The organism is Thalassobaculum sp. OXR-137 (genome assembly GCF_034377285.1).
In the GTDB taxonomy this organism is placed as follows: Bacteria; Pseudomonadota; Alphaproteobacteria; order Thalassobaculales; family Thalassobaculaceae; genus Thalassobaculum.
The window spans coordinates 3,578,883-3,634,571 of the sequence record NZ_CP139715.1 but is presented as its reverse complement, the minus strand read 5'-3'; the positions used below and the strand labels follow the sequence as shown (position 1 = coordinate 3,634,571).

55 protein-coding genes (1 of these 55 cut by a window edge) are annotated in these 55,689 nt (G+C 68.2%); 22 read left to right on the top strand and 33 right to left on the bottom strand.

The window, feature by feature from the left end; all coding sequences use genetic code 11:
* A protein-coding gene (locus tag T8K17_RS16820; protein ID WP_322330892.1) for an aspartate dehydrogenase crosses the window boundary here: on the top strand, positions 1–713 show its 3' portion. It extends 100 nt beyond the left edge of the window; 713 of the gene's 813 nt are visible here — the last part of the coding sequence; its start codon lies beyond the left edge, outside the window; the stop codon is at positions 711–713.
* Positions 714–841: 128 nt separating this feature from the next.
* Here T8K17_RS16820 and T8K17_RS16815 read toward each other — a convergent pair whose 3' ends face one another.
* From T8K17_RS16815 to T8K17_RS16795, 5 genes are all read right to left on the bottom strand, one after another.
* A complete protein-coding gene (locus T8K17_RS16815; protein WP_322330891.1) occupies positions 842–2,146 on the bottom strand; it encodes an amidase in 1,305 nt (434 codons plus the stop codon).
* 71 nt (positions 2,147–2,217) lie between these two features.
* Positions 2,218–3,606, bottom strand: a complete 1,389-nt coding sequence (locus T8K17_RS16810; protein WP_322330890.1) for an MmgE/PrpD family protein — start codon at positions 3,604–3,606, stop codon at positions 2,218–2,220.
* 86 nt (positions 3,607–3,692) lie between these two features.
* Complete coding sequence (locus T8K17_RS16805; RefSeq protein WP_322330889.1) at positions 3,693–4,088, bottom strand: hypothetical protein; 396 nt, start codon at positions 4,086–4,088, stop codon at positions 3,693–3,695.
* 179 nt (positions 4,089–4,267) lie between these two features.
* Entirely contained in the window at positions 4,268–4,972 is a 705-nt protein-coding gene (locus T8K17_RS16800) for a cation transporter (RefSeq protein ID WP_322330888.1), read from the bottom strand.
* A 117-nt stretch (positions 4,973–5,089) separates the two neighbouring features.
* Positions 5,090–5,512: a Tat pathway signal protein gene (locus T8K17_RS16795; RefSeq protein ID WP_322330887.1), complete on the bottom strand. Its 423-nt coding sequence runs from the start codon at positions 5,510–5,512 to the stop codon at positions 5,090–5,092.
* 224 nt (positions 5,513–5,736) lie between these two features.
* On the opposite strand from T8K17_RS16795, the gene T8K17_RS16790 reads away from it, so the two are divergent.
* Together T8K17_RS16790 and T8K17_RS16785 are read left to right on the top strand one after the other, a co-directional pair.
* Positions 5,737–6,834 carry a calcium-binding protein gene (locus T8K17_RS16790; RefSeq protein ID WP_322330886.1) on the top strand — a complete coding sequence of 366 codons (1,098 nt, stop codon included), beginning with the start codon at positions 5,737–5,739 and terminating at the stop codon, positions 6,832–6,834.
* Positions 6,835–6,964: 130 nt separating this feature from the next.
* Positions 6,965–7,663 carry a hypothetical protein gene (locus tag T8K17_RS16785; RefSeq protein ID WP_322330885.1) on the top strand — a complete coding sequence of 233 codons (699 nt, stop codon included), beginning with the start codon at positions 6,965–6,967 and terminating at the stop codon, positions 7,661–7,663.
* Between the two features lie 21 nt (positions 7,664–7,684).
* Here the strand turns inward: T8K17_RS16785 and T8K17_RS16780 are convergent, their stop codons facing one another.
* The 4 genes from T8K17_RS16780 to T8K17_RS16765 all read right to left on the bottom strand — a co-directional run bounded on the left by T8K17_RS16780 (position 7,685) and on the right by T8K17_RS16765 (position 12,341).
* Positions 7,685–8,842, bottom strand: a complete 1,158-nt coding sequence (locus tag T8K17_RS16780; RefSeq protein ID WP_322334975.1) for an acyl-CoA dehydrogenase family protein — start codon at positions 8,840–8,842, stop codon at positions 7,685–7,687.
* A gap of 5 nt (positions 8,843–8,847) precedes the next feature.
* Positions 8,848–10,275, bottom strand: coding sequence for an amidase (locus tag T8K17_RS16775; RefSeq protein ID WP_322330884.1), 1,428 nt, complete (start codon positions 10,273–10,275; stop codon positions 8,848–8,850).
* 3 nt (positions 10,276–10,278) lie between these two features.
* Positions 10,279–11,706 carry an amidase gene (locus T8K17_RS16770; protein WP_322330883.1) on the bottom strand — a complete coding sequence of 476 codons (1,428 nt, stop codon included), beginning with the start codon at positions 11,704–11,706 and terminating at the stop codon, positions 10,279–10,281.
* Between the two features lie 119 nt (positions 11,707–11,825).
* Positions 11,826–12,341 (bottom strand): peroxiredoxin-like family protein, encoded by a 516-nt coding sequence (locus T8K17_RS16765; RefSeq protein WP_322330882.1) that lies wholly within the window; start codon positions 12,339–12,341, stop codon positions 11,826–11,828.
* Positions 12,342–12,585: 244 nt separating this feature from the next.
* Between T8K17_RS16765 and T8K17_RS16760 the strand changes: the two genes are divergently transcribed.
* Positions 12,586–13,767, top strand: coding sequence for a polyhydroxyalkanoate depolymerase (locus tag T8K17_RS16760; protein WP_322330881.1), 1,182 nt, complete (start codon positions 12,586–12,588; stop codon positions 13,765–13,767).
* Positions 13,713–14,255, top strand: coding sequence for a hypothetical protein (locus T8K17_RS16755; RefSeq protein ID WP_322330880.1), 543 nt, complete (start codon positions 13,713–13,715; stop codon positions 14,253–14,255). Before T8K17_RS16760 ends, T8K17_RS16755 begins: the two co-directional genes overlap by 55 nt.
* 56 nt (positions 14,256–14,311) lie before the next feature.
* On the opposite strand, the gene T8K17_RS16750 is transcribed toward T8K17_RS16755, so the two are convergent.
* Positions 14,312–14,668 carry a RidA family protein gene (locus T8K17_RS16750; RefSeq protein WP_322330879.1) on the bottom strand — a complete coding sequence of 119 codons (357 nt, stop codon included), beginning with the start codon at positions 14,666–14,668 and terminating at the stop codon, positions 14,312–14,314.
* Between the two features lie 161 nt (positions 14,669–14,829).
* On the opposite strand from T8K17_RS16750, the gene T8K17_RS16745 reads away from it, so the two are divergent.
* Positions 14,830–15,870: a phosphotransferase family protein gene (locus T8K17_RS16745; RefSeq protein ID WP_322330878.1), complete on the top strand. Its 1,041-nt coding sequence runs from the start codon at positions 14,830–14,832 to the stop codon at positions 15,868–15,870.
* Positions 15,867–16,280, top strand: coding sequence for a DUF6285 domain-containing protein (locus T8K17_RS16740; RefSeq protein ID WP_322330877.1), 414 nt, complete (start codon positions 15,867–15,869; stop codon positions 16,278–16,280). The genes T8K17_RS16745 and T8K17_RS16740 overlap by 4 nt, the downstream gene beginning before the upstream one ends.
* A gap of 69 nt (positions 16,281–16,349) precedes the next feature.
* On the opposite strand, the gene T8K17_RS16735 is transcribed toward T8K17_RS16740, so the two are convergent.
* Together T8K17_RS16735 and T8K17_RS16730 are read right to left on the bottom strand one after the other, a co-directional pair.
* Entirely contained in the window at positions 16,350–16,820 is a 471-nt protein-coding gene (locus T8K17_RS16735; RefSeq protein WP_322330876.1) for a polymer-forming cytoskeletal protein, read from the bottom strand.
* Positions 16,789–18,264 carry a peptidoglycan DD-metalloendopeptidase family protein gene (locus tag T8K17_RS16730; protein ID WP_322330875.1) on the bottom strand — a complete coding sequence of 492 codons (1,476 nt, stop codon included), beginning with the start codon at positions 18,262–18,264 and terminating at the stop codon, positions 16,789–16,791. Before T8K17_RS16730 ends, T8K17_RS16735 begins: the two co-directional genes overlap by 32 nt.
* Before the next feature lie 187 nt (positions 18,265–18,451).
* On the opposite strand from T8K17_RS16730, the gene T8K17_RS16725 reads away from it, so the two are divergent.
* Together T8K17_RS16725 and T8K17_RS16720 are read left to right on the top strand one after the other, a co-directional pair.
* Positions 18,452–19,081, top strand: a complete 630-nt coding sequence (locus T8K17_RS16725) for a hypothetical protein (protein WP_322330874.1) — start codon at positions 18,452–18,454, stop codon at positions 19,079–19,081.
* Positions 19,082–19,300: 219 nt separating this feature from the next.
* Complete coding sequence (locus T8K17_RS16720; RefSeq protein ID WP_028794614.1) at positions 19,301–19,483, top strand: helix-turn-helix domain-containing protein; 183 nt, start codon at positions 19,301–19,303, stop codon at positions 19,481–19,483.
* Between the two features lie 9 nt (positions 19,484–19,492).
* Here the strand turns inward: T8K17_RS16720 and ggt are convergent, their stop codons facing one another.
* Positions 19,493–21,238, bottom strand: a complete 1,746-nt coding sequence (gene ggt / locus T8K17_RS16715; protein ID WP_322330873.1) for a gamma-glutamyltransferase — start codon at positions 21,236–21,238, stop codon at positions 19,493–19,495.
* 170 nt (positions 21,239–21,408) lie between these two features.
* On the opposite strand from ggt, the gene T8K17_RS16710 reads away from it, so the two are divergent.
* The 5 genes from T8K17_RS16710 (at position 21,409) to hemA (ending at position 27,081) form a co-directional block, all read left to right on the top strand.
* The gene (locus T8K17_RS16710) at positions 21,409–22,269 is read left to right on the top strand and encodes a CmcJ/NvfI family oxidoreductase (protein ID WP_322330872.1); all 861 of its coding nucleotides are present in this window, start codon (positions 21,409–21,411) and stop codon (positions 22,267–22,269) included.
* Between the two features lie 266 nt (positions 22,270–22,535).
* Positions 22,536–23,330: a sulfate adenylyltransferase subunit CysD gene (gene cysD / locus T8K17_RS16705; RefSeq protein ID WP_322330871.1), complete on the top strand. Its 795-nt coding sequence runs from the start codon at positions 22,536–22,538 to the stop codon at positions 23,328–23,330.
* Between the two features lie 14 nt (positions 23,331–23,344).
* A complete protein-coding gene (cysC, locus tag T8K17_RS16700) occupies positions 23,345–25,240 on the top strand; it encodes an adenylyl-sulfate kinase (RefSeq protein ID WP_322330870.1) in 1,896 nt (631 codons plus the stop codon).
* 6 nt (positions 25,241–25,246) lie between these two features.
* Positions 25,247–25,672 (top strand): GNAT family N-acetyltransferase, encoded by a 426-nt coding sequence (locus tag T8K17_RS16695; protein WP_322330869.1) that lies wholly within the window; start codon positions 25,247–25,249, stop codon positions 25,670–25,672.
* Positions 25,673–25,869: 197 nt separating this feature from the next.
* A complete protein-coding gene (hemA, locus tag T8K17_RS16690; protein ID WP_322330868.1) occupies positions 25,870–27,081 on the top strand; it encodes a 5-aminolevulinate synthase in 1,212 nt (403 codons plus the stop codon).
* Between the two features lie 141 nt (positions 27,082–27,222).
* Here the strand turns inward: hemA and T8K17_RS16685 are convergent, their stop codons facing one another.
* From T8K17_RS16685 to T8K17_RS16655, 7 genes are all read right to left on the bottom strand, one after another.
* On the bottom strand, positions 27,223–27,969 hold the full coding sequence (locus tag T8K17_RS16685; RefSeq protein ID WP_322330867.1) for a CoA-transferase: 747 nt from the start codon (positions 27,967–27,969) through the stop codon (positions 27,223–27,225).
* Complete coding sequence (locus T8K17_RS16680) at positions 27,966–28,790, bottom strand: CoA transferase subunit A (RefSeq protein WP_322330866.1); 825 nt, start codon at positions 28,788–28,790, stop codon at positions 27,966–27,968. The genes T8K17_RS16685 and T8K17_RS16680 overlap by 4 nt, the downstream gene beginning before the upstream one ends.
* An 87-nt stretch (positions 28,791–28,877) precedes the next feature.
* Positions 28,878–29,666, bottom strand: coding sequence for an SDR family oxidoreductase (locus T8K17_RS16675; RefSeq protein ID WP_322330865.1), 789 nt, complete (start codon positions 29,664–29,666; stop codon positions 28,878–28,880).
* Between the two features lie 262 nt (positions 29,667–29,928).
* Entirely contained in the window at positions 29,929–30,639 is a 711-nt protein-coding gene (locus tag T8K17_RS16670; RefSeq protein WP_322330864.1) for a nitroreductase, read from the bottom strand.
* Positions 30,636–31,391, bottom strand: coding sequence for a sulfite exporter TauE/SafE family protein (locus T8K17_RS16665; RefSeq protein WP_322330863.1), 756 nt, complete (start codon positions 31,389–31,391; stop codon positions 30,636–30,638). The genes T8K17_RS16670 and T8K17_RS16665 overlap by 4 nt, the downstream gene beginning before the upstream one ends.
* A gap of 33 nt (positions 31,392–31,424) precedes the next feature.
* On the bottom strand, positions 31,425–31,907 hold the full coding sequence (locus T8K17_RS16660) for a GNAT family N-acetyltransferase (protein WP_322330862.1): 483 nt from the start codon (positions 31,905–31,907) through the stop codon (positions 31,425–31,427).
* Positions 31,904–33,070 (bottom strand): divergent polysaccharide deacetylase family protein, encoded by a 1,167-nt coding sequence (locus T8K17_RS16655; RefSeq protein WP_322330861.1) that lies wholly within the window; start codon positions 33,068–33,070, stop codon positions 31,904–31,906. The genes T8K17_RS16660 and T8K17_RS16655 overlap by 4 nt, the downstream gene beginning before the upstream one ends.
* Positions 33,071–33,159: 89 nt before the next feature.
* Between T8K17_RS16655 and T8K17_RS16650 the strand changes: the two genes are divergently transcribed.
* The 6 genes from T8K17_RS16650 (at position 33,160) to lexA (ending at position 38,236) form a co-directional block, all read left to right on the top strand.
* Positions 33,160–33,792: an aminodeoxychorismate/anthranilate synthase component II gene (locus T8K17_RS16650; protein ID WP_322330860.1), complete on the top strand. Its 633-nt coding sequence runs from the start codon at positions 33,160–33,162 to the stop codon at positions 33,790–33,792.
* Positions 33,789–34,820, top strand: a complete 1,032-nt coding sequence (trpD, locus tag T8K17_RS16645) for an anthranilate phosphoribosyltransferase (protein ID WP_322330859.1) — start codon at positions 33,789–33,791, stop codon at positions 34,818–34,820. Before T8K17_RS16650 ends, trpD begins: the two co-directional genes overlap by 4 nt.
* Complete coding sequence (gene trpC, locus T8K17_RS16640; RefSeq protein WP_322330858.1) at positions 34,820–35,626, top strand: indole-3-glycerol phosphate synthase TrpC; 807 nt, start codon at positions 34,820–34,822, stop codon at positions 35,624–35,626. Before trpD ends, trpC begins: the two co-directional genes overlap by 1 nt.
* 18 nt (positions 35,627–35,644) lie before the next feature.
* A complete protein-coding gene (gene moaC, locus T8K17_RS16635; RefSeq protein WP_322330857.1) occupies positions 35,645–36,121 on the top strand; it encodes a cyclic pyranopterin monophosphate synthase MoaC in 477 nt (158 codons plus the stop codon).
* Positions 36,114–37,367: a gephyrin-like molybdotransferase Glp gene (gene glp / locus T8K17_RS16630; RefSeq protein ID WP_322330856.1), complete on the top strand. Its 1,254-nt coding sequence runs from the start codon at positions 36,114–36,116 to the stop codon at positions 37,365–37,367. Before moaC ends, glp begins: the two co-directional genes overlap by 8 nt.
* A gap of 152 nt (positions 37,368–37,519) precedes the next feature.
* Complete coding sequence (gene lexA, locus T8K17_RS16625) at positions 37,520–38,236, top strand: transcriptional repressor LexA (RefSeq protein WP_322330855.1); 717 nt, start codon at positions 37,520–37,522, stop codon at positions 38,234–38,236.
* Positions 38,237–38,317: 81 nt separating this feature from the next.
* Here the strand turns inward: lexA and T8K17_RS16620 are convergent, their stop codons facing one another.
* Together T8K17_RS16620 and T8K17_RS16615 are read right to left on the bottom strand one after the other, a co-directional pair.
* Positions 38,318–38,614, bottom strand: a complete 297-nt coding sequence (locus tag T8K17_RS16620; protein WP_322330854.1) for a hypothetical protein — start codon at positions 38,612–38,614, stop codon at positions 38,318–38,320.
* A gap of 220 nt (positions 38,615–38,834) precedes the next feature.
* On the bottom strand, positions 38,835–41,042 hold the full coding sequence (locus T8K17_RS16615) for a ComEC/Rec2 family competence protein (protein ID WP_322330853.1): 2,208 nt from the start codon (positions 41,040–41,042) through the stop codon (positions 38,835–38,837).
* Positions 41,043–41,113: 71 nt separating this feature from the next.
* Here T8K17_RS16615 and gltX point away from each other — a divergent pair, with 71 nt between their 5' ends.
* Positions 41,114–42,526 (top strand): glutamate--tRNA ligase, encoded by a 1,413-nt coding sequence (gene gltX, locus T8K17_RS16610; protein ID WP_322330852.1) that lies wholly within the window; start codon positions 41,114–41,116, stop codon positions 42,524–42,526.
* A 75-nt stretch (positions 42,527–42,601) separates the two neighbouring features.
* Positions 42,602–43,906: a citrate synthase gene (locus T8K17_RS16605; protein ID WP_322330851.1), complete on the top strand. Its 1,305-nt coding sequence runs from the start codon at positions 42,602–42,604 to the stop codon at positions 43,904–43,906.
* 274 nt (positions 43,907–44,180) lie between these two features.
* Here the strand turns inward: T8K17_RS16605 and lpxB are convergent, their stop codons facing one another.
* The 11 genes from lpxB to T8K17_RS16550 form a co-directional block, all read right to left on the bottom strand.
* Positions 44,181–45,392 carry a lipid-A-disaccharide synthase gene (lpxB, locus tag T8K17_RS16600; protein WP_322330850.1) on the bottom strand — a complete coding sequence of 404 codons (1,212 nt, stop codon included), beginning with the start codon at positions 45,390–45,392 and terminating at the stop codon, positions 44,181–44,183.
* Complete coding sequence (locus T8K17_RS16595; RefSeq protein ID WP_322330849.1) at positions 45,389–46,231, bottom strand: LpxI family protein; 843 nt, start codon at positions 46,229–46,231, stop codon at positions 45,389–45,391. Before T8K17_RS16595 ends, lpxB begins: the two co-directional genes overlap by 4 nt.
* Before the next feature lie 7 nt (positions 46,232–46,238).
* The gene (gene lpxA, locus T8K17_RS16590) at positions 46,239–47,042 is read right to left on the bottom strand and encodes an acyl-ACP--UDP-N-acetylglucosamine O-acyltransferase (protein WP_322330848.1); all 804 of its coding nucleotides are present in this window, start codon (positions 47,040–47,042) and stop codon (positions 46,239–46,241) included.
* Positions 47,043–47,052: 10 nt separating this feature from the next.
* Positions 47,053–47,526, bottom strand: coding sequence for a 3-hydroxyacyl-ACP dehydratase FabZ (gene fabZ / locus T8K17_RS16585; RefSeq protein ID WP_322330847.1), 474 nt, complete (start codon positions 47,524–47,526; stop codon positions 47,053–47,055).
* Positions 47,523–48,581: a UDP-3-O-(3-hydroxymyristoyl)glucosamine N-acyltransferase gene (gene lpxD / locus T8K17_RS16580; RefSeq protein WP_322330846.1), complete on the bottom strand. Its 1,059-nt coding sequence runs from the start codon at positions 48,579–48,581 to the stop codon at positions 47,523–47,525. The genes fabZ and lpxD overlap by 4 nt, the downstream gene beginning before the upstream one ends.
* Before the next feature lie 23 nt (positions 48,582–48,604).
* Entirely contained in the window at positions 48,605–49,171 is a 567-nt protein-coding gene (locus T8K17_RS16575) for an OmpH family outer membrane protein (protein ID WP_322330845.1), read from the bottom strand.
* Between the two features lie 76 nt (positions 49,172–49,247).
* Positions 49,248–51,539, bottom strand: a complete 2,292-nt coding sequence (bamA, locus tag T8K17_RS16570) for an outer membrane protein assembly factor BamA (RefSeq protein WP_322330844.1) — start codon at positions 51,537–51,539, stop codon at positions 49,248–49,250.
* A gap of 130 nt (positions 51,540–51,669) precedes the next feature.
* Positions 51,670–52,797, bottom strand: a complete 1,128-nt coding sequence (rseP, locus tag T8K17_RS16565; protein WP_322330843.1) for an RIP metalloprotease RseP — start codon at positions 52,795–52,797, stop codon at positions 51,670–51,672.
* Between the two features lie 60 nt (positions 52,798–52,857).
* A complete protein-coding gene (locus T8K17_RS16560; RefSeq protein ID WP_322330842.1) occupies positions 52,858–54,084 on the bottom strand; it encodes a 1-deoxy-D-xylulose-5-phosphate reductoisomerase in 1,227 nt (408 codons plus the stop codon).
* Positions 54,078–54,935 (bottom strand): phosphatidate cytidylyltransferase, encoded by an 858-nt coding sequence (locus tag T8K17_RS16555; protein ID WP_322330841.1) that lies wholly within the window; start codon positions 54,933–54,935, stop codon positions 54,078–54,080. The genes T8K17_RS16560 and T8K17_RS16555 overlap by 7 nt, the downstream gene beginning before the upstream one ends.
* Positions 54,936–54,947: 12 nt before the next feature.
* Positions 54,948–55,688: an isoprenyl transferase gene (locus T8K17_RS16550; RefSeq protein WP_322330840.1), complete on the bottom strand. Its 741-nt coding sequence runs from the start codon at positions 55,686–55,688 to the stop codon at positions 54,948–54,950.
* Position 55,689: the final 1 nt, after the last annotated feature.

Genomic DNA, 55,689 nt, shown 5'->3' with positions numbered 1-55,689 from the left:
CGATCCCAGCCGTCCTCATCCGCACGCCCCGGCCGAGCGCGGCGAACGGGCCGGACTACCTGACCGACCCCAGAGAATTCCATGCCGGTGAGTATGACGTGGTGCTGGAGGGTGCGGGCCATCAGGCGGTGCGCGATCACGTCATCCCGCTGCTCAAGCGCGGGGTCCGGGTGATCGTCACCTCCATCGGCGCCTTCACCGACGACGACCTGTACGCCCGCTGCCGCGCGGCGGCCGAAGAAGGCGGCACGTCGCTCACCCTCGCCTCGGCTGGCATCGGCGCCCTGGACATCCTCTCCGGTGCGGCTGTCGGGGGGCTGGATGCGGTGGAGATGACCGTGCGCAAGGATCCGAGCGCCTGGTACGGCACGGCGGCGCAGGACCTGTTCGATCTGGAGTCCATGACGGCGCCGACGGTGATTTTCGAAGGTTCCGCCCGCGAGGGTGCGGCGACCTATCCGCAGAACGTCAACATCTCGGCGGCGGTCGCCCTGGCCGGGATCGGGCTCGACCGCACGAAGCTGACGATCGTCGCCGACCCCACCATCGAGACCCACATCATCACCGTCACCGCCCGCGGGGCCTTCGGCTCGTTCTCCTTCACCGAGGACGTCGCCGTGGCCGAAGAGAACCGCAAGACCGGAAAGATCGTCGCCATGGCGGTGACCAAGACGGTCAAGCAGCTCGCCAGCGCGGTGCGGATCGGCGGGTGACGGTGCGGGCCGGCAAGCCCACACTTTTCCTTTCGTCATCCCGAACTCGTTTCGGGACCTCATGTGGGGTCGGCTAAGCGAGGTCCCGAAACGAGTTCGGGATGACGAAGGGGATTGGGAACAGCCCCCTACCGCCGCAGCAGATCCTCCACCGCCAGGGCGGTGCCGATCAGCCTGGCGTCCTCGTAGAACCCGCCGACGAGCTGCAGCCCCACCGGCGCGCCGGTGCCGACCGGAACCGGCAGGCTGACCGCCGGCGCCCCGGCGTAATTGGCGAGCGAGGTCAGGTCCGCCTGGTTGAGCGGCACCTGGGCATCGGCGGCGAAGGCGGTCTGCGGCACCGTCGGCAGGATCAGCGCGTCGACCTGGTCGAAGGCCGCATTGATCAGCTCGCCCGCTTCCTCGATCCGGCGGTAGGCCTTCACGTATTTCGACGCCGGCGCATCGCGGCCGTAGCTCAGCATGGCGGTCAGCGTGTCCGACAGCGCCTCCGGGTGATCGCGCCAGACATCCTCCAGCGCCACCGCGCCTTCCGCCTCGATCACCAGCAGCGCGGCGCGGCGCAGCAGCGCCAGATCGCCGAGGCCGAGCTTGATCTGCCGGATGGTCACCCCGCCGGCGCGCAGCCGGTCCATCGCCGCGTCGATCACGCCCTGCACCGCCGGCTCGATCTCGCAGGCATCCACCTCGGCCGGCCAGCCGAGCACCAGGCCCTTCAGGTCCACCGGCTCGGCCTCCACATTGGCCAGCACCGGGAGCGACAGCGCCAGGTCGAAGACCGAGCGGGCGAGCGGCCCCACATGGTCCAGCGTCCAGCACAGCGGCGTCACCCCGGCGGTCGGCAGCAGATCGAAACTCGGCTTGAAGCCGGCCACACCGCAATAGGCCGCCGGAATTCGCACGGAGCCAAGCGTATCGGTGCCCACAGCCAGCGGCACCAGTCCGGCCGCCACCGCCGCCGCCGATCCGCCGGACGACCCGCCCGGCGTGTGGCCGGGGACGGCGGGATTGTCGACCCGGCCGCGATGCGGGTTGTCGCTGGTCGCCCCCAGGGCGGCCTCGTGCATGGCGAGCTTGGCGATCGGGATCGCTCCGGCCTCGCGTAGCCGGGCGGTCACAGCCGAATCCTCGCTCGGCACCCAGGACGTGCCGAGGCCGTTGCTCGTCGGCCGTCCCGCGACGTCGATATTGTCCTTCAGGCCGACCGGAATGCCGTCGAGTTCGGACAGGGTCGCCCCCTCCCCACGCCGGGCATCGCTTTCCAGCGCGGCCGCGAGGACGCTCTCCGCATCCACGTCCCACACCGCGTTCAGGGTGGGGTTCGCGGCCTCGATCGCCTTCAGGTGGGCCGTCACCAAGTCCACGGAGGAAATCGCGCCATCGTCCAGCCCGCCCACCATTTCGGCGAGCGAGAGATCAACCAGTCCCGTCATCGGATATCGGCCATGTTCAGGTGTCCGTTCGTGTCCCCGTCCTGCCCCGCTCTCCCCCCGGGGTCAAGACCTCAGGCGGACACCAGCAGGTCGATCAGGCCGCGTGTGTCGGCCACGGTCTCCAGATCGTCCACCAGGGCGATCAGCCGCTCCGCGTTCTGCGCCGGCAGGCCGCCGCGGCCGTGGGCGATGTTCGCGCGGAACTTCGCCAGATGGGCCTCCCGGCTCATCGGCTTGGCCGGGCTGCCGTAGACCACGTCCACCGCCCGCTCCAGCCGGCGCCCGTCCTTCAGCACGATCGTCACGGTAACCGGTGAGAAGGCGTTGGGGTCCGGGTTGCCGTCGGCCTGCACCGACACCCGCGCGCCGAGATCCAGGGTGGCCGGATCGGCCAGGGCCTCGTCGGTGAAATCGGTGAGGTCCAGCGTGCCTGTCAGCAGCATCCGCGCCGCCGTGTAGGGACCGGAGAGCCGGGCATAGTTGGCCTGCATCCCCTCCTTCACCGGCCGGCCGATCAGCCGGTGGGTCAGCGGCGGCACCGAGGCTTCGACCCGCTCGACCGCGTCGACGGAAAAGCTGTGCTCGGCCAGCAGGGACGAGAGCCCGTCGAGCAGCCCATGGGTCGCCCGGCCGCTGGGGAACGGCTTATGGGCGACCTCGGTGATCCGCCAAACCGTGCCCAGCCCGCCGAGCAGCGCCTCGCGGTCGTAGGCGTCCTCCATGAGCCGCAGATAGCCGTAGGGTCCCTCCAGCGTGCCCCGGGTGCCGGGAATGCCCTGTTCGGCCATGCGCACGGCGACCACGGCGTTGCGGGCACAGAACCCGGCCTGCATGGCGAGCAGCGCCAGTCCCTCGGTATGGGCCTGCATGGTGCCGCCCGCCTGCGCGTAGTACAGGCCGAACGCGTCGAGCAGGCTCTCCCGGTCGAGCCCGGCGATGGCGCCGATGGCGGCCGTCGCCCCGAACCCGCCGGCGGTGGCCGGGCGGAAGAACTTCAGGCCCGTGGTCACCGCGTTGCCGATGGAGGTGGAGACGTCGACGCCGAGCACGATGGCTCGCAGCAGCGCCTTGCCGTCGGTCGCATGGCCCGCCACGCCCCGCGCCTCGACCTCCGCCATCAGGGCGGAGAGCAGGGTCGCCATCGGGTGCAGCACGGCGCCCTCGTGGACGCAGTCGTATTCTGAATTGTGGATCAGAAAGCCGTTCACCGCCGCGGCGGCCGGGGTCGGCAGCGTGCCGCCGAGCCCCCAGATCCGGCCGCCGGCACCGGGCACCGCGCCCTGGTAGCCGTCGATCCAGGCGTCCACGTAGGACGCGCGCGTTCCGGCCACGCCGACGCCGAGACTGTCGAGCAGATAGGTCTTTGCGGCAGTGATGGCGGCGGCCGGTATCGCCTCGAACGGCGTCGAGATCACATGATCCGCAAACCGCTCGATGGCATCCCTGACGTCTTCCGGCATCGCCGCCTCCCGCTCGATAATCGAGCAAGCAGATTATCGGGGAATGATCGCCGCGTCCCGCCGGGATCGCATCGGGCGGAGGGGGGTCAGCAACACGCCGAGTGGGACATAATCGCCTGTGACCCATCGTTACTGAAGCAATAGGTCTTCCCATCGTGAACCAAGGCGTTCCCAAAGTTCTGCACCACCTCCTCGTTCGCCCCGCCATAAACGCCCGACGCCAGGCCGTTCGAGTCCTGGCCGATTCGCACGTACGTAACCCTCACATGACAGCTATCGGTCGCGCAGGTCAGGCTTCGGGCCTCGCGGTACCGCACGTTTCTGGCAAGGGAGCTTTCAAAGGCACGGAGAAAGTCGCCGGCATTGAACAAGCGCACATCGATCTTGGAGTCGGGGTGACAGTTCTTCACCGTAACCGTGGCGCCCAAGGCGCCGCCCATCGGCAGGACAAGGGAAACAAATAGAATCCAGAATAAACGCATTATCATTGATCTCCAGTGAGGCACACATGAGGGTGCCAACAGCCACACCCTTGTGCATTGGACCGCACTTGACCAGCCAATTCGGCAATTCTGGATTGTGTTCGGCTATACCCCGCCTCCCTCTGCGGCTGTGGACGTGACCCGGCCTTCACCGGGTCACGCCAGACGTCAGGGACCGGTCACTCGCCCGCCTCGGGGTTCGGCGTAGGGATGTGGCCGTGCCCGTGACTGTGCCCAGGCGCGTGCTCGTGCTCCGGCCGGTTCTCCTTGGCCTGCTTCAGCTCGGCGACCGACTGGGTCAGGATCTGATAGGCCGAGCGCAGGAACAGGCCGGACATAAACAGGGCGACGATCACGTCGGGCCAGCCGGTACCGCTCCACCAGACCAGGCCGGCGGCAACCACGACGGCCGCGTTGCCAATGGCGTCGTTGCGCGAGCACAGCCAGACGGAGCGCACATTGGCGTCGCCGTCGCGCCAGTTGAACAGGATCGCCACGCTGGCGAGATTGGCCACCATAGCGAGAATGCCGATGCCGCTCATCACGGCGGCGTCGGGAACGCCCAGCACGAAGACCTGATAGACCGTGGTCGCGAACACGCCCACCCCCATCACCGCCAGGGACAGGCCCTTGCCGAAAGCCGCCCAGGCGCGCCAGGAGGCGGCCTTGCCGATCACCCACAGGCTCACCGCATAGGTCAGGCTGTCGGCCAGGAAGTCGAGACTGTCCGCGGTCAGGGCCATCGAGCCGGCGAACGCACCGCCGCCCAGTTCGACCACGAACATCGCCGCGTTGATCAGCACCACCGCGATCAGGGCGCGCTTGTAGGCGGCCGACATGCCGTCGAAAGCGACACCGTGGTCATGTCCACAGCATCCGGACATCAATCACCTCCAGGTTGCCCCGACGGTGACCCTCCCTGCCCGGCCTCGCAACCGTGCGCGTTAGGATATAACGGTGCGCGCGACGCCCCGGGACGCGCGCTTGCGGAACGGATGGGATTACTTGAACAGTCGGGCCGCGGTCTTCGACGAAAGGTCGACCCGGGCCAGGCAGTCGCCCAGGCGCTCCTCGCCGCGCTCGCAGTCGAGAAAGCTGTTGACCAGAACCTCGCCGATCTTATCGCATTGGATCCCGGCAAGATTGACGATCAGGACGCTCGTCTTGTTCGGACGGATCGGTGCCAGATCCATGGCGATGCGGTTCTGAATCACCCCGTCGGTGTCGAAAACCAGAACCTCCATGTTGAAGGCCGTGAAGGTCTGCTCCGCCGGGTTACGGACGACGATATAGGACCGACAGGCGTTCTCAGCCGGTTCGAGTTTGTTGAGTTCGATTCCGATTCGCGCCTCGTCGGCGCTCGCCGGCGCGGCCGCGGCGAGGCCGATCAGCACGGCGGCGGCGGAGAAAATGCGAGCGGTCATCCCCATGGCGTCCTCCATTCAAGGTGGGCAAGCGATAGCCGGAAATCGTGTCATTCTCAAGGCGTTCCGGACTCCGAAGACGGCTAGGCCGGGTCGCGATTCGCGAGTAAAAACAGATGCTACCGACCTTTTCCGCAAATGTAGGATAAATTTAATTCTTGCGCGGTTCGCCACCTGATTGAGACTCTCAGGGTAGTACTCCAGTCACTCATTGGTGCGCCCCCATGGCTCTGATCAACGGTACCGACGCCTCCGAAACCATCATCGGCACGATCGACAGCGACAGTATCCTGGGCAACGCAGGCAATGATTTCATCCAGGGCCTGAACGCCAACGACCTGCTGTATGGCAACGGCGACAGCGACACGATCCAGGGCAATGCCGGAGACGACACGCTGTTCGGCGGCCAGGACAACGACGCGCTGTCGGGCAGCCAGGGCCAGGACCTTGTCTACGGCAATGCGGGCGACGACACGGTCTTCGGTGGCGACGCGATCGACTCGCTGTATGGCGGCCAGGGCAACGACGTTCTGAGCGGCGGCGTCGGCAACGATATTATCCAGGGCAATGCCGGCAACGACACCCTCTCCGGGAACGGCAACGACGACCTCATGTACGGCGGCGCCGGTATCGACCGGATGAGCGGAGGGACGGGCAACGATACGATGTCCGGCGGCGACGACGGCGACTACATGTCCGGCGACGACGGCGACGACCTGATCTACGGAAACAAAGGGTCCGACGTGATCTTCGGCGGCGCCGGGGTCGACAGCCTGTATGGCGGGCAGGACAACGACGAGGTCTATGCCGACGCGTCCTCCAGCACCAGCACCGATGCCGATGTCCTCTACGGCAATTTCGGCAACGATACGCTGGTCGGTTCCTACGGCGACAACACGCTTTTTGGCGGGCAGGACAACGACGTGATTTCGGGATCGCGCGGCAACGACGTGCTGTACGGCAACAAGGGCGACGATGTTCTGAACGGCACCGTCTCCGGCTCCGACACGCTCGTGGCCGATGCCGACACGCTTTACGGCGGCAGCGGGCTGGACACCTTCGTCGTCGACGGCGACCAGCAGAACTATGCCGAGATCGACGTCATCGCCGATTTCGTGGTCGGCGAGTTCATCGACGTCTCCGGAGCCTTCGCCTCCGGCGTGTCCGGGTCGACCCTGTACATGCAGCTCATCGACGACGGAAACGACATGCTGCTGAAGATCGATCCCGATACAGCCGGCTCGACCTACGACTACAGCGATGCCGTGCGCCTCGTGGGTGTTCAGGATATCGGCCTGACCGATATCAATTTCATCTTTTGACGCCTGGAATGATCCCAAACTCCAGCAAGTACCGCGCATAATCGATTGAATTTAACCTTCTTACTCTCCTAAAATTACTGTGTGGGGATGAAGGGGCTTCTTTCCGAAGCCTTGAGTCGGTGGGACGACAATGTCCGATGAAGAACGGCTGAGCGATCTCGATCGCCGCAGCCTCAGAATACTTGCGCGATCCAGCAGGTCGGCCGCGTCGGCGACGCGACTCAGCGAACGCTTGGAGCGTGCGGCGGAGTCCGGTCTGCGCCACGACTACGAGAAGGCGGGGCAGACCTTCGACAGCCTTCCGGCCGAAGACCGAATGCTGATCAGCGCTAAAGCCCAGAAACAGGCCACGACAGAGCGGGAGGTCCTGCATCGGCGCAAACGCGTCTCGCGGGCGACCGAGACCGCTGCGGCCGGCGCCGACCCGCTGCCCGTCGATGCGGATGCGCCGCTTCAATGGCAACCCATTTTTGAGCCCGCCGCCGTCGCGATCGACACACCCCCGCCGCCACGCCGGCGACGCAGGCCGGCGGCACAGCCTCCCGCAGACGCGGCCCAGGACGACGGGGCCGGCACGACCTGGAAGCTGGGGGCGATCCCCGGCAACCCGAAGCTGCCGAAGGCCGGCAAGGCGCCCAAGCCCTCCGTTGTGAAGGCAGCCCCCCAGCCGGCCGACGACTGGGAGGACGAGCAGAAGGACTGGGACTGGCGCAAACTCCCGGACGATCCGGTGCTCAACGGCGGCCGCAAGAAAGCGGCGGCCGTGGATCCGGTGGAGGTGCTGCGCCGGGAGATGCTCGGCCTGGATGCCAAATACGGCAAGCGCTGACCCGTCTCGGCCCCGTCCCGCTCAATAGCTGCGCGGCAGACCCAGCACCCGCTCGGCGATGAAGCACTTGATCAGCTCCGGCGAGACCGGGGCGATCCGGGTGATCAGCACCTCCCGGAAATACCGCTCCACGTCGTATTCCGCCGCATAGCCCATCCCGCCGAGGGTCATCACCGCCCGCTCGCAGGCCCGGAACGCCGCCTCGCCGGCCAGATACTTCGCGGAATTGGCCTCGGCGCCGCAGGGCGCGCCGGAATCGTAGAGGGCCGCCGCCTTCAGCACCATCAGCCAGGCCGCTTCCAGCGCCATCCAGCACTCGGCCAGCGGATGCTGGATCGCCTGGTTCTGGCCGATCTTCCGGCCGAAGACCTCGCGTTCCTTGGCATAGGCAGTGGCGGCCTCCAGGGCCTGCCGTCCGACGCCGATGGCCTCGGCGGCGATCAGGATGCGTTCGGGGTTCAGGCCGTGCAGCAGGCAGCGGAATCCCTGCCCCTCCTCGCCGATCCGGTCCTCCGCGGGGACTTCCAGCCCGTCGATGAACAGCATGTTGGAGTCGACCGCGTGGCGACCCATCTTGTCGATCGCCCGGACTTCCACCTTGCTGCGGTCGAGCGGCGCGTAGAACAGGGTCAGCCCGTCGGTCGGCTTCGCTCCCTCCTCCATCGGGCTGGTGCGGGCGATGATCAGCACCCGGTCCGCCTCCTGGGCGGTAGAGGTCCAGATCTTGCGGCCGGTGATCCGGTAGACGTCGCCGTCTCGCTCGGCCCGGGTCTTCAGCCGGCCCGTGTCCAGGCCCGAGTCCGGCTCCGTCACGCCGAAGCAGCCCCGCTCCTCCCCCGCGATCAGCGGCGGCAAGAAACGCTGGCGCTGCTCGGGCGTGCCGAAGACGACCACCGGGTGCAGACCGAAGATGTTGATATGGATCGACGACGCAGCCGCCATCGCACCGGGCGAATGCGCCACCCGTTCCATCATCAGCGCCGCCTCGGTCACGCCCAGACCGGCGCCGCCGACCTCCTCGGGCATGGCGATGCCGAGCCAGCCGCCCTCCGCCATCGCGCCGGCGAACTCGTGCGGGAAGACGGCCGTCGCATCCTTGTCGCGCCAATAGGCGGCATCGAACCGGTCGACCACCCGGCCCACGGCGGCGACCAGCTCCTCCTGATCCGGGGTCAGCATGAAACTCACAGCGTCGGCCTCCGGTGGAACCACGGGCGGGCCTCTTCCAGCTGAGCGGCCAGGCGGAACAGCAGGTCCTCGCGGCCGAACCCGGCGCCGACATGAATGCCGATGGGCAGGCCATGGGGCGACCAGCAGAGCGGCACCGACATGGCGGGGCAGCCGGTCATGTTGAAAAACTGGGTCACGGGCATCCTCTGCCAGACATCCTCAAGAAAGCCGTCCGCCGTGCCGCAATCGGTGCGGATCTCGCCGATCTCGGCCGGCGGCTGGGCCAGGGTGGTGGAGATCAGCACGTCGTAGCCCTCGAAGAAAGCAGCGAACCGGCGGCCGAGCTGGTGAAAGGTCTGGATCGCCCCGGCATAGTCGGCGGCCGTCAGCTCGCCCGCCCGCTCGGCGAAGGCCCGGGTGATGGGCTCGACATCGTCGTCCTGCGGTGCGCGCCCGAGCTGGGCGTAGCGGGCGTCCAGGGCGAGCTTCTGGTTCGGCGCAATCGCCGCGATCATCGCCGGACCGAGGATCTCGAGTTCGACCTCCGGATGCGCCTCCTCCACCGCGTGCCCGAGCCCCTGCAGCAGGTCGACGGCGTCGAGGACGGCGGCCTTGTTCACCGGGTCGAGGGGCTGACCGCCGAGGCCGGTCACATGATAGGCGACCCGCAGGCGGCCCGGATCGGCGCCTACTTCCTGCAGATATGGCCGTTTCGGCGGCGGGCAGGCATAGGGATCGCCCGGCTCCGCCCCCTGGGTGGCGTCCAGCATGGCGGCACTGTCGCGCACGCTGCGGGAGATCACATGCTGGGAGGCGAGCCCGGCCCAGCCCTCGCCGACGAACGGTCCGAACGGATTGCGCCCCCGGGTCGGCTTCAAGCCGAACAGCCCGCAATTGGCCGCCGGAATCCGGATCGATCCGCCGCCGTCGCTGCCATGGCCCATGGGCACGATGCCGGCCGCCACCGCCGCGGCCGTCCCGCCGGAGGATCCGCCGGCCGAGCGCTTCAGGTTCCAGGGATTGCGGGTCGGCCCGAAGGCCTGGGTCTCGGTGGAGATGCTGATGCCGAATTCCGACGTGGTGGTCCGCGCGATCGGGATCGCGCCGGTCTCTTTCACCCGCGTCGTGTGGGTGAAGTCGGTCGGTGCGATGAAGCCCTTATAGAGATTCGAGCCCGCTTCCGCCGGCCAGCCCTCCTGCCAGCATCCCAGGTCCTTGAAGACGAAGGGCACGCCGGCGAAGGGCCCCTTGCCCTGGGGGCCGGCCGCCTGGGCGCGCGCCACGTCGTCGCGTCGGGCGACGATGGCGTTGATTTTCGGCTCCACCGCATCGACACGGGCCAGCGCGGCCTCGACGACCTCGGCGGCGGAGACCTTGCCGTCGCGGATCAGCGTCGCCAGGCCGAGCGCGTCCCGGTCGACATACTCCTCGAAGGACAGCATGGATCAGATCTCCGGCCGCTTGTCGGCCCAGGGTTCCGCCTGTTCCACCTGGGCGGCGAGCCGCAGCAGCAGGTCCTCCCGCCCGAACGCGGCACCCATATGGATGCCGATGGGCAGCCCGTCCGTGCTCCAGGCCAGCGGCAGGGACATGGCCGGGGTCCCGGTCATGTTGGCCAGCGGGGTGACCGGCATGTCGTCGACGAGTGCCGAGATGAAATCGTCCAGCTCGCGCTCGTCCTGGCGCAGGAAGCCCAGCGGCCGCGGCGGGTTGCGCAGCACGGTCGACAGCATGACGTCGTAACTCTCGTAGAAGGCGGCGAGCTGGCGGCCGGCCTTGTGGATCGCGGCAACGGCGGCGGCATAGTCGGCGGCCATCCGCTCGCGCCCATGCTTCGCCCAGGCCCAGGTCACCTTCTCCAGCCCCTCCCCGTCCGGGTCCCTGTCGAGCTGCCTGTAGCGTGCCGAGATGCCGACCCAAAGATTGCCGGCGATGATCACCGTCAGCGCATCCCGCAGGGCGTCGGTATCGACCTGCGGCATCGCCTCCTCCACCTCGTGGCCGAGATCGGCGAACAGCTTGGCCGCGGCCTCGGCGGCGGCCTTGTTCTCCGGGTGCAGCGGCGTGCCGTCCAGGCCGGTCAGGTGCAGGGCGACCCGCAGCTTGCCCGGGTCGCGACCGACCTCCGCCAGATACGGACCTTCGGGAGCTGGAGCGGCATAGGGATCGCCCGGCGCCGGCCCCTGGGTGGCGTCGAGCAGGGCGGCGCTGTCGCGCACGCTGCGGCTGACCACATGACCGGTCGCCAAACCTGACCAGCCCTCGCCCACCACCGGACCGGCCGGGTTGCGCGCCCGGGTCGGCTTCAGGCCGAACAGACCGCAGTTGGCCGCCGGAATGCGGATCGAACCGCCGCCGTCGGTCGCATGGGCCACGGGCACGATGCCCGCCGCCACCGCCGCCGCGGCCCCGCCGGAGGACCCGCCGGCGGAATGGTCGAGGTTCCAGGGATTGCGGGTTGGACCGTTCGCCACCGGCTCGGTGGTCCAGGAGATGCCGAGCTCCGGCGTGTTGGTGCGCCCGAAAATGACGAGCCCGGCTTCCTCCACCCGTTCGGTATAGGTGAAGTCGATCGGCCCGACGAAGTCCTTCCACAGTCGCGAGCCGTTGCCCATGCTCACCCCGGCCTGCATCGCGCCGAGATCCTTGAGCAGGAACGGCACCCCGGCCAGGGGACCCTCGGGCAGGCCGGCGGCGACCCGGCCGCGGGCGGCGCCGTCGTTGCGGGACACGATGGCGTTGATCGTCGGGTTGACCGCGTCCGCCCGCTCCAGCGCCGAGTCCAGCACGTCGCTGGCGCTGACCTCGCCCTCGCGGATCAGTTCCGCCAGGCCGAGGGCATCATGGGTCATGTACTCGGCGAATGCGGCCATGGGGATCTCCGGAAGGTGGGCGGCAAAAAGGAATGGGCGGGACTCTCGCCCCGCCCATGTTCGCCTCAGTCCCGCCGGACTTCAACCGCGTGCGGTCCCAGCGCGCCGGGGATCGGGCGTCACTCCATGGTGCCGCGGATCGGATAGCCGTCCTTGCCGAGCTTCAGGCCGCGCACCACCCAGTCGAGTTCAGGCCGCACGAAGGGGGCGTTGGCGATCTCAACGATCTGCAGCTTGCCCTCCGGCGTGGTGACGAACAGGGCCGGCTCCGGAAACGGCCGATCAGTCTCCGCATCGCTGCGCGGGGAGGAGATATAGAGGCCGAGTTCGCGCATCTGCGCCACGCTGAGGTCGTAGCCGACCGGCATGGTCAGCCCGACCTCCTTGGCGAAGGCCTCGGCCTTCTCCTTCGGGTCGCCGGAGACCGCCACCACCTCGGCGCCGAGCTCGGCGAACTCCGCCAGTTTGGCCTCGACCTTGCCGAGATAGGCCTTGCAGATCGGACAATGCAGGCCGCGATAGACAAAGATCGCCTGCCAGCCCTCGCGTTTGCCGCCCAGGACCGTCTCGCCGCCGCCGACGGCCGGCAGCCGCACCTCAGGCAGATCGCTGCCGGCCGGAAGTTTCTCGCTCATTCCATGACCCTCTCTGGATTGGGGAATCGTGCATCGATCCCTCCCTAATGCAGTGGACGGGTTCGAGGATACGCCGGCAATAAACGCTTTCGTTAAGAGACCATAAGGGATTTCGCTATATTAGGGGTTGCGCTGGGGGCCGTTTGGTAGTGAGCTTCCGGCCCTTTCGCACTTGCGAAATAACCGACACCATAGTCGAGGGATCAACTTGCTCTACTCGATGTACGAAGCGCAGCGCGCATTCATGGCGCCCATGCGTTTTCTGACCCAGGCCTCCAAGGCCATGAACGGTCACCCCCTTGCGCCTTTCTCCTACATGGCCTTTGGCAGGGCGCTCGAAGCCGGCATGGAAGTGCTGGACGGCGTCATCAAGGACCGGGGCAAGCCGGACTGGGAAATCGACTTCGCCGAGACCCCGGACGGCGACGTTCCGGTCAGCTTCGACCCGGTGATCGAGACCCCGTTCTGCAACCTGGTCCACGTGTTCCGCGACACCGAGCGCAAGGATCCCAAGGTCCTGCTCGTGGCGCCGGTCTCCGGCCACTACGCCACCCTGCTCCGCGGGACGGTGCGGGGGCTGATCAAGGAACACGACGTTTATGTCACCGACTGGAAGGACGCCCGCTCGATTCCGTTGAGCGACGGCTCGTTCCATCTGGACGACTATATCGCGCTCCTGATGGAGTTCATCCGCCACCTCGGCCCGGATGTGCACATCGTCGCCGTTTGCCAGCCGGCCCCGATCGTACTCGCGACCGTCTCGCTAATGGCGCAGATGGACGATCCGGCCCAGCCGATCTCGATGACCCTGATGGGCGGCCCGATCGACCCGCATGCGGCACCGACCATCGTCACCCAACTGGCCGATGCCCGGCCGATGAGCTGGTTCGAGACCCGCTGCATCACCCGGGTGCCGGTGTTCTATCCGGGCGCCTTCCGGCGGGTCTATCCGGGCTTCATGCAGGTCGGCGCCTTCATCGCCATGAACCCCGACCGTCACGTCTCCGCCCATATGGCCATGTTCCGCCATCTGATCGAAGGCGACGACGACTCGGCGGAATCCAAGCAGCGGTTCTATGACGAGTACCTGTCGGTGATGGACGTCCCGGCGGAATACTATCTCGAGACTGTGGAGCGGGTGTTCAAGGAGCGCCAGCTTCCGCGCGGCATCATGAAATGGCGCGGCCAGCTCGTTGAGCCGGCGGCGATCAAGAAGACCGCGATGCTGACGGTCGAGGGCGAGAAGGACGACATCTCCGCCCCCGGCCAGACCCTCGCCGCCCACGATCTGACCACCGGCATCCCGAAGAACCGGCGCCGCAATCACATCGAGAAGGCGGTCGGCCATTACGGCATCTTCAACGGCCGCAAATGGCGCACCAACATCCTGCCGGAAATCACCAAGTTCATCCGCGAGGTCTCCTGACCTACGCGCTTGCCGAGATCGCAGGCGGTCCGTGGCCGGGCCGCCTGGCGATCGCTCCCCTGCCCCGCGCGGCGGAGGAGTTCGAGGCGATCAAGGACTGGGGTACCGGACTGGTGCTGTCGCTCGTCGAGGACGAAGAGGCGGAACGCGCCGGCGCGCCGGACCTGCCCGACCGGTTCGACCGCGAGGGCATCGCGTGCCTGCGCGCGCCCATCGTGGATTACGGCAGCCCCGACGAAGCCTTCGAGACAAGCTGGGTCGACCACCGCGAGAGCGCGCTGGCCCTGCTTGAGACGGGCGGGAAGGTGCTTGTCCATTGCCGGGGCGGCCAGGGCCGCAGCGGCACCATCGCCGCCGCGCTGCTGATCGCCGGCGGCATGGTTCCGGCCGATGCCATCGCCGAAGTCAGGCGCAGCCGGCCGGCGGCCATCGAGACTGCGGGACAGGAAATCTGGCTCAACACCCGGGCGGCCATCCGTCGGGCCTGAGGGCAGAAAGGCCGTCGGAGCGCAGGCAGATCCCGCGCTCCGACGCAGTCGTCAGATCAATCGACGGCGGCGATCACGCCGATCTCGACGGTGAACACCGGGCGGGCCAGACGCGGAGATTCCACGCAGGCGCGGGCCGGCGCGCAGCCTTCCGGCACCCAGGCGTCCCACTCGGCGTTCATGGCGTCGAAATCGTCCATGGTGTTCAGCCAGATGGTGGCCGAGAGCAGCTTGCTCTTGTCGGTGCCGGCCTCGGCCAGCAGCGCGTCGATCCGGTCGAGGATGTTCTTGGTCTGCTCGCCCGCGCTGGCGCCCTGCTTGTCCTGGGCGACCTGGCCGGCCAGATAGGCGGTGCCGTTATGCACCACGACCTGGCTCATGCGCTTGGCGGTCTGAAAGCGCTGAATGCTCATCGCATCGTTCCTTCTTATCATGATCTTGGGTGACCTAGCCGCTTGCGCGCGAGGCCGTTATGGTTGGCGCGCCATCCTACCCAGGACCCATCTGTTGAGCGAGCCCCGATGGACGCCTCCGCACGTTTCCTTCCCATCCCGGCGGCCGGGAGCACCGGCCGGTGACGCCCGAGCAGATCGCCGCCCTGTCCGCGTGGATGTCCGATCGCCTGGATGCCGCGCGTGTCGAGCTGTCGGCGCCCTCGAAGATGTCCGGCGGAGCGATTCAGGAGAACTGGAAGCTCGATGCCGAGGTGACCGGCGGCGCCCATGACGGGCGCCTCGCCCTCGTGCTGCGCACGGACGCGCCGTCCGGCGTTTCGGTCAGCCATCCCCGCGCCCATGAGTTCGCCCTGCTCCAGGCCGCCTTCGCCGCCGGCGCCACCGTGCCGGAGCCCCTGGCCCTGGACGAGACCGGTACGGTGCTGGGCAAGCCGTTCTACCTGATGCGCCGGGCTGCCGGCACCGCCAACCCACGCGCCCTGTCCCGCGACACGGCACTGGACCCGCACCGCCCGGACCTGACCGCGGCGATCGGCCGGGAGCTGGCGCGGATCCACTCGATCACCCCGCCCCGACCGGACCTGGCGTTCCTGCCGCAGGACCCGCGGCCGCCGGTCGCCCGGCGCCTGGACGAGTTCCGCAGCCAGTTGGACGCCCTGCCCGAGGCTTACCCGGCGCTGGAATGGGCGATCCGCTGGCTCGAGATGAACGCGCCCGCCAGCGCGGCCACCGTGCTCGGCCATGGCGATTTCCGCTGCGGCAACATCATGGCCGACGGGGCAACGGTGACGGCGGTGCTCGACTGGGAGTTCGCCGGCTGGTCCGATCCCATGGAAGACGTGGGCTGGATTTGCGCCCGCTGCTGGCGCTTCGGCGTCGACGACCGGATCGTGGGGGGCATCGGCGACCTGGTCGATTTCCGCCGGGGTTACGAGGCCGAGGCCGGCCATTCCCTGGAGTGGGACCAGGTCGCGTTCTGGGAGGTGCTGGCGACCGTGCGCTGGGCGATCATCGCCCTGCACCAGGGCGAGCGGCACCTGTCCGGCGAGGAGATGTCGATGGAGCTGGCGCTGACCGGGCGCAAGGCGGTGGAAATGGAATTCGACGTCCTGACCCAGATCCGGGCCATCGAGACCGGCGCACTGGAGCGGCTATCATGAGCGACCGACCGAACAGGGGCGAATTGCTGGCCGCGGCGGAAGAGACCCTGCGCGACGATGTTCTGCCGTCGCTGGAGGGATCCGCGAAATACGCCGCCCTGATGGTCGCGGCGGCGATCGCCACGGTACGCCGGGAGATCGAGACCGGCGAAGCCGCGTCCCGGCGGACCCTCGACGCCTATGCGGAACTCTATGGCCAGGACAACGTCTACCGCAGCGGCGGCTACGCAGACGGACGGATCGCCGCCCTGTCGCGCGATCTGGCGCGGGAAATCCGCAGCGGCACCTATGACGGGGATATGCTGGGGCCGGTCTTCGCCGTGCTGGAAACCCAGGTGGTCGAGCGGTTGGGTCTGTCCAACCCGCGCTTCCTCACCTCGAGCGGCTACAGCCAGCCGGGTGCGGAATAGCGGCACCGCGCCGTCGCGCCCGCTCGGAAAGCAAAAGGCCCCGGTTCGCAGGGCCTTTCTCGTTCCGGGTCAGGGTGTCGCTTCGACCGGGATGGCGGCACCGTTGCCCTGCTTGGCGACGGCCGGCTTGACCGGTTCGAGTTTCGGCAGCGACTTCTTGTCGGACTCGGTCGGGAAGTGGCGGCAGTTGCCCTCGAAGAACGCGCCAGGCTCGATCGACAGACGTTCCTGTATGACGTCGGCGATCACCCGCGCGGTCTTCGCCAGGGTCACGTGACGCGCCTTGATCTGCCCGGTGACATGGCCGGCGATCACGACGGTCTCCGCCTCGATGGCGCCGCGTACCGTTGCGGTGGAGGACACGGTGAGCTTGTTGGAGATGATGTCGCCCTCGACCGTGCCGTCGACCTGAACGTCACCCTCGCTCGTCAGGTTGCCGTTGATCGTCAGATCTGAACTGATGATCGACGGCGCCGCCGGAGCCTTCGGGGCGATGCCACCGTCGGACTTACTTGGCGTTTTTTGCTTGCTGCTGAACATGAGTGCCCGCTTTCATGAACTTGGACGGGTTGATCGGCTTATCGTTGTACCGCACTTCGTAATGCACGTGCGGACCGGTGCTGCGGCCGCTGGAACCCAGCAGCGCGATGACCGTGCCAAGATCGACCTTCTGACCAACCTTCACCTTGATCTTAGCGAGATGTCCGTAGCGCGTCACCAGTCCATGTCCATGGTCGATGTCGATCACCCGGCCATAGGCCGTGCGCCGGCCGGCGAAGCTCACCACACCCGGCGCGGTTGCGGTCACCTCCTGCTTGTACGGACCGGCCATGTCGACGCCGTTATGCACCGAGCGCCGGCCGTTGATCGGATCGACCCGCGTGCCGAACGGGCTGGTAACCGTGTATTTCGTCAACGGCTTGGATAGCGGCATCGAGGCGTAGAAGCCGACGACCTGCTCCCAGCGCTCAAGCCGCTGCTCCAGCTCCACGCGCAGGGCATCGTCCTCGTCGCTCAGGGTCATGTCGGGCAGCAGGGCCTCGAACGGACCGCCCTGCCCGGTCGCGTTCTTCGGGGCCACCGGCACCACCTTCTCCAGCTTCAGCCCGGTGCGGCGGATGACGTCCTCGACCTTGGCGATCTGCCCGCGGGTCCGGTCGGAAATCTTCACCAGTTCGCGGCGGTGGGCATCGCGCTCCGTATCCAGGGTGGATTCCAGATCGGCGACCTGGGCGCGCAGGGTGTCGTTGTCGACGGCCACCGCGCTGCGTTCCAGAATCACGGTGCGCAGGTCGGTCTTCAGCGCGCGCACGTTGCTTTCGAGCAGCGTGACCTTGGCGTTGGAGGCCTCAAGCTCGTTGTGCAATCCCCACAGACGGTCGTCCAGGGCCGCCCGCTCCGCCGCGATCTCCGCCTTCTCGGCCTCGACCACCGCCAGATGCTGGCGCAGGGTCCCGATATGCGCTTCAAGCGCGTTGTTCTTGCCGGTGATCTGCCGCAGCTCGGAGCCGAACAGCTCGAGCTGGTCGTTCATCTGCTTGCGCGCCGAGGCGATGCGGTTGCGCTCCTCCTCGGAGCTGCGCAGCGCGACCTCGGTGGAGCTCAGGTCCTGCTTCAGCTCTTCGTTCTGGCTGAAGAGACCCCGCAGGTGCGCCTCCGTCTCCTTCAGGTCGCGCGTGATGCCGACGATCGAGAGCTGGTAGTCCGACACCTGGTCGAGCAGTTTCCGATAGGCCTGCCGAGAGCGGGAAATCGCATCCGCCTTCTCAGCGATCATGTCCTTCTGGTTCTGGAACCCGACGGTCGCGAATCCGACCCATCCGGCGACTCCGACCCAAACCGCAATAACACCGACCTGCAGGGCCGTGCTCACGCGTAAATAGCTGGTCTCGCCCTCGGTGCGAATAATGATCTGGCGCTCAGGCAGGAGCCGCCGGATCTTCTGCACCGTGCGGTCCGCCCATCCAACGGACTCATCGGTCATGCATTCTCCCCCGCAATCGATTGCGTGACCGGCAACCACCGGCCTGCCGTATTCCTTTCGCAGAACGCCTCTCCCGAGAGGTCGCCGAAAGGTACATTTTAGGAGTAGCCTTTAGCAAGGTCGGAAGCACATCGGCTGGCAATTGGCGCCCCGCGTGGCGGTGGCGGAGATGCAGCGGAGGCTGTGATTGGACGCTCCTCCTTCCCACGACGACCAACTCCGCGGCGTCGCCATGGCGCTGCGTCACTGGTTCGAGGTCCGCGACGTGGAGGCGGAGCAGCGTAAGCTCGGCATCCTGCCAGTTCGCTCCGGCGATCCGAAGTACGACAAGGGTCTGCGGCCGCTGGCCCTGACGACCCTGCCGCCGCAACTGGTGCGGCTGAAACCCGACGCGCCCATGGTCACGCTGCATTACATGCAGGACGTGTATGACGACGGCGAGCTGCGGGCCGATCCCTGGCGGTGGTGGTTCGCCTGGATCGCCATCGAACTGATCGCCCGCTCCGGCCCCGACCCGGACGGCAGCCGCGCCCGCCGGTTCGTCCTGGAGGACCCGTCGCTGGAGACCGTCCGGCGGCAGGCATCGCGCTGGCTCGCCGCCGCCCCGCCCCGAATCCATGCCGTTCAGGCCCGGCTTTCCGAGCTGCTCGACTATGCCCTGAACGAGGCCGATTCCGCAGGCCGCACGATCCAGGAACGGGTGCGTAGCAGCGTCGAAAACCTGGATCTCACCGTGGCCCAGGCCATGGCCGCGGAGGCCGGACGCGTCTCGGCGTCGATCAGCGGACGGCTGGCGGAACGGGCCCGCCGCGGCTGACGGAGCCCTGGCGTCGGCGCGGCGGAGACGAACCGCGAGACATCAGCCCCACGGCACCGACGACTCCTGACTCCCGGCAAACACTCGCAGCTCGAAACGCAATCAAAATAAAAAATTCGACCGTCAATCAGCTTGCCGCCATTAGGACAATGCATATACTGGCTAAACTCCGCATGTAATGAAATCAATATCCATAATGTTGGTAGGTAATTGGGACCTATGTTGAATCGTCCTCTCCTGACCGTGCACGACGCGGCATCAATGCTCCAAGTGCAGGAAGCCACCGTCCGGTCGTGGATCCGGGACAAACGCATCAGGGCGATCAAGCTCGGCAAGGAATGGCGGATCGCGCCTCAGGATCTGGAAGCCTTCCTGAACGAAAACACCAACCTCGCCAACTGACCCCGGGGGTCAGATCTTCGGCCCCGCCGCCAGTCCGCCCGGACGTCGCGGATCGCTGACGCCGCGGAACCCGTCCTGTGCCGACAGCACCGACTGGGCCGCCCCGAACGCCCGCAGTTCCTCCACCACATGGCCCATGGCGCGCAGCAGATCGAGCGTGTCGGCCGATATCCCCTCCTCCACCCAGATCCGGTCCGGCTGCCACTGGTGATGGAGTCGCGGCGCCGCCGTGGCCTCGGCCAGATTCATCCCATGGTCGACCATGTTCAGGATCACCTGCAGCACCGTCGTGATGATCCGGCTGCCGTCGGGACTGCCCAGCGCCCCGATCGCCCGTCCGTCCCCGCCCAGCAACAGGGTCGGGGTCATCGACGACAGCGGCCGCTTGCCCGGCGCCACCGCGTTGGCCTCGCCGCCGATCAGCCCGTAGGCGTTCGGCGCCCCCGGCTTGGCCGAGAAGTCGTCCATCTCGTTGTTGAGGAAGATCCCGGTTCCCTCCGCCACGATGCCGGCACCGAACCCGAAATTCAGGGTCGTCGTCATCGACACCGCCCCGCCGTGTCGGTCCATCACCGACAGGTGGGTGGTGTTGGCCCCCTCCGGCTTCGGGGTGCCCGGCTGGACGGTGTCGGAAGGGGTGGCACGGGCCAGGTCGATTCCGGCGCGCAGCTCCCCGGCGTAGTGCTTCGAGGTCAGCCATCCAAGCGGCACGTCCCAGAAATCCGGGTCGCCCAAATGGACCGCCCGGTCGGCATAGGCCCGGCGCATCGTCTCGGCCAGCCGGTGCAGGCCGGCCGCGCTGTTATGGCCGAGCGTCTTGAGGTCCCAGCCTTCCAGGATGTTCAGCATCTGCACCAGATGCGCCCCGCCGGAACTGGGCGGCGGCATCGAGGCGATGCCCACGCCCCGATAGCTGCCGAGCACCGGCGCGCGCCACGCCGTCGTATAGCCCGCCAGATCCTCCCGGGTGATCGGCCCGCCGTGCCTTTGCATCTCCGCCGCGATCAGCTCCGCGATGGCCCCCGTGTAGAAAGCGTCCGACCCCTGCTCGGAGATCTGCCGCAGGCTGGCGGCCAGATCCGGCTGGCGTAGCAGATCCCCCGGCCGCAGCGCCTCGCCGTCCGGGCCGGCAATCACCGCCATCGTCGCCGGCCAGGGGCGGAACCTGTCCATGCGCTGGTCGATGCTGCGATGGAGCGTGCGGCTGACGACGATCCCCTGCTCCGCCAGGCGGATCGCCGGCGCCATCGCCCACTCCCGCGGCCAGGTGCCGAACCGATCCAGCAGATCGAGATATCCGGCGACCGAGCCCGGCACGCCGACCGCATGGTGGGAGTAACGCGACCGCTCGCTGTCCACCGAGCCGTCGGGTTTCAGGAAGACGTCCCGATGCGCCGCCGCCGGGGCGGTCTCCCGGAAATCGAGCGCGTGGGTCGCGCGGTCCGCCGGCCGATGGACCAGGGCGAAGCCGCCGCCGCCAAGGTTCCCGGCCTGGGGCAGCGTCACCGCCAGGGCGAAGGCGACGGCCACCGCCGCGTCGACCGCGTTGCCGCCCTGTGCCAGCACCTCCACGCCGACCAGGGTGGCGGTCGCCTCCCGGCTGGCGACCATGCCGCCATCGGCCTCCACGGGAAACAGCCGGTCCGATCCGCCGAGGTCGGCCGGCACGAAGGCCCGGGCGGCGGGCGGCGTCAGAACGCCGGCCCCGATACCTCCGGCGAGCAGTCCCTTGGTGAAACGCCGCCGTGTCAGCATGGCCGGCTCTCCTCATCAGCGATGGACCGACAGGATACGTGCAGAACCGTGCCAGAAACCATGCCGCCGGAGAGCGGCATTAATTCCCTTTTACGCATTAATATCCGGTCAATTACGCCCCACCTTTTGCGAAACGGAACGAAATATCCCGATCCCGTGGAGACAGTGCCATGAACCAGATGAGCCCTTCGCAGACCCAGCCCGCCGCCACGGGCCGCGCCATCGTCGCGCCGCTCGGCTTCACCGTTCCCCAGGACGAAAAGCCGGTGTTCCACAGCTCCGCCCTGACGGGCGGCGCGCCGAAGATCTTCTTCCAGGTCGAGGAGATCCCGGTCGAGATCGCCGACATGCGTCCGATCGCCGATGACCTGGACCTCGACCGCCAGGGCTTCACCCTGCAGCGGCACGAGACGGCGGTCGACGATCTCTATGACGACGAGTCGGTGACCTCGACCTACTACGACGAGATCACGGACATCGTGAAGCGCGCGGTCGGCGCCACGCGGGTCGTGATCTTCGACCATACCCGGCGCTCCGACAGCGGTACCGGCGCCGCCAACAAGGACGGCGCCCGCGGCCCCGCCTCCCGCGTGCATGTGGACTACACCGCCACCTCCGGCCCGAAGCGCGGCAACGACGCGCTGGGGGAAGGACAGGTGGAGGAGATCCTGGCCAAGGGCGGCCGGGTGGTCCAGATCAACGTCTGGCGCCCGATCGCCGGCCCGGTGCAGCGCGCGCCGCTGGCCCTGGCCGACGCGGAATCGATCGCGCCGGACGCCCTGCTCGCCACCGACCAGGTCTTCCCCGACCGGGTCGGCGAGATCTACCAGCTCGCCCATCAGCCGGGCCAGCGCTGGTACTTCGCACCGGAGATGCAGCGCGACGAGGTGCTGCTGATCAAGGGCTGGGACACCAAGGACGGCGTGTCCAAATATACCCCGCACGGCGCCTTCCAGTTCACCGACCAGGACCCGAGTGCTCCGCCGCGTGAAAGCATCGAGGTCCGCACCTTCGCCGTGATCGAGGGCTAGGGTCGCAAGCCTCCGCCGCCCGCCCGACAGCGTGCCCGCGGGTGTCGGACAAAAAAACTTTCGGGAACGGACAGTTCCGCCGTTCCCGATGACCCTGACCGCCCCGGTCCCGCCGGACCGCCGGCAGGGAACTTCCGGGTCAATTACGCCCGGCTATGGGTCTGACGCGTCACTCGGGAGCGACCCGCAAGCCTTGCACTTCCTTTGACAGCGCCCGTGTCCCCGCCTATCAACGCGCAAACCACAACCGGGGAAACGGGCTTCCCATGAACCATCTCGACTCTCTCGAGGCGCAGAGCGTCTACATCCTGCGCGAGGCGTTCAACAAGTTCGACCGCCTGGGCATGCTCTGGTCGCTGGGCAAGGACTCCAACGTCATGCTCTGGCTGGCGAAGAAGGCGTTCTTCGGCCATGTGCCCTTCCCGGCCATGTTCTGCGACACCGGCAAGAAGTTCCCCGAGATGTACGCCTTCCAGAAGGAGTACTCGGTCAAGTGGGGCCTGAACTTCATCCGCCGCGACTGCCCGCCGATCGAGGAGATCGACCCGACCCTGCCGCCGGCCGCCCGCTCCGCCGCGCGCAAGACCGAGGCGCTGAAGCGGCTGATCGCCGAGCTCGACCTGCAGGCGGTGATCGCCGGCATCCGCCGCGACGAGGAGGCGACCCGCGCAAAGGAACGGGTGTTCAGCCCGCGCGGCGAGAACGCCGAATGGGACTTCCGCGACCAGCCGCCGGAGTTCTGGGATCAGTTCAAGACCGACTTCGCGCCGGGTACCCATATCCGCGTGCATCCGCTGCTGCATTGGACCGAGCTCGACATCTGGCTCTACATCCAGCGCGAAGGCATTCCCCTGGTGCCGCTGTATTTCGCCCGGGACGGCAAGCGTTACCGCTCGCTGGGCGACATGGACATCACCAACCCGGTGTCCAGCGACGCCGACACGGTGGAGAAGATCATCGCCGAGCTGCGCGCCACCAAGGTGGCCGAGCGCAGCGGACGGGCGATGGACCATGAGGCCGAAGACGCGTTCGAGCGCCTGCGCTCCGCGGGATACATGTAAGAGAGTCCGCCCAGATGACCTCAGCCCAGATGACCGACACCCCGATCACCGACCTCGCGCCGATGAAGCTCGTCATCGTCGGCCATGTGGACCACGGCAAGTCGACCCTGATCGGCCGCATGCTGCACGACACCGGCTCCCTGCCCGACGGCAAGATGGAAGCGGTGAAGGCCATGTCCGACCGGCGCGGGATGCCGATGGAATGGGCGTTCGTGCTCGACGCCCTGCAGGCCGAGCGCGACCAGGGCATCACCATCGACACAACCCAGATCTTCTTCAAGACCTCTGCCCGCCCCTACGTCATCATCGACGCGCCGGGCCATAAGGAGTTTCTGAAGAACATGGTCTCCGGTGCCGCCTCGGCCGATGCCGCCATCCTGGTGGTCGATGCCAAGGAAGGGGTCCAGGAGCAGACCCGCCGCCACGGCTACATCCTGCACCTGCTCGGCCTCGACAACGTCGTGGTCGCGGTCAACAAGATGGACCTGGTCGACCACGCCAAGGACCGCTTCGAGGAAGTGGCCGGCGAGGTCCACAAGTATCTCGGCGGCATGGGCATCACCCCGGCGGCGATCCTGCCGGTCTCCGCGCGCCACGGCGACGGACTGGCGAACAAGTCGCAGAACATGCCCTGGTTCAAGGGCGACACCCTGATCGCCGCCCTGGACGCCCTGACGCCGAAGCCGCTGCCGGTGGAACTGCCGCTGCGCTTCCCGGTCCAGGACGTCTACAAGTTCGACGAGCGCCGCATCCTCGCCGGCCGCATCGAGAGCGGCAAGCTGAGCGTGGGCGACACCCTGCTGTTCAGCCCGAGCAACGCCCGCGCCCAGGTCCAGTCGATCGAGGCCTGGAGCGTCGACGGCCCCGTCCTGTCCGCCTCGGCCGGCCAGTCCATCGGCATCACCCTGGACGACCAGCTCTTCGTCGAACGCGGCCATGTGGCGAGCCACGAGTCCGAGCCGCCGGTGCAGACCAACGTGTTCCGCGCCCGCATCTTCTGGCTCGGCCGCGCGCCGCTGGAAGTGGGCCGGCGCTACAAGCTGAAGCTCGCCACCCTGGAGCACCCGGTGGAGGTGCAGGCGATCGAGCGGGTGATCGACGTCTCCGACCTATCCGAGCGCCCGGCCGACCGGATCGAGCGCAACGAAGTCGGCGAGGTCGTCCTGCGCGCCCGCGCCATGCTGTCGGTGGACGAGTTCACCGCCAATCCGCGCCTCGGCCGCTTCGTGCTGATCGACGGCTACGACATGGCCGGCGGCGGCCTGGTCTCCATGGACGGGTTCCACGACCTGCGCCGGGCCAATGCCCCGACCTCGCAGAACATCACCGCGGTGGAGACCCGGGTCACCACCGACGCCCGCTGGGCCGCCAACGGCCACAAGTCCGGCGTGCTCTGGCTGACCGGCCTGTCGGGGGCGGGCAAGTCCACCCTCGCCCTCGAGCTGGAGCAGGCGCTGTTCCGCAAGGGCTGGCAGGTCTACGTGCTGGACGGCGACAACATCCGCTTCGACCTGTCCGCCGATCTCGGCTTCGCGCCGGAGGACCGGGAGGAGAACATCCGCCGGGTCGGCGAGGTGGCCGCCCTGTTCGCCCGCGCCGGCATCCTCGTGATCACCGCCTTCATCTCGCCCTACCGGTCCGACCGCGACCGGGCTCGCGCCGTCGCCCCTGACCTGTTCCACGAGGTCTTCGTGAACGCCGGACTGGCGGTCTGCGAGGAGCGCGATCCCAAGGGCCTGTACAAGAAGGCTCGGCGCGGCGAGATCGCCGAGTTCACCGGCATCTCAGCCCCCTACGAGGCGCCGGAGAACGCCGAGGTCGAGATCGACACCGGCGCCTTGTCGCTGTCCCAGTCGGTCGAGCAGCTTCTCGGCTATGTGGAAGCGAACTTCCGAACGGGAGCCGGCTGACGGGCGATGACGGTCGAGGTCGATCTGGTCGAGGGTGCCGGCGAGGCGCTCGACGGTATCCGCAAACAGGCGCTCGACTGGCTGACCGAGCATGCCGTCCTGCACGGGGTGGTCTGGAATACCCAGGAATTCGCCCTGCGCGCGGTGCGTGACGGCGCTGTGGTCGGCACCCTGATCGGCAGCACCAACCTGTCCTGGCTGCATGTCGCCCTGCTGGCGGTCGACCCGGCGGTCCGGCGCGGCGGCGTGGGCGGCGCCCTGCTGGCGCGGGCCGAGCAGCTGGCTCGGGACCGCGACTGCATCGGGATCTGGCTCGACACCTACGATTTCCAGGCGCCGAGCTTCTACCCGCGCTTCGGCTTCACCGAGATCGGCCGCATCGTCGACATGCCGCCGGGCCATAGCCGCCATTACTTCACCAAGCGGCTCTAGCGGCGGTCGGAACGGTCCGAATTTCGGCCGACTGCGCGGATGTGCGCGGTTGATACGGCGGCCCTGTATCGCCATTTTCGCCGCCGGCCGGCCCGGGTTGCGATACACTCAGCCATCCGAGGCCGCCGGGACGGAGCGTCGCGAGGGACCGTCCGTCGACCGGGATCGCAAGCGGGGCAACCCGCCAGGAGACGACCATGGATTACGAGGCCTATTTCCAGGACCAGCTTGATGCCCTGCGCGGCGAGGGTCGCTATCGGGTATTCACCGATATCGAGCGGCACAAGGGCGCCTTCCCCCGTGCCACCCGCCATCGCGAGGGTGGTACCGGCGAGGTCACCGTCTGGTGCTCTAACGACTATCTCGGCATGGGCCAGTTTCCGCCCGTCCTGCAGGCCATGCACGAGGCGCTGGACCGCTCCGGCGCGGGCGCCGGCGGCACCCGGAACATCTCCGGCACCAACCACGACCACGTGCTGCTGGAAGAAGAGCTCGCCGACCTGCACGGCAAGGAAGCCGGGCTGCTGTTCACCTCCGGCTACGTGTCGAACTGGGCGGCGCTTGGCACGCTGGCATCGCGCATGGCCGGCTGCGTGGTGCTGTCGGACGCCGACAACCACGCGTCCATGATCGAGGGCATCCGCCATTCCCGCGCCGAGAAGGTGATCTGGAACCACAACGACCCCGAGGATCTCGACCGCAAGCTGTCGGAGATCGCCCCGAACCGGCCGAAGCTGGTGGCCTTCGAGAGCGTGTATTCGATGGATGGCGACATCGCGCCGATCGCCGAGATCTGCGACGTGGCCGAGAAGCACGGCGCGATGACCTATCTCGACGAGGTGCACGCGGTGGGATTGTACGGTCCGCGCGGCGGCGGCATCTCCGAGCGCGAGGGTCTGGCGCACCGCCTGACGGTGATCGAGGGAACGCTCGGCAAGGCCTTCGGGGTGATGGGTGGCTATATCGCGGCCTCGACGGCGCTGTGCGATTTCGTGCGAAGCTTCGCCTCGGGTTTCATCTTCACCACCGCCCTGCCCCCGGCGATCGCCGCCGGCGCGCGCGCCAGCATCCGGCACCTGAAGACCAGCAATGTGGAGCGCGAGGCCCAGCGCGACCGGGTCGCCAAGGTCCGCGCCGGCCTGGACGCCGCCGGTATCCCCCACCTCGCCAATCCGAGCCATCTCGTCCCGGTGATGGTGGGCGATCCGGTGGATGCCAAGCGGATCAGCGACGAGCTGCTGGACGAGTTCGGCATCTACGTGCAGCCGATCAACTACCCCACGGTCCCGCGCGGCACCGAACGGCTGCGCATCACCCCGTCCCCGGTGCATTCGGACACGGATATCGCCCATCTGGTCGCGTCGCTGGAGACGATCTGGGCACGGTCGGGGCTGAAGCGGGCGGCATAACACATGGCGGCCCTTCGACACGCCCCGATGGGGCTGCTCAGGGCGAGGTCAGTGTTCTGGTGGGCTTAAGTTTCCTTGATTTGACCTCGCCCTGAGCAGCCCCCGCTCTTCGGCGGGGGCGTGTCGAAGGGCCGGCAGTCCCTAAGCCGCCTTCTCCAGCCCGAAGACCCGCTTCGCAAATCCCGGATAGATCTCGGCGATCTCGCCGGCGATGCGGCCGCGCATCAGGGCCAGGGTCTCCGCGTCCGGCAGCGGCGTGGTGGGCACCTCGGCCGGCACGTCGTAGTCGAAGCCGGTGTTCTCCGCGATGCTCTCGACCGTCTCGCCCGGATGCACGCTCTTCAGCACGAAGCGACGGCGCTCCTTGTCCACGTCGAACAGGCAGCGGTCGGTGATCATCGCGAAGGGGCCGCCCGGCCGGTAGACGTTCGGCTCGGAGAAGCCCGGCGCGGAGATGAAATCCACCTGTTCCACCAGCGTGCGCTTGGTGTGCTCCAGCCGGAACAGGATCACCCGCGGCACCACGTAATACAGGTAACCGGAGCCGAAGGAGCCCGGGAACCGCGCCTTGGGCAGGTCCAGATCGCCGATGGAGACCAGGTTGATGTTGGCCTTGCCGTCGATCTGGGCGCCGGAGAGGAAGAACGCGTCGATCCGCCCCTGCCCGGCGCAGTCGAACAGCTCCTTGCCGCCGTCGGAGAAGAAGTTGTGATCCTCCGATCCCAGCACCGAGACCCGGGTCGCATCGCCGGACCGCGCCCGGGCCAGCAGCGCCGCCGCCCCCGGTACCGGCGAGGACGCGCCGACCGCCACATGGCGCAGCCCGTCCAGCATGCCGGCGATGGTGTGGATCAGGATCTCTTCCAACTGCACATCGGAATCGGTCATTCCGCCGCCTCCCGGCCGGTCACGTATTCCGCCAGATAGGCGGCGAAGCCCTCTTCCGTCTTCGCCATCTCGGCATAGCGCGCGAGGTGGCCCTGATCGGCGACCAGGTCGGTGGCGGGCAAGCCCTGGGGCCAACTCCCCTCCTTCGCCTCGGCCATGGCGGTGACGTACAGGCCGGGTATGGTGCCGGCCTTGGTCGCCGGATCGGCCATCAGGTCTCCGTCGACGATCTCCTCCACCGTCACCAGCGTGTCGCGGGCGGCATGGGCCATGACCATCAGCTCGCGCCGCACGCCGATCCAGACATTGCCGTGACGGTCGGCCTTGGCCGCATGGAACACCGCGAGATCCGGGGTCAGGGCCGGGATGGCGACCACCGGATCGTTGTCGCCGAACGGGTTCTCGATGACCTTCCAGTCGTCGCGGCGGGCCAGGATGTCGGAGCCGATGAGCCCGCGCATGACCGAGAACGGCGCCCCCCGCTCGGCCGCCTGCAGCCCGGCATGGATGGCGGGGCACGTGGCGTCCTTCACGATGATGCTGCCGGCCTTCACCGCGGCGGTGAAGCGCGGGGCCAATCCGTGCTCGCCCAGGGTGACGGCGGAGGTCTCGGCCACCTTGACGCAGCCCGCGCCGATCAGCAGGTCGCCGTGATAGCCGAACACCGGCACGCCGACGAGGTGCAGGTCCTTTACCCCCCGGCGGATCACCGCCCGCCACAGGGCATTGGCGCAGCCGGAATAGTCCGGCGGCAGGGCGATCGTCGCGCCGTCCGTCACCTTGGCGGCGAGCGCGCCGAGGCTGGTCACCATTTCGGTCATCGTTTCCTCCCGATATCCCGGCCAAGTCTGCGCCGGTCGCGCGCGCCGATCAACGGCCGCGCCGGCATCAGACCGGTGCCGGCCGGCCTATTGGCCGAAGCCCTCCACCGGGGCGACGTAGCTGCGGTAGGTGGTGTTCGGCGCGTAGCCCGCGTCCACCGGCAGGGTCACGCCGGTGATGGCGGCGGCGGCGTCCGACAGCAGGAAGGCTATCGGCTCGGCGATGTTGCGCGGAGTGACCAGGATCTTCAGCGCACCGGCATCGCGGATCGCCTCGGGATCGCGGTGGCCGCTGTCGATGCGGGCCTGGATCGCCGGAGTGATGGTGTAGGTCGGGGCGACCGCGTTCACCCGGATGCCGTGGATGCCGTATTCCACCGCCAGGATCTCGGTCAGCGCCTTCACCGCCGCCTTGGAGACGTTGTAGCTGGGGATTGGCAGGGCGGTGAAGCTGTTGATCGAGGCGAGATTGACGACCGCCCCGGCCTGACGCGCCTTCATGCGGCGGCAGGCGGCGACGTTCACCGACCAGGTGCCGCGATAGTTCACGTCCATGATCCGGTCGGCTTCGGCCCGGTCCATGCGTTCGGTGGTCATGGCGTTCTGCAGGATGCCGGCGGCGTGGACGACGGCGCCGACCGCGCCGATCTCGCTCTCCACCCGGTCGAAGAAATCCTCCACCGCCGCGTCGTCGGCGACATCGAGCGCCAGCGCATGGGCGGCGGCCCCGGCGACTTTCAGCTCCTCGGCGGCCTTGGCCGCACCCTCGGCGTTCATGTCGGCGATGACGAGGGTGTCGCCCCGTTCCGCCAGCACCTCGGCACTGGCCCGGCCGATGCCGCTGGCACCGCCGGTGATGACACTGATCCGGCTCATGTTTCCTCTCCCGGGGCTGCGCCCTCTGGTGTTCTGGTTTGTGTCTGGTTGGCGGGGATCATGACAAGCGGGCGGGTGTGGCGGCAATGGGGGGAATGCGCGCCCGGTCCGCCTGACCATGCCCCGTGCTCGGGAGGGCCCTTCGACACGCCCCGGACCGGATCCGGGGTTGCTCAGGGCGAGGTCTAAGACAATGCAGTCAACACCCCGACCTCGCCCTGAGCAGCCCCATCGGGGCATGTCGAAGGGCCGGATCCGCCCCCTACTCCCGAAACTTGACGAAATCCTCGAGTGGCGCCCGGTCGGTGATCAGCGTGTTCTCCGGCCGATCCCAGTCCGCGTAGCCGAGCGACATGCCGCAGACCACGGCCTCCATCTCGTCGAGCCCCAGGCTCTCCCGGATGACCTTATGGAACGGCGCGAAGGCCGCCTGAGGGCAGGTCTCCAGCCCGTGGGAGCGGGCGACCAGCATCACGTTCTGCAGGAACATCCCGTAATCCAGCCAAGAGCCGATCTCCAGGTCCCGGTCGATGGTGAAGACCAGCCCCACCGGCGCGTCGAAGAAGGTGTAGTTGCGGCCGTGCTGCACATGCATCTTCTCAGAGTCGCCCTTGGCGATGCCGACCAGCCCGTAGAGGTCCCAGCCCACCTTGCGCCGGCGCGCCAGATACGGCTCGCGGAACTGCTTGGGGTAATAGGCCCACTCGCCCTTGTGTTCCTCGCCGCTATCGAAGGCGGTCATGATCGCCGCGGACAGATCCTCCCGTGCCTTGCCGGTCAGGACATGCACCTTCCAGGGCTGCATGTTGGTACCGGACGGGGCGCGGGCGGCGATCTGGAGGATGCGTTCGACCGTCTCGCGCGGTACCGGGTCGGGCTTGAAGCCGCGCACGGAACGGCGCTGGCCGACGGCCTCTTCCACCGGGTTAAGGTCGGAAACGGGGAGCGGGATATTGGGGGCATGATCTGTCATGCAGCGACGCTAGCCAGTTCCCGCCCGATCATCCAGATCCCCAGTAGCAACAGTGCCGTGAAAAGCGCGCGGCGAAAGGCCTGCTCCGATAGCCGGCCGCGCAGCCGGCGGCCGATCTCCATGCCGAGAAAGGCGGGAATCACCCCGGCCAGGGTACCGAGTGCCGCGCCGCCGCCGATCAGACCGCGCCCGCCGAGGCCGAGCGCCAGGGCGAGCGTGGCCACCGTGAAGGTCGCCCCCATCATCTGCACCAGCCGGTCACGGCCCAGCGCCAGGGACTGCAGATACGGCACGGACGGGATCACGAAGGAGCCGGTCATGCCGGTCAGCAGCCCGGTGACGAGACCGCAGAGCGGCCCGAGCCAGCGCTCCCGCGATCCTGGCTGCGGCCAGGGCGGGGTCAGCAGGCCGAGCGCGGCATAGACCGCAATCGACGCCCCCAGCAGGATCACCAGCAGGTCGGAGGGGACCAGGGCCACCGCACCGGAGGTCGCCAGGGTGCCGAGCGCCACCGCCGCCAGAAACGGCCAGAATCGGCGCAGCATCGCCGGGGTCTCCCCGCCGGTGAGCGCCTGCTGCAGATTGGTCAGAAAGGACGGCAGCAGCATCGCCGCCATAGCCGCCGGCAGGCCGAGAATCGGGGTCAGCAGCGCCAGGCTGACCGTGGGCAGGCCGAGCCCGACCACGCCCTTCACCAGGCCGGCGAGAAACAGGACACCGACTATGGCCGCGAGATCAGCGAAATCCGTCATGGCGCGACGATAGGCACCGCCCCCGACCGGACGCTACGGTGCGGCCCGAAGCATCTCGTAATGCGGAATGCCGTCCTCGTCATACGGTCCCATGACGGCGGCGTAGCCCAGGCTCTCGTAGAACTCCTTCAGATAGGCCTGCCCGTTCAACCGGACCGCCGGGGTGCCGAACGTCGCCTCGGAGAAGCGGTGGCACTCCGCCATCAGCAGGCGGCCCACACCCCGCCCCCGGGCCGCCGGCGTCGTCAGCACCCGGCCGACCGCCGGCTCGGCATAGTACACTCCGGGCGCGAACAGCCGCGCATAGGCCAGCAGCACGCCGTCCCCCGGATGCCCGTCATAGCCCAGCAGATGCAGCGCCTTGGGATCCTTGCCGTCGATCTCCGGATAGGGACATTCCTGCTCGACCACGAAGATGTCCACCCGTGCCTTCAGAATCGCGTAGAGCTGGTCCCGGTCGAGCTGGTCCCATCGGTGCCAGCGCCAAGTGACCGGCGGCAATTCAGCCCCGCTCACGGCCGGCTCGCCTGCTGGGTGGCCATGCCGCGCCGGATATCCAGCACGGCGGTCAGCGGCACCAGGGTGAAGCCGGCGGCCTTGGCCTTCGGGATCCAGTCCTCCAGCACGGCCAGGGTGTTGTCGCGCGGATGGCCGATGGCGATCGCCGTGCCGGCCTTGCGGGCCACCTTCTCTGTCTGTTCCAGACGCATCGCCACCTCCTCCGGGCTGTCGGTATTGTCGAGGAACACGTCGCGCACCGTCGTCGGCACGCCGTAGGATGCGACGGTGGAGGCCGCCACGCTCTTCGGCGAGGTCAGGCTGTCCAGGAACAGCAGCCCCCGGTCGCGCAGTCCCTCGGCCACCAGGCGCATGCCCTCCTCGCTCTCGGTGAACAGGCTGCCCATGTGGTTGTTGATGCCGACATAGCCGGAAAACCGGGCGAGATCCCAGTCCAGCCGGCTCAGCACCTCGATGGCGCCCAGGCGCATGTCGAGCGCGTTCGGCCCCGGATCGGCATCCTCGCCATGGGGCTGCATCGGGATATGGACCAGCAGTTCGTGCCCCGCGTTGCGCGCCGCCGCGGTCTGGCTGTCCAGACCTTCGGCATAGGGCAGATAGGCCAGGGTCACCGGTGCGGGCAGCGCCACCGCCCGGTTGGAGCGGCGCACGTCGATGCCGAGATCGTCCAGCACGATGGCGATGAAGGGACCGCCGCCGGACATGTCGGCCGCCACCGCATAGCGGCGCCAGGCGGGCAGGTCTCCCTCATCGGCGGTCGGCGGCTTGGCCGGCAGGGCGGCGACCTGGGCCGGCGCGGGTGCGGGCCGCGGTGCCGCCTCTGCCTGCTTCATCGCCTCGACCGCCTTGGCCATCTTCGGCAGCGGGATGCCCGGCTCGGCCTGAACGGCAGTCTGGGTCGGCTTCTGGACCGGCACCGGCGCCTTGGTCGCGGTCTGGGCCGGAGCGGGCGTCGTCCCCTTGGGCGTGCCCAGGAGATCGCGACTCGCGCTCAGTTCGGGCAGGCTCCCGCCGCCGGCGATCCACGCGCCCACGGCGATGCCGCCGCCGAACAGGATGCCTGCGGCGACGACCGCAATCCCGGCGCGCCGCAGCATCCCGCCGCCCGTTGGGGAGGTCTGCTTCCTGCTGCGCGTGGGCTTCTTGCGCTGTGCCGCCATGCTAGCCGCTTCTCTGCCGGTCCTGGGGTTGATAAGGTAGCACGCAACGGCTAGTCCGCTACATAAACAACCGTCTCCAAGCGATTGAAATGTTTCTGCTGATCGATAATTACGACAGCTTCACCTACAACCTCTACCACTTCCTCGGGGAACTGGGAGCACGGTTCGAGGTGCGGCGGAACGACAAGATCACCGTGGACGAGATCATCGATCTCAACCCGGAGGGTATCGTCATCTCGCCCGGTCCCTGCGATCCGGACCGAGCCGGCATCTGTCTGGAACTGGTGGAACGCTGCGCGCCGAGCATCCCGATGCTGGGCGTGTGCCTGGGCCACCAGACCATGGGCCAGGCCTTCGGCGGCACGGTGACCCGGGCCCCGGTGCCGATGCATGGCAAGGTGTCGGAGGTGCATCACACCGGCACCGGTATCTTCGAGGGCCTGCCCTCGCCCTTCGAGGTGACGCGCTATCACTCGCTGGTGGTCCCGACCGAGGGCTGGCCGGATGTCTTGGAGAAGACGGCCTGGACCGAGGACGGCATCGTCATGGGGCTGAAGCACCGCGACTACCCGTGCTACGGCGTGCAGTTCCACCCGGAGAGCATCGCCTCCCAGTTCGGCCACCGGATGCTGGGCAACTTCCTGCGCCTGGCCGGCTTCAACGGCCAGCCGATCCAGCCGATCGAGGAGATCGAGGCGCGGCTGAAGAGAACCGGGACATGAGCGGCGATCTGGGGGACATGAAGACCCTGATCGCCCACGCGGCGACCGGGGCGTCCCTGAGCGAGGAACAGGCCGAGAGCGCCTTCGACATCATCATGTCGGGCAACGCCACCCCGGCCCAGGTCGGCGGCTTCCTGATGGCGCTGCGGGTGCGCGGAGAGACCGTGCCGGAAATCACCGGGGCGGCCCGGGCCATGCGGGCCAAGGCCCTGAAGGTCGAGGTTCCCGCCGATGCCATGGACAATGTCGGCACCGGCGGCGACGGGGCGAAGACCTACAACATCTCCACCGCCGCCTCCTTCGTGATCGCCGGCGCCGGCGTGCCGGTGGCCAAGCACGGCAACCGGGCCCTGTCCTCGCGTTCCGGGGCCGCCGACGTGCTGACCCATCTGGGCGTGAACACCGACTGCGACATGAAGCTGGTGAAGAAGGCAATCGACGAGGTCGGCATCTGCTTCTTCATGGCGCCGCGCCACCACAGCGCCATGCGCCACGTGGCCGGCCCCCGGGTCGAGCTCGGCACCCGTACCCTGTTCAACATCCTGGGTCCGCTGTCCAATCCGGGCATGGTGAAGACCCAGCTCGTCGGCGCCTTCTCCCGCGACTGGATCGTGCCGATGGCCGAGACCCTGGGCCAGTTGGGCTCCACCCGCGCCTGGGTCGTCCATGGCGACGGGCTGGACGAGCTGACCCTGTCCGGCCCGACCCATGTGGCCAGCCTGCAGGACGGCAAAGTGAAAACCTTCGAGGTCACGCCGGAGGATGCCGGGCTGGACCGCGCCCCGATCGACGCCGTGCGCGGCGCCGATCCGGCGCAGAACGCCGTCGCCCTGCGCGAGGTGCTGGAGGGGGCGACGGGCCCCTATCGCGATATCGTTCTGCTGAATGCCGGCGCGGCCCTGGTGGTGGCGGGCAAGGCAGCCGATATCAAGGCCGGGGCCGAGATGGCCGCCGACAGCATCGACAGCGGCAAGGCCAAGGCGAAACTGGACGCCCTGGTCGAGATGACCAACCGGGAGAGCGCCTGATGCGCGACGTTCTGGCGGAGATCTGCGAGCACAAGCGCGGCGAGATCGCCGAGCGCAAGGACCGGCGGTCGCTGGCCGAGCTGGAGGAGTTGGCGAAGGCCGCCTCCGCCCCGCGCGGCTTCGCCAAGGCGCTGACCGCCGCGTCGAAGACCGGCTACGGCCTGATCGCCGAGATCAAGAAGGCCTCGCCGTCCAAGGGGCTGATCCGCGCCGATTTCGATCCGCCCGCCCTTGCCCGCGCCTATGCCGAGGGCGGGGCGACCTGTCTCTCCGTGCTGACCGACGAGAAGTATTTCCAGGGCAAGGACGCCTATCTGGAGGCGGCGCGCGCGGCCGTCGACCTGCCGGCCCTGCGCAAGGACTTCATGCTCGATCCCTACCAGATCGTGGAGGCCCGCGCGCTGGGCGCCGACTGCATCCTGCTGATCATGGCGGCGCTGGACGACGGCCTCGCCGCCGAGTTGGAGAGTGCGGCGACCGATCTCGGCATGGACGTGCTGGTGGAGGTGCACGACGCAGAAGAGATGGCGCGGGCGCTCAAGCTGTCCTCGCCGCTGATCGGGGTGAACAACCGCAACCTGAAGACCATGACCACCGACCTCGCCACGGCGGAGAATCTTGCGTCCATGGTGCCGAAGGACCGAACCCTGATCGCGGAGAGCGGCCTGTTCACGCCGGAGGATCTCGGCCGCATGGCCCGGATCGGCGCGCGCTGCTTCCTGATCGGCGAGTCGCTGATGCGTCAAGACGACGTCACGGCCGCGACCCGCAAACTCCTGGCGGATCCCCTTCCCGCCGTCGCCTGAACCCACGGGCCCGAGAGAATGAGCGACTTCACGCATTTCGACGCCGCCGGCAAGGCGCATATGGTCGATGTCGGCGACAAGGAGGAGACCGAACGGGTCGCCACCGCCCGCGGCTCGGTCTATGCCGCCCCCGAGACCATCGCGCTGATCCGCGGCGGCGGGGTGAAGAAGGGCGACGTGCTGTCTGTCGCCCGGCTGGCCGGCATCATGGGCGCCAAGCGCACCCCGGACCTGATCCCGCTCTGCCACCCATTGGCGCTGACCTCGGTGAAGGTGGCGCTGACCATCGACGAGGCGCGCGATGCCGTCGATATCGAGGCGACCTGCAAGCTGAAGGGCCGCACCGGCGTGGAGATGGAGGCGCTGACCGCCGTGTCGGTCGCCGCGCTGACCGTCTACGACATGGCCAAGGCCGTCGATAAGGCCATGCGGATCGGCGATATCCGGCTGGTGGCCAAGTCCGGCGGCAAATCCGGAGACTACAGGGGTGAGTGACGACCTGCTGCCGGTAGCCGACGCGCTGGACCGCATCCTGTCGGCGATGACGCCGATGCCGGCGGAGATGGTGGCGCTGACCGAGGCGCTCGGCCGGGTCACCGCCGAGCCGATCACCGCGCGCCGCACCCAGCCGCCGGTGGCGGTCTCGGCTATGGACGGATACGCGGTGCGTGCTCAAGACGTCGCCAGCGTGCCGGCGACCCTGACGCGGATCGGGGCCGCCCCGGCGGGCGGATTGTTCGACGGCACGGTCGGTCCCGGGGAATGCGTGCGCATCTTTACCGGCGGCCCGGTGCCCGACGGCGCCGATGCCATCGTCATCCAGGAGGATGTGGACGCCGACAGCGAGGAGGACGGTGCCGCCGTCACCGTGCGCGAAGGCGCGGCATCCGGCACCTATATCCGCCCGGCAGGTCTCGACTTCCATGCGGGCGATCTCGGCATCGCCGCCGGACGCCGCCTGTCGGCCCGCGATATCGGCCTGGCGGCGACCATGAATGTGCCCTGGATCAGCGTGCGGCGGAAACCGCGTGTCGCGATTCTGTCCACCGGCGACGAAATCGTGCGTCCGGGCGAGTTGACCGACCCGATGCGCATCGTCTCCTCCAACGCCTATGCGCTCGCGGCGGTGGTGCGCGCCATCGGCGGCGAGCCGGTCGACCTCGGGATCGCCCCGGATGACGAGGGCGCGCTGCGGCGTCTTGCGGCCGGCGCGCGCGGGGCGGACATGCTGGTCACCACCGGCGGTGCGTCGGTCGGCCGCCACGACCTTGTGCAGAAAGCCCTGCGCGACACGGAGTTCGGCGCCGACGCGTTGGAGGTCGGCTTCTGGAAGATTGCCATGCGCCCGGGCAAGCCGCTGATCTTCGGCCGCTTCGCCGGGGTGCCGATGCTCGGATTGCCCGGGAATCCGGTGTCTACGGTGGTCTGCGCCACCGTGTTCCTGCGCCCGGCCCTGGAGACCATGCTGGGCCTGGAGACGGTCGGCGCCAAAGAGGAACAGGCGGTCCTCGCCGTCGACCTAAAGGAGAATGACAGACGTCAGGACTATGTCCGGGCGACCTGGGAAAGAGCCGAGGACGGGCGCCGCCATGTCCGCCCCTTCCCGCGCCAGGACAGCTCGATGATGTCGCGTCTCGCCGCCGCCGATTGCTTGATCGTCCGGCCGGCCAACGATCCGAGTCGCAAGGCCGGCGATACGGTGCGCGTGCTCAGCCTCGACGGCGACTTTCTGTCTATTTAGGCGAGTCGCGCCGGATACTGTCCCCCGACTTATCCACAGGCCTTGACCTGCCGGCGGATCAAAAGTAGAACATCGGTGTTTGTACCATGTTTGTTCGCCTGAGCGCCGGCCCGCTTGCCGTGCGTCGTGGCGGCGGAAAGCCGAGGGACCCGATGCTCACCCGCAAGCAGCACGAACTGCTGATGTTCATCCACAGGCGGCTGGAGGAAGGCGGGGTCTCGCCCTCGTTCGACGAGATGAAGGAGGCGTTGAGCCTCAAATCCAAGTCCGGCATCCATCGTCTGATCACGGCCCTGGAGGAGCGCGGCTTCATCCGGCGCCTGCCCCACAGGGCGCGGGCGCTGGAGGTCTTGAAGCTGCCGGAAGGCACGACGGCGGCGGTTGCCGGGACGCCGGAACCGGCGATCCGCGGGTTCTCGCCCAACGTCATTCCGGGGAACTTCCCGATGCGCAGCGGCGGGCGGGAGCGGCCGTCCGACAGCGACGGCGGGTTCGAGCTGCCGCTCTACGGCCGGATCGCCGCCGGTACCGCCATCGAAGCGATCAGCGACCCGACCAGCACGGTCTCGGTGCCGCTGTCCATGGTCGCCGGGGGGGAGCATTACGCCCTTGAGATCGCCGGGGATTCGATGATCGAGGACGGGATCTTCGACGGCGACACGGTGATCGTCCGGCGCTGCGACACGGCGGAGAACGGGGCGATCGTGGTCGCCCTGATCGACGAGCGGGAGGCCACCCTCAAGCGGCTGCGCCGGAAGGGCAATTCCGTCGCCCTGGAGCCTGCGAACGCCGCGTACAAGATCCAGATTTTCGGCCCGGATCGGGTGCGCATCCAGGGACGGCTGGTCGGCCTTATCCGGAACTACTGACGATACTGGACGCGGATCTGCCCGGGTCGGGCGGATCCGCTTTCGGTGCGCGGCAGATTGGGATGGCGGTGCGGCGGCCCGTCAGGATCCGGATTGGGCGAACAGGTTGCCCCAGTCGACGCCCTTCACTTCCTTCACGCGCTTGTCCTCGGCCCGGCGTTTCTGGCGCTCGTCCTGGGCCTTCACCATCGCGTTTGACCGGATCTGCTTGCGGTTGCTCAGGGAAATCTGGCCGAACAGGTTCGAGGCCCAGCGCTCTCGCGCGGGGTTATCTGTCGATGCAGCCTGCTTGATCGCGACATAGGCGAGGTTTTTCTTGCCGACAACTTCGGCAACGGAATCCGCAAGGATCGCGAAGGAGCATTCCCGTACCGGCATGCGCATCACCGACCCCACCAATCGATTCAAGAAAGAATATATTGGATTTAAGGGATTCTCGGACCGCAAAACAGTGAAAAGTTTTATCCCTGAGTCATCAAAACTTTAACCCAAGCTTTTCGCGCAAAGAGCCGGAATCGCGCCGGGGCTTGAGCAAATCCGTATTTTTCGACGTGTGACGTCGGACGGCGGAGCCTGATCCCAAGTGGCACCCTTCAGATCAATCGGCCGCGCTCTCTTCGCCGCCCGGCACCCAGGGCCGCTCGCCCCGCCGCGCCCGGACGGACTCCACGCGCGGGCCGTTCGGTCCCAGCCAGACGGCGTGAGCGCCGTCTCGCCGCAGGTCCGGAGCGTGCACCACAATCCGCGGGCCGTCACAGGCCGTCCGGATGCGAACCACCGCCACCAGGACGTCTGCCGCCGCGCAATCCTCCACGGCGGCCTCCTGGCTCGCGACCAGCGACAGCAGCTGCCCGCGGCGCCGCAGCGTGCAACCCAGGTCGTCGCAGGCTAGGGCAGCCCCCTCGGCCTCTTGGTCCCGGTCCCAGGCGGTGACCGTCACCGTCTCCTCCACCCCCCAGCGCCGTGCCCAGACCGAGCGGGAGAACTGGTTGCCCCGGGCGGTCGAGACCACCCAGGCCCCGCCGTCCCCCATGGCCACCGCGCTGAGCTGCCCGTCGGCTGAGATCAGGACGTCCGGCGGCGTCACACTCGCCCAGACCAGCCCGCCTGCCGCCAACGGCATAAGGCCGAACCAGCGCAGGCGGCCGCGCCAGATCGCCAGCCAGCATCCCCCCAGCGACAGCGCGGCGAGCCCCGAGACCGGCAGCGGATGCACCCCGGCGGCCGGACCGGTCCATGCCACGACGCGGTCGGCGACCGCCAGGGTGGCGTCGATCCCCAGCCCCATCACCGGCAGCACCCAGCCCTCCAGACCCAGCGGCATGGCCAGCAGTGCGACGATCCCGGCCGGCATGGTGACGAAGGCCGTCAGCGGCACCGCCAGCATGTTCGCCGGAAGGCCGCCCAGGGCGATGGCCTGGAAATGGAAGGTCACGAAGGGGGCCGTCGCCGCCGTCGCCACCAGGGAGGTCACCGCCACGCCCGCGAGATACCGGGGCCCGCCCAGCATCCATCGCCGGGCACCGCCCTCCCCCCGCCGTCCCCGCCGGCGCCAGGACTCGTGGACCGCCACGAGGGCGATCACGGCGGCGAAGGATAGCTGGAAACTGGCGCCGGTCAGCACGTCGGGCCGGATCGCGAGCACCGCGAAAGCCGCCAGCGCCACCAGCCGCAGGCTGACCGCCTCACGATCCACCAGCACCGCGGACAGGACCGCCGCCGCCATCAGGAAAGCGCGCTGGGTCGGCACCGGGGCGCCGGCCAGCACCAGGTAGGCGACGCTGCCGGTCAGCGCGACGCAGGCGGCGATTTTCTTGACCGGCCGGCGCAGGGCGACGCCGGGGATCAGACACAGGGCCAGCCGCACACCGGCGAACAGGGTGCCCGCCACCAGCCCCATATGCAGGCCGGAGATCGCCAGCAGATGGGCCAGTCCGGAATCGCGGAACGCCGCCTGGGTCGCCTCGTCCAGCCCGGCCCGTTCGCCGACGATCAGCGCGGCCGCCACCGCCCCCGCCGGCCCCGGAAGTGCGGCAGCCAGCCGGTCGGCCACGGCGGTCCGCAGCCTGCCCACGGCCAGCGTAAGGCTCCCCTCGGGCTCGGCCGACACCAGCTCGGGCTCGCCCACGGCGAATCCGACTGCTCCCAGCCCGTCGAAGAAGGCGCTGCGCTGGAAATCGAAGCCGCCGGGAACCGACGGCGGCGGCGGCGGCGTCAGCCGGGCGCGCAGGCGCACCCGGTCGCCGATGCCGGGCACCCGCTCGAGCCTGCGGCAGACGATCCGCACCCGATACGGGACCGCGCGCGCGCCGCCGGCGGCCTGAACCTCGATCAGGGTGAGGCGGACATCCCCGGGCCGCTTCTCCACCCGTTCCACGACGCCCTCGACCTGGGCCCATATCGGCGTCGTCAGCAGGACCGTCTGCGTCGCCGCCGTGCGCAGCGCCGCCGCTCCCAGCCCGAGGGTCGCGAACAGCAGAAGCAGGGCGCACCACAGCGCCGGCTCGCGCCCCCTCAGGCCCCAGGCAGCGGCGGCGACGGCCGGGGCCGGCACCAGGGCGGCGGCCAGGGGCGGCTCGGACGGCAGGGCGAAGTACAGCGCGATGCCGGCGGCGAAGGCGACCGGCAGCCAGAGCGGCCAGCGCGCCCGATCCGCTGCGAACGCCCGGCGGAACGCGCCGAGCGGGTCGCGCCGGGGAGCCGGCCGCCGAACCGCGAGGGGGCGCCCGTCCGCCCCGGCTGCGGGCGCCGCCGGCCGCTCCGGGTGGCGCCACGGTCGCGCCTCGCGCAGGCCTGTGCTAGACACCGGTCGCCCTTTCCGGCGCCGGCCGCCGGGAAGCTCCCCGTTCAACCGCTCGCGCATGTGAAAGGCTTTCCATGTCGGTCGTCACCCGCTTCGCCCCCTCGCCCACCGGGTTCCTGCATATCGGCGGTGCGCGCACGGCGCTGTTCAACTGGCTGTTCGCGCGCCACCACGGCGGGCGCTACCTGTTGCGTATCGAAGACACAGACCGCAAACGCTCCACCCCGGAAGCGGTCGAGGCGATCCTCGACGGTCTGGCCTGGCTCGGGCTCGACGGCGACGAGGCGCCGGTGTTCCAGCTCGCCCAGATCGAGCGTCACACCGCGGTCGCCCACCAGCTCCTGGAAAAGGGCGAGGCCTATCGCTGCTACTGCTCGCCGGAGGAGCTAGAGCAGATGCGCGAGACCGCCCGGGCCGAGGGCCGGCAGCCGCGCTACGACGGCACCTGGCGCGACCGCGATCCGTCCGAGGCGCCGGCCGGCGTCGATCCCGTCATCCGCATCAAGGCCCCCCAGGACGGGGAAACCACGATCGTCGACGCGGTGCAGGGTTCGGTCACCGTGCCGAACGCCCAGCTCGACGACATGATCATCCTGCGTGCCGACGGCACCCCGACCTACATGCACTCGGTGGTGGTCGACGATCACGACATGGGCATCACCCATGTGATCCGCGGCGACGACCACCTGAACAACGCGTTCCGTCAGGCGGTGATCTACCGCGCCATGGGCTGGGACGTGCCGGTCTTCGCCCATATCCCGCTGATCCACGGACCGGACGGCGCCAAGCTGTCGAAGCGCCACGGCGCGCTCGGCGTCGATGCCTATCGCGACATGGGCTACCTGCCCGAGGCGCTGAACAACTACCTCCTGCGCCTCGGCTGGGCCCATGGCGACGAGGAGATCGTGCCGCGGGACAAGGCGATCGAGCTGTTCGACCTGGGCGGCGTCGGCCGGTCGGCCTCGCGCTTCGATTTCGCCAAGCTGGAGAACCTGAACGGCCACTATATCCGCGAGGCCGACAACGACCGGCTCGCCGACCTGGTGCTGGTGCGTCTGCGCGCCGAGCCGGAGGGTCTCTCCCTGACCGAGGAGACGGAAGGCCGCATCCGTTCCGGGATGGAAGGATTGAAGGCGCGCGCCCGCACGATCAACGAACTGGCGGACAACGCGCGGTTCTACGCCGCCACCCTGCCGCTCAGCTTTGACGAAAAAGCAAACAAGCTGCTCGACGACGACGGCAGGCGTGTGTTGTCGGGGCTTGCGGAAAAGCTCCGTGGGCTTAATTCTTTCCAGGAGGGGGACGTTGAGGAGGCAGTGCGCTCTTTTGCTGAGGCTCAGGAACTGAAGCTCGGCAAAGCGGCGCAACCGTTGCGCGCCGCCCTTACTGGATCGACCACATCGCCGGGAATTTTCGAGGTCCTGGCGGTTCTTGGCAAAGATGAGTCGCTCAGGCGTATCGACGCCGTTTGCGGCACTGCACACTAGCGGATAGTATCCGCGCGCCGCTGCGCATTGATCCTGGCCAACCGGGAGCGCGGCTTCGAAACAGGGGACTAAAAGATGAGCCAGAGCAATACCGGCACGTTCACCCTCACCGATAACGCGTCCGGCGAGAGCTTCGAGCTTCCCGTGATCGCGGGCACCATGGGTCCGAGCGTGATCGACGTGCGCAAGCTGTACGCGCAGACCGGGCATTTCACCTACGACCCGGGCTTCACCTCCACCGGTTCCTGCGAGTCGGGCCTGACCTATATCGACGGCGATATCGGCCAATTGCTGCACCGCGGCTATTCGATCGAGGATCTGGCCGAGAAGTCTGACTTCATGGACGTCGCCCACCTGCTGCTCAACGGCGACCTGCCGACGCAGAAGCAGAAGGAAAAGTTCGTCCACGACGTGACGTACCACACGATGCTGCACGAGCAGCTGGCGAACTTCTACCGCGGCTTCCGGCGCGACGCTCACCCGATGGCGATCATGTGCGGCGTTGTCGGCGGCCTGTCGGCCTTCTACCACGACAGCACGGACATCCATGACGAGCACCAGCGGATGGTCGCGTCCTTCCGCCTGATCGCCAAGATGCCGACCATCGCGGCCATGGCCTACAAGTACTCGGTGGGTCAGCCGTTCAACTACCCGCGCAACGATCTCTCCTACGCCGAGAACTTCCTCTACATGACCTTCGCGGTCCCGGCCGAGGAATACGTGATCAGCCCGACCGTGGCCCGCGCCATGGACCGGATTTTCATCCTGCATGCCGACCACGAGCAGAACGCCTCCACCTCCACGGTGCGTCTGGCGGGTTCCTCCGGCGCCAATCCGTTCGCCTGCATCGCCGCCGGCGTTGCTTCGCTGTGGGGTCCCGCCCATGGCGGCGCCAACGAGGCGGTGCTGAAGATGCTCGAGGAGATCGGCCACAAGGACAACATCCCCGAGTTCATCGAGCGCGCGAAGGACAAGGACGATCCGTTCCGCCTGATGGGCTTCGGCCACCGGGTCTACAAGAACTACGACCCGCGCGCCAAGGTGATGCAGAAGTCCTGTCACGAGGTTCTGGAAGAGCTGAACCTGGACGATCCGCTGCTCGAGCTGGCCATGGAGCTGGAGAAGATCGCGCTGTCGGATCCGTATTTCGTGGAGAAGAAGCTGTTCCCGAACGTCGACTTCTATTCGGGTATCGTGCTGAAGGCGCTGGGCTTCCCGACCTCGATGTTCACCGTGCTGTTCGCCGTCGCCCGCACGGTCGGCTGGGTCGCGCAGTGGAAGGAGATGATCGAGGAACCGGGCCAGAAGATCGGCCGTCCGCGTCAGCTCTACACCGGTCCGACCGAACGCGAATACGTCCCGCTGGAGAAGCGCGGCTGAGGCTTCCCGCCTCGCCTGACCGACTGCAAAGGGCGGCCTCCAGGCCGCCCTTTCTCGTTTGAAGAGGCAGTTAACCCCGCCCTCTTTCCAACCCTCCACACTCCCCGGATTTTGTCCGGGGTCCACGCGAGGGCGTGTCTTAACCTCGAAAGGGAGCGTCCCGAATCCCGCGCAACCCAATGGTGGATCCCGGCACACGGCCGGGAAGTGATTGGAGAGAGAATGCCAGAACCGTCATCCCGGGAGACCCGGGCCAGTTCCATGGTTTGAGGTTCTAATCCGCCACCAGGGCGTCGGCCTCTTCGCGCATCACCTTCAGCACGGTGCGTGCCGCCCGCACCGACGGATCCTCGCCGTTGACCGTGAGCATCGCGCGGATCGCCTCGCTGGCGGCCCCCTGCTCGGCCCGGGCGCGGGGATCGTCGAACAGCCGCTCGATCGCCACGGTCAGCCGGTCCGCCGTGCAGTCCTCCTGCAGGAATTGCGGGATCACCCGCTTGCCCATCAGCTTGTTGGTCAGAACCACCGCCTCCGGGTCCACCAGCCGGCGGGCGATCGCCGCCGACAGGGCGTTCACCCGATAGGCCACCACCGTCGGCACCCCGGCCAGACTGAGTTCCAGGGTGACCGTCCCCGAGGCCGCCAGGGCGACCGTGCAGGCGGCGAAGGCGTCTGCCTTGTGCCGGTGCTCGGTGACGACGGTCACCGGCGCCCGCCAGTTGGCCGTCCCCGCCTTCACCGCGTCCGCCACGCCCGAGACCGTCGGCAGCACCACCCGCAGGCCCTGATAGCGCGCGGCAAGACGGTCGACCACATCGCCGAAGATCGGCAGCAGCCGTTTCACCTCGCCCGGACGGCTGCCCGGAAAAACTCCCAGCACCGGCGCGCCGGCCGGCAGGCCGTATCGGCCCTTGAAGCGCTTGCCGCTGCCGTCAGGGGCCACGGCGGCCGGATGCCCGACGAAGGTGGTCGCGAGCCCATGCGCCTCGAAATAGGGCGGCTCGAACGGATACAGCGCCAACAGGTGGTCGAGATACCGGGAGATCGCCTCCGCACGTCCGGGCCGCCAGGCCCAGACCGTCGGCGGCACCCAATGAACCAGCTTCGGTCCCTCGCCGGACTTCGTGCGCAGGGCGTGCAGGCGCTTGTTCACCCGCATGGTGAAGGCCTTGCTGTCGATGGTGACCACGGCGGCCGGCTTGCGCGCCCGGATATCGGCCACGGTCTCGCGGATCCGGCCCAGCATCTTCGGTGCCTTGGGCAGGATCTCGAAGATTCCCATCACCGCCATCTCGCTGATCGGGAACAGGCTCTGAAGGCCTTCCGCCGCCATCCGCTCGCCGCCGATGCCGGCGACCTCGACCTGCCCGCCGGTTTCGGCGCGCAGCGCGCGGATCAGCCCAGCTCCCAGCGCGTCGCCCGAGGCTTCGCCGGCAATGATGTAGACCAGAGGCACACCGGACTCGGCACCGGACTCAGCGGTCACGATTGCGCTCCCTCGAAGGACATGGCGTGAAGAAACAGGCCGGCGCCGTCGGCGGCGGCCACCGTGGCGTCCCGGTCGACGATCAGGGTTTCCAGCGCCTCCACCACGATGCCGGCGAACCCGGCGGCGGCGGCGTTGTCTACTGTGGCGGGACCGATGGTCGGCCGGTCCACGCGGTCGTTCTGGCCGGGCTTGCGGCCCTTGATCAGCACCGGCGCCGCTCCCTCGCGCCGCAGCCCGCCGGCGCGCAGGATCATGGCGTCGGTGCCTTCCACCGCCTCGACGGCCAGCACCAGCCCCTCCTGCACGGCCACGGCCTGACCGATATCGGCCCGGGCGAGCATCTTCAGGACGGCGATCCCGCGCTCCGCATCGGCAAGGGCGCGGGCATCCGGCTCGGCCCGGGTGCGGGTGCCGGCGGGCATCAGATAGCCGCCCAGCAGATCCTCGATCCCGACCACCCGCAGGCCCTCGCGCTCCATCTCCTCCACGATCAGCGACAGCAGGCCGTCATCGCCGAACACCCGGGCGCCGGCACGGGCCAGGGCGGCGGTCGAGCGCAGGTCGAGGCGCAGGGAGGACAGGGCCGGCCGCTTCATCGGTCCGGCCATCACCACCTCGCCGCAGCCGGCGGCATGCAGCGCCTGCAAAGTCTTCGACGTGGCCCCCAGACGCAGCCAGGCGTGCGGCAAGCCGTCGACGGTCGCCGGATCCGTCTGGCCCTCGAAGGCCACGATGAAGACCGGCCGGCCCTGGCCCAGCACCGTATCGGCAATCCGGCGCGGCAGCGGCCCGCCGCCGGCCAGGATTCCAAGACCACCGTTTGGATGACCAGCCATCACGCTCTCAGAGATCGTTGGCGTCTTCCGGTTGACAGATCTTGCGCGAGGAATCGGCCCGGATGAAATCGACGATCTCCATGACCGGCGCCGAGGAGGTGAACTCCGCCGCCACTTCCTCCAGGCGTTCCTGGAAGGTCCCCTCGCTGGCGAACAGCAGGCGATAGGCCTTGCGCACCTCGTGGATCTCGTCGCGGGACAGGCCCCGGCGCTTCATGCCGACGATGTTGATGCCGGACAGTCGCGCCCGGTCGCCCATGACCGAACCGAAGGGGATGACGTCGCGCTCCACGCCGGTCACGCCGCCGACCATGGCGAAGCGGCCGATGCGCGCGAACTGGTGTACCGCCGACAGGCCGCCCAGCACGGCGAAGTCCTGGACCGTGACGTGGCCGGCGAGCGTGGCGTTGTTCGCCATGATCACCTGGTTGCCGACCTGGCAGTCGTGGCCGATATGCACGCCGACCATGAACAGGCAGCCGTCGCCGATCCGGGTGACCATGCCTCCGCCCTCGGTGCCGGGGTTCATGGTCACATGCTCGCGGATGACGTTGTCGGCGCCGATCTCCAGCGTCGAGGGCTCGCCCTTGTACTTCAGGTCCTGCGGCTGCAGGCCGATGCTGGCGAAGGGAAAGATCTGGGTGCGCGGGCCGATGGTCGTGCGGCCGCCGACCACGACATGGCCGTGCAGAACGCAGCCGTCGCCCAGCGACACCTCCGGACCGACGATCGAAAAGGCTCCGATCCGGACGCCCTCGCCCAGGCGCGCGCCGGGCTCGACCACCGCCGTCGGGTGGATCTGCGTGGCCACGGCCACCTCCTCAATTGTCCAGAATCATCGCCGAGTAGGTCGCCTCGGCCACGAGGACACCGTCCACCTTGGCCTGCCCCTCGAACTTCCAGACGTTTCCGCGATTGCGCAATTTCTTCACATGCACCTCCAGACGGTCGCCGGGCACCACCGGGCGGCGGAACCGGGCGTTGTCGACCGTCATGAAGTAAACGAGCTTGCCCTCGGATTCCGGCCCCAGCGTCGCGACGACGAGGCAGCCGGCGGTCTGCGCCATGGATTCCACGATCAGAACGCCCGGCATGACCGGTCGCTGCGGGAAGTGGCCGGCGAAGAACGGCTCGTTGATGGTGACGTTCTTGATGCCGATGCAGCCGACATTCGGTTCGATCTGGACGACCTTGTCGACCAGAAGGAACGGATAGCGGTGCGGAATCAGCTCCATGACCCGCATCACGTCGATATCCGGATATCCGTTCACCGGCTCGTTCACCGCATCATTCATGACTTTCCCGCCTCACCCTCTTTGGTAGAGCCGGGAGCGGACGTCCCCTGGCCCAGCCTCTTCAATGCCGCGATCTGCCGCCGCCACTCGCGCACCGGAATGGCCGGTGCGCCGCCATAGGCGGCACCCCCGGGCAGGCTGCGGTTGACGCCGGATTTGGCCGCGACCTGAACGTCGCTGCCGATCTCCAGGTGACCGGCGACACCGGTCTGCCCGGCAAGCACGACGCGATCGCCCAACCGGGTGCTTCCGGAAATGCCCACCTGGGAAACGATGATGCAGCCGCGCCCGAGGACGACGTTGTGACCGATTTGAACTAGATTATCAATCATCGACCCCCGCCCGATCACGGTGTCGGCATTGCTGCCCCGGTCGATGGTCGTGTTGGCGCCGACCTCCACATCGTCCTCGACGATGACCCGTCCGAGCTGGGGCACCAGGAACGGCCCGTTGGCGTCCATCTCGAAGCCGAATCCGGGCTGGCCGATGCGGGCACCGGGATAGATGAAGCATCGGGCCCCGATCAGCGCGTGGGAGATGGTGGCACCGGCTCCGACCCGGGTGCCGGCGCCGATCTCCACCGCCTCGCCGATCACGGCATTCGCCTCGATCCAGGCGCCGTCGCCCAGAACCGCCCCGGCGCCGACCACGGCTCCCGGCCCGACCGACACTCCGGCCCCGAGGGTCGCCGTCGGATCGACCACCGCGGCGGGGTGCACCGCGGCCACAGGGGTCTGCTCCGGATGGAACAGGCGGGCGAGCCGTGCGTAGTTGCGGCGCGGCAGCGCGGTAATCAGAACCGCCATGCCGTCCGGCGCCTGATCGGCGAATTCGGCCGTGACCAAGCAGGCGCCCGCCCGGGAGGTTCGGAAACCTTCCGCGTAGCGCCGGTTCTCCAGGAAGGCCACATCCTGCGGGCCGCCGCCCTCGAGCGTGCCGACATCGCTGAACGGTCGATCGAGGTCTCCCCCGGCGCGCAGCTCCGCACCCGTCATCTCGACGATCTGACCCAGGGTGAAGGGTCCCGCCTCGCTATGGAACCGGCTGTCGACCATGGCTGTCGTCCCTCCTCCTGCCGTCAATCCAGCGGCGGCAGATCGACCGGAACCGTCGGTAGCCGCTGGTTGAGGCGGCGCAGCGCCTCGTCGCTGAAATCCAGAGATTTTTCCGCGATGACGATCTGTTCCTTGAACAGCACGACCTGGGCGCCGCGCTCGTCGGCGATTTCGGCAATCACCGACACCAGCACGTCGCGGACCTTGTTCATCGCGGTCGTGAAGGCCTGGTCCAGCGCCCGGCGGCGTTCCTGGACCGATTTCTGCACGCCGGTCACCCGATCTCGGAAGGCGCGGAGCCGCTGCTGGTAGACCTCGGGCGCCAGGACGGAGCGCTGCTGCTGCAGCTCCTGCTCGGCGGCCCGCAGCGCCTTCTCCTCTTCGCTCACCTGCCGCTGATAGGCCTGGCGGCGTTCGTTGATCTTCGTCTGGATCTCCTTGGCCGCGTCAGAGCTGCGCAAGGCACCCTGGACATCGACCACGGCGATTGGACTGCTTGCCGCCTGGGCGGATGCCGGTTGCGTGCCGCCGGACAGGAGCGCGAGCGCCACGACCGCGGTCACCGCCGCAAATCTGAGCGACCCGACCATCATGCTCTCCTCACCGGACACGGACAGTCCCGATGCGCGTTTCTTCCCTCAGGCCTGTGCCGTCGGCCGGGCACCATCAGAACCGCGTGCCGAAGCTCAGGCGGAAAACCTCGGGAACGTCGAAATCCTCTTTCGCCACGGCTTCGGCCGCATCGACCCGAATGGTTCCGAAGGCGGTCGTGAAGGACATACCGAGACCGATGGAGGCGCGGATCGAGGAGGCATCCGCCACGTCGGCGCCGCTCTCGTCGAGTCCCCACACGCTACCGACATCTGTGAAGAGGAAGGTCCGCACGCCCAGGTCCTGCGGCATGCCGTTCGGGAAAGCGAGCTCAATGGAGCCGACATAGTAGTTGTTGGCACCCAGCGCATCGTCCGTCGACGTATCGCGCGGGCCGACGCCGCCCCGCTCGAAGCCTCGGAACGAACTGGCGCCGATGAAGAAGCGCTCGGCGATGGACACGTCTTCGCCGAGCCCGACGATGACGCCGGCCTGGCCCAGGAACGACAGACCCCAGACCTCGTCGAACGGGTAGTAGTAGGCGCCCTTGACCCGGGTCCGGAAGAACCGCTCGTCGCCGCCGGCACCCGCCACCTCGGTGGTGAGCTGAGCCAGGTAGCCGTCGCGCGGATCCAGGCGGTTGTCGCGCTTGTCGTAGGTCAGCGTCTGGCCGACCTGGGAGACCACGCGCACGCCTTCCTGATCCTTGATGAAGCGGGACGCGTCGTCGTCCACGTCCTTAATCTCGGTCTGCTCGATCCGGTAGTTGATCTGCTGGGTCAGGTCGGGCTGCAGGGTATAGGACGCCCGCAGGACGCCGCCGAAGCGCAGCTCGTCGTAGGAGCTCTCGTCCAGCTCGCGCTCGACGCGGAACAGATCGAAGCCGGCCGCCACGTCGCGGTCGAGGAAGTACGGCTCGGTGAAGGCCACGTCGAACTCGGTCGACCGGCCCGAGGCGGTGACGCCGAAGCGCAGGTCCTGGCCGCGGCCGAGCAGGTTGCGCTCGCGGATGCCGACATCGCCGATGATCGATTCAGCCGTGGAGAAGCCGATACCGAACGAAATCTCGCCGGTCGACTGCTCTTCGACCTCCACATCGACCACCGTGCGGTCCGGGGCGCTGCCCTCGGAGTTCTTCACGTCGACATTCTTGAAGAAGCCCAGGTTCCGGACCCGCCGCTCGGAGCGCCGCAGCTTGGCGGTGTTGAAGGCGTCGCCCTCCACCAGGCTCATTTCGCGCCGGATCACCCGGTCGAGCGTCCGTACGTTGCCGTTGATGTTGATGCGCTCCACGAAGACCTTGCTGGCCTCGCCCACCTGATAGGTGATCGAGACCGTCCGGTTCTCCTGGTCGCGGTTCACCCGCGGGCGCACGTCCACGAAGGCATAGCCCAGCGTGCCGAGATAGTCGGTGATGGCATCGACCGTGTCGTCCACCAGGGTCGAATCGTAGGTCTCGCCCTCCTCCGTCGCCACGAACTGGCGCAGCGCTTCCGGGTCGACGCGCGGCAGGGAGACGTCGAAATCCGTCGGCCCGAACGTGTAGATCTCGCCCTCTTCCACCGTGAAGGTTACCACGAAGGACTCGCGGTCCGGCGCCAGCTCGGCCACCGCCGAGAGCACGCGGAAATCGGCGAAGCCACTCTCCAGGTAGTAGCGGCGCAGCAGCTCGCGGTCGTAGCTCAGCCGGTCGGGGTCGTAGGTGTCGTCGGAGGAGAGGAACCGGTAGAAGGCGTATTCCTTGGTCTGGATCACCCCGCGCAGGGTCGAATCGCTGAACTCGCGGTTGCCCAGGAAGGTGATGGTCCGCACCGGGGTCAGCTCGCCCTCGTCGATCTCGAACACCAGGTCGACACGGTTCTGGTCCTGGCGGATCACCTTCGGCTCGACGGTCACCGCGTAGCGGCCGGAGCGCTGGTAAATCTCGATGATGCGCTGGACGTCCTGCTGGACCCGGGTGCGCGAATAGACCAGACGCGGGCGGAGCTGGATTTCGCGGTCGAGCTCTTCGTCGTCGACCCGCTTGTTCCCCTCGAAGGCGATGCGGTTGATGATCGGGTTCTCGACCACGTTGATCACCAGCGTGTCGCCGTCGCGGCGCATGGTCACGTCGGCGAAGAGGCCGGTGGCATAGAGCGCCTTCAGGGAGCGGTCCAACCGGTCCGAATCGAAACTGTCGCCGGGCTGGACCAGCAAATAGGAGCGAACCGTCGCCGGGTCGATGCGTTGAGTCCCCTCAACCACCACGTCGGTGACCGTGCTCGCGCTCGGGCTGAGGAACTGCGCCTGGGCCGAGGGGGCTGCGCCGAGGGCCAAGGTCAGCGCTACCGTCGCCGCCTGGCTAAGCCGGGTCAATCGTGTGGGCAAGGTCGGTCCCCAGTGGTCAAGTCAGCACCCCGCCGGCCGGAGCCGGCACTAAATTCGTCCCGCGTCGCAGCCCGGGAGCGCGACTATAGCCTCGGCCACCGAAGTCGCAAACCGTAGATAGTCGAAGCGGTTACCCGACCAGCGAGCCCAGATAGCCGACGATATCGAACCGCATCAGGTCGTTCCAGGTCACGAACAGCATCAGCATGACGACGAGGCTCAGCCCGGCGATCGACGCCCATTCCTGCGCCCGCTCGCCCAGCGGCCGCCCGCGGATCGCCTCCAGCGCATAGAACATCAGGTGGCCGCCATCCAGGATCGGCACCGGAAACAGGTTGATCAGCCCGAGATTGATCGACAGCACGGCGGTGAACCACAGGGTCATCACCAGCCCGCTCTGGGCCACCGTCCCGGACATCTCGGCGATCCGCAGCGGTCCACCGAGTTCCTCGGTGCCGCGCACGCCGATGATCATCTCGCCGACCGCGTCCAGGGTCTGCTTCACGATCGAGAAGGTCTCGGTGGTCGCCACGAGCACCGCGTTCAGCGGGTCGAGCTTCTCGATGGTCGTCTGGTTCGACTGGATGCCGAGCCGGCCGAAGGAAATCTCGTTGCCGAAGCGGTCGGTCTCCGTGACCGGATCCGGCGTCACCGTCACCTCGCTTGTGGCGCCGTCGCGCTCGATCACCAGCAGGATCGGCTCGCCCGGCCGCTCGAAGACGATCCTGCTGAGGTCGGAGAAGCGGCTGACCTCCGCGCCGTCGGCGCTGACGATCCGGTCCTGCACCTGCAGGCCGGCGCGCTGGGCGGCGGAATTCTCCATGACCGCGTCGACCACCGCCGGCGCGTAGGGCCGCCCGGCCATCATGTAGAGGCCGGCCAGAACCAGGATGGCGAAGATGAAATTGGCGGCGGGACCGGCGGCGACGATGGCGGCGCGGGCGCCCAGGCTCTTGTGGTGGAACGACTCGCGCCGATCCTGCTCGGTGAAGCCGGTGTCGTCGGCCGCGCCGGCGCTGGCCGGATCGGCATCGCCGAACATCTTCACGTAGCCGCCGAGCGGAATGGCACAGAGCTTCCACCGGGTGCCGCTCTTGGCGTTCCAGCCGAAAAGTTCTGGTCCGAAGCCGATGGCGAAGGCCTCGACCCGCACGCCGTTGCGGCGCGCCACGAAGTAGTGGCCCCACTCGTGCACGAACACGAGCACGGTCAGAATCACAAGAAACGGCAGCGCGTAATCGGCGATGATATCGATCATTCGAACCCTGTGTCCTAACCCGTCCCGCCCCCGCAGCCCGGCCCTGACTTCACGGCGAACTTAAATCGCCGCCCCCGCATGCGCAATGGAGACGCCATCGAAACCGGCGATCACCTGCGCGGCGACCCGGCGTCCCTTGGCGTCGGCCGCAAAGACCGCCTCCAGATCGACGATGGGCTCGGTGGGGCAGCGCTGCAGCGTCTCCTCCACGACCGCGGCGATGTCGGTGAACCGGATCCGGCCGTCGACAAAGGCCGCCACCGCCGTCTCGTTGGCGGCATTGAGCACCGGTGCCGCATCGCCCTCGGCGCGCAGAGCCTCGCGGGCAAGACGCAGGGCGGGGAAGCGGTCGGTATCCGGGGCGAAGAAGCTGAGCTGGCCAATGGCGGCCAGGTCCAGGCGCTCCACCGGTGTGTCCATCCGTCGCGGCCAGGCAAGGCAATGGGCGATCGGCGTGCGCATGTCCGGCGAGCCAAGCTGCGCCAGGACCGAGCCGTCCACATAGGACACCATGGAATGGACCACGGACTGGGGATGGACCAGCACGTCGATGCGGTCCTCCGGCATGGCGAACAGGTGGTGCGCCTCGATCAGTTCCAGCCCCTTGTTCATCATCGTGGCGCTGTCGATGGAGATCTTCACCCCCATGGACCAGTTCGGATGCGCGACCGCCTGGGCCAGCGTCTTGCGGGCCATCTTCTCCCTGGAGAGGGTGCGGAACGGTCCGCCCGAGGCGGTCAGGATGATCTTCTCGATGCCGTCGCGCCGGGCGTCGTCGAAGACCTGGAAGATGGCGTTGTGCTCGCTGTCCACCGGCAGGATGCGGCAGCCGGCGCGGACCGCCTCCTCGGTGAACAGACGGCCGGCGCAAACCAGGGCTTCCTTGTTGGCCAGGGCGACGATCCCGCCGCGGCGCACCGCTTCCAGGGTCGGCGCCAGGCCGGCGGCGCCGACGATGGAGCTCATGGTCCAGTCGGCGCTACGGCGGCCGGCTTCCAGCACCGCCTCGTCGCCCGCCGCGGCTTCGATCCCGGTGCCGGACAGGGCGTCGCGCAGGGCCGGCCAGGCCGCCTCGTCGGCGATGGCGACGAAATCCGCCCCCACGGCCTTGGCCTGCTCGGCCAGCAGCGCGGCGTTCGCGCCGCCGGCGATGGCGGTCACCTTGAACCGGCCCGGGGCCCGGCTGATCAGGTCGATGGTGTTGGTACCGACCGAGCCGGTCGACCCCAGGATGCTGATCCGGCGCGGTGCGCCGTCCGTCCCCTCGCCAAGCGCCGGGTCTACCACTGCAGAACGCTCCTTCCGCTGGCCCACATGGCGAGCGCCACCACGGGCAGGACGGTCATCATGCCGTCGACCCGGTCGAGAATGCCACCGTGGCCGGGAATGAGGCTGCCGGAATCCTTGACCTTGAAGTGCCGCTTGACCGCGGATTCCAGAAGGTCGCCGGCCTGGGCGATCAGGGCGATGCCGATCGCCAGGGGCACCAGGGCCGCCCCGCGGGCGTCTTCGTGCAGCAGGGTGAAGACCCCCGCCACCATCATCGAGCCGGCCATGCCGCCGGCCAGCCCGGCCCAGGTCTTGGACGGGCTCACCTTCGGCATCAGCTTCGGCCCGCCGATGGTGCGGCCGGCCGCATAGGCGCCGATATCCGTCGCCGCCACGCTGGCGATCACATAGATCACCGTCTGCAGACCGAAATCGATATGCGAGCGCATCCACACCAGAGCCAGCGCCGGAAACACGGTCCCGATCACCGCCACGCCGAGCCAGACCGGCCCCACCACCCGAAGCTGGCGGGCGATCACCACCGCGATCGGCACGGAGATGCCGGCGCAGGCGACGGCGGCGGGAACATGAACGGTCAAGGCAATCACGAAGGACGCCAGCAGGGCGGCCATCAGCACCAGGCGCGTGCGGTGGCGGTCGGACGGGGCGGATACCAGGGCGCCCCACTCCCACGCCATGACACCGGCGATGAACAGAATGCCGACATCGAAGGCCGAGCCGCCGATCCAGATCAGCAGACCCGCGGCGGGGACGAGAACCAGCGAGGACAGCGTCCGCTTGAGCAGGTCGCCGGAGCGGGCCGCGGAAACGGGTCCGGTCTCCCCTCCGTCGTCCTTGCCGCCGCCCATGCGTCCCACCCTCTACCCGGTCGCCCGACCGTAGCGCCGGTCGCGGCGGGAGAATTCCTCCAGCGCGTCGACCAGATGCGCCCGGTCGAAATCCGGCCACAGAACATCGGTGAAGACGAGCTCGGCATAGGCGATCTGCCAGAGCAGGAAATTGGAAATCCGCCGCTCGCCGCTGGTGCGGATCAGCAGGTCCGGATCGGGAAGCCCGTCGGTGTCCAAGTTGGCCTGGACCGTCTCGTCGTCGATATCGGCCGTCGACAGGGTGCCGGCCGCGACCGCCTCGGCGATCCGGCGGACCGCATTGGTGATTTCGCCGCGGCTGCCGTAGCTCAACGCGATGTTCAGGCACAGCCCGGTATTGCCGGCGGTAAGCTGCTCGGCATTGTCGATCAGCGCCACGATATCGGCCGACAGCCGGGCGCGGTCGCCGAGCATCCGGATCCGCACGTTGTTCTTATGGAGTTCCGCCACCTCGCGCCGCAGGTAGTAGCGCAGGATGTTCATCAGCTCCGACACCTCGTCCTGCGGCCGGCTCCAGTTCTCCGAGGAGAAGCCGAACAGGGTCAGGTGACTGACGCCGAGCTGGGGTGCGCAGTCGACGACGCGGCGGACCGCCTTCACCCCTTCGCGGTGGCCGAAGGTGCGCGGCATGCCCCGGGCCCTCGCCCAGCGGCCGTTGCCGTCCATGATGATGGCAACATGCAGGGGCGCGGCCGTCTCGCCGGCGCCGATGGAGGGAGCCGCATCCACCATC

What these genes read in the sequence shown, in the direction of transcription:
- T8K17_RS16815 (WP_322330891.1), bottom strand. Translation starts at nt 2,146, where the DNA reads ATGACGGGACTGGTTGATCTCTCGCTCGCCGAAATGGTGGGCGGGCTG.
- T8K17_RS16810 (WP_322330890.1), bottom strand. Translation starts at nt 3,606, where the DNA reads ATGCCGGAAGACGTCAGGGATGCCATCGAGCGGTTTGCGGATCATGTG.
- T8K17_RS16805 (WP_322330889.1), bottom strand. Translation starts at nt 4,088, where the DNA reads ATGCGTTTATTCTGGATTCTATTTGTTTCCCTTGTCCTGCCGATGGGC.
- T8K17_RS16800 (WP_322330888.1), bottom strand. Translation starts at nt 4,972, where the DNA reads ATGTCCGGATGCTGTGGACATGACCACGGTGTCGCTTTCGACGGCATG.
- T8K17_RS16795 (WP_322330887.1), bottom strand. Translation starts at nt 5,512, where the DNA reads ATGACCGCTCGCATTTTCTCCGCCGCCGCCGTGCTGATCGGCCTCGCC.
- T8K17_RS16790 (WP_322330886.1), top strand. Translation starts at nt 5,737, where the DNA reads ATGGCTCTGATCAACGGTACCGACGCCTCCGAAACCATCATCGGCACG.
- T8K17_RS16785 (WP_322330885.1), top strand. Translation starts at nt 6,965, where the DNA reads ATGTCCGATGAAGAACGGCTGAGCGATCTCGATCGCCGCAGCCTCAGA.
- T8K17_RS16780 (WP_322334975.1), bottom strand. Translation starts at nt 8,842, where the DNA reads ATGCTGACCCCGGATCAGGAGGAGCTGGTCGCCGCCGTGGGCCGGGTG.
- T8K17_RS16775 (WP_322330884.1), bottom strand. Translation starts at nt 10,275, where the DNA reads ATGCTGTCCTTCGAGGAGTATGTCGACCGGGACGCGCTCGGCCTGGCG.
- T8K17_RS16770 (WP_322330883.1), bottom strand. Translation starts at nt 11,706, where the DNA reads ATGGCCGCATTCGCCGAGTACATGACCCATGATGCCCTCGGCCTGGCG.
- T8K17_RS16765 (WP_322330882.1), bottom strand. Translation starts at nt 12,341, where the DNA reads ATGAGCGAGAAACTTCCGGCCGGCAGCGATCTGCCTGAGGTGCGGCTG.
- T8K17_RS16760 (WP_322330881.1), top strand. Translation starts at nt 12,586, where the DNA reads ATGGCGCCCATGCGTTTTCTGACCCAGGCCTCCAAGGCCATGAACGGT.
- T8K17_RS16755 (WP_322330880.1), top strand. Translation starts at nt 13,713, where the DNA reads ATGGCGCACCAACATCCTGCCGGAAATCACCAAGTTCATCCGCGAGGT.
- T8K17_RS16750 (WP_322330879.1), bottom strand. Translation starts at nt 14,668, where the DNA reads ATGAGCATTCAGCGCTTTCAGACCGCCAAGCGCATGAGCCAGGTCGTG.
- T8K17_RS16740 (WP_322330877.1), top strand. Translation starts at nt 15,867, where the DNA reads ATGAGCGACCGACCGAACAGGGGCGAATTGCTGGCCGCGGCGGAAGAG.
- T8K17_RS16735 (WP_322330876.1), bottom strand. Translation starts at nt 16,820, where the DNA reads ATGTTCAGCAGCAAGCAAAAAACGCCAAGTAAGTCCGACGGTGGCATC.
- T8K17_RS16730 (WP_322330875.1), bottom strand. Translation starts at nt 18,264, where the DNA reads ATGACCGATGAGTCCGTTGGATGGGCGGACCGCACGGTGCAGAAGATC.
- T8K17_RS16720 (WP_028794614.1), top strand. Translation starts at nt 19,301, where the DNA reads ATGTTGAATCGTCCTCTCCTGACCGTGCACGACGCGGCATCAATGCTC.
- ggt (WP_322330873.1), bottom strand. Translation starts at nt 21,238, where the DNA reads ATGCTGACACGGCGGCGTTTCACCAAGGGACTGCTCGCCGGAGGTATC.
- T8K17_RS16710 (WP_322330872.1), top strand. Translation starts at nt 21,409, where the DNA reads ATGAACCAGATGAGCCCTTCGCAGACCCAGCCCGCCGCCACGGGCCGC.
- cysD (WP_322330871.1), top strand. Translation starts at nt 22,536, where the DNA reads ATGAACCATCTCGACTCTCTCGAGGCGCAGAGCGTCTACATCCTGCGC.
- cysC (WP_322330870.1), top strand. Translation starts at nt 23,345, where the DNA reads ATGACCTCAGCCCAGATGACCGACACCCCGATCACCGACCTCGCGCCG.
- T8K17_RS16695 (WP_322330869.1), top strand. Translation starts at nt 25,247, where the DNA reads ATGACGGTCGAGGTCGATCTGGTCGAGGGTGCCGGCGAGGCGCTCGAC.
- hemA (WP_322330868.1), top strand. Translation starts at nt 25,870, where the DNA reads ATGGATTACGAGGCCTATTTCCAGGACCAGCTTGATGCCCTGCGCGGC.
- T8K17_RS16685 (WP_322330867.1), bottom strand. Translation starts at nt 27,969, where the DNA reads ATGACCGATTCCGATGTGCAGTTGGAAGAGATCCTGATCCACACCATC.
- T8K17_RS16680 (WP_322330866.1), bottom strand. Translation starts at nt 28,790, where the DNA reads ATGACCGAAATGGTGACCAGCCTCGGCGCGCTCGCCGCCAAGGTGACG.
- T8K17_RS16675 (WP_322330865.1), bottom strand. Translation starts at nt 29,666, where the DNA reads ATGAGCCGGATCAGTGTCATCACCGGCGGTGCCAGCGGCATCGGCCGG.
- T8K17_RS16670 (WP_322330864.1), bottom strand. Translation starts at nt 30,639, where the DNA reads ATGACAGATCATGCCCCCAATATCCCGCTCCCCGTTTCCGACCTTAAC.
- T8K17_RS16665 (WP_322330863.1), bottom strand. Translation starts at nt 31,391, where the DNA reads ATGACGGATTTCGCTGATCTCGCGGCCATAGTCGGTGTCCTGTTTCTC.
- T8K17_RS16655 (WP_322330861.1), bottom strand. Translation starts at nt 33,070, where the DNA reads ATGGCGGCACAGCGCAAGAAGCCCACGCGCAGCAGGAAGCAGACCTCC.
- T8K17_RS16650 (WP_322330860.1), top strand. Translation starts at nt 33,160, where the DNA reads ATGTTTCTGCTGATCGATAATTACGACAGCTTCACCTACAACCTCTAC.
- trpD (WP_322330859.1), top strand. Translation starts at nt 33,789, where the DNA reads ATGAGCGGCGATCTGGGGGACATGAAGACCCTGATCGCCCACGCGGCG.
- trpC (WP_322330858.1), top strand. Translation starts at nt 34,820, where the DNA reads ATGCGCGACGTTCTGGCGGAGATCTGCGAGCACAAGCGCGGCGAGATC.
- moaC (WP_322330857.1), top strand. Translation starts at nt 35,645, where the DNA reads ATGAGCGACTTCACGCATTTCGACGCCGCCGGCAAGGCGCATATGGTC.
- lexA (WP_322330855.1), top strand. Translation starts at nt 37,520, where the DNA reads ATGCTCACCCGCAAGCAGCACGAACTGCTGATGTTCATCCACAGGCGG.
- T8K17_RS16620 (WP_322330854.1), bottom strand. Translation starts at nt 38,614, where the DNA reads ATGCCGGTACGGGAATGCTCCTTCGCGATCCTTGCGGATTCCGTTGCC.
- gltX (WP_322330852.1), top strand. Translation starts at nt 41,114, where the DNA reads ATGTCGGTCGTCACCCGCTTCGCCCCCTCGCCCACCGGGTTCCTGCAT.
- T8K17_RS16605 (WP_322330851.1), top strand. Translation starts at nt 42,602, where the DNA reads ATGAGCCAGAGCAATACCGGCACGTTCACCCTCACCGATAACGCGTCC.
- T8K17_RS16595 (WP_322330849.1), bottom strand. Translation starts at nt 46,231, where the DNA reads ATGGCTGGTCATCCAAACGGTGGTCTTGGAATCCTGGCCGGCGGCGGG.
- fabZ (WP_322330847.1), bottom strand. Translation starts at nt 47,526, where the DNA reads ATGAATGATGCGGTGAACGAGCCGGTGAACGGATATCCGGATATCGAC.
- lpxD (WP_322330846.1), bottom strand. Translation starts at nt 48,581, where the DNA reads ATGGTCGACAGCCGGTTCCATAGCGAGGCGGGACCCTTCACCCTGGGT.
- T8K17_RS16575 (WP_322330845.1), bottom strand. Translation starts at nt 49,171, where the DNA reads ATGGTCGGGTCGCTCAGATTTGCGGCGGTGACCGCGGTCGTGGCGCTC.
- rseP (WP_322330843.1), bottom strand. Translation starts at nt 52,797, where the DNA reads ATGATCGATATCATCGCCGATTACGCGCTGCCGTTTCTTGTGATTCTG.
- T8K17_RS16555 (WP_322330841.1), bottom strand. Translation starts at nt 54,935, where the DNA reads ATGGGCGGCGGCAAGGACGACGGAGGGGAGACCGGACCCGTTTCCGCG.
- T8K17_RS16550 (WP_322330840.1), bottom strand. Translation starts at nt 55,688, where the DNA reads ATGGTGGATGCGGCTCCCTCCATCGGCGCCGGCGAGACGGCCGCGCCC.